General features: G+C 71.8%; 54 protein-coding genes (1 of these 54 only partly in view). 28 read left to right on the forward strand and 26 right to left on the reverse strand.

What is annotated here, in order from left to right; translation table 11 throughout:
• The first annotated feature begins 110 nt into the window (after positions 1–110).
• From RL72_RS06280 to RL72_RS06315, 8 genes are all read left to right on the forward strand, one after another.
• Positions 111–911 (forward strand): hydroxypyruvate isomerase family protein, encoded by an 801-nt coding sequence (locus RL72_RS06280; RefSeq protein WP_045249971.1) that lies wholly within the window; start codon positions 111–113, stop codon positions 909–911.
• A 31-nt stretch (positions 912–942) separates the two neighbouring features.
• Positions 943–1821 carry a 2-hydroxy-3-oxopropionate reductase gene (locus RL72_RS06285; protein ID WP_045249972.1) on the forward strand — a complete coding sequence of 293 codons (879 nt, stop codon included), beginning with the start codon at positions 943–945 and terminating at the stop codon, positions 1819–1821.
• A 173-nt stretch (positions 1822–1994) separates the two neighbouring features.
• A complete protein-coding gene (gene gcl / locus RL72_RS06290; RefSeq protein WP_045249973.1) occupies positions 1995–3782 on the forward strand; it encodes a glyoxylate carboligase in 1788 nt (595 codons plus the stop codon).
• Between the two features lie 63 nt (positions 3783–3845).
• Positions 3846–4994, forward strand: a complete 1149-nt coding sequence (locus RL72_RS06295) for a glycerate kinase (RefSeq protein ID WP_045249974.1) — start codon at positions 3846–3848, stop codon at positions 4992–4994.
• A gap of 186 nt (positions 4995–5180) precedes the next feature.
• Positions 5181–6554, forward strand: coding sequence for an allantoinase AllB (gene allB / locus RL72_RS06300; RefSeq protein ID WP_045249975.1), 1374 nt, complete (start codon positions 5181–5183; stop codon positions 6552–6554).
• Positions 6555–6791: 237 nt separating this feature from the next.
• Positions 6792–9014, forward strand: coding sequence for an ATP-dependent Clp protease ATP-binding subunit (locus tag RL72_RS06305; RefSeq protein WP_082072178.1), 2223 nt, complete (start codon positions 6792–6794; stop codon positions 9012–9014).
• 320 nt (positions 9015–9334) lie between these two features.
• A complete protein-coding gene (locus RL72_RS06310; RefSeq protein ID WP_248700396.1) occupies positions 9335–10795 on the forward strand; it encodes a nucleobase:cation symporter-2 family protein in 1461 nt (486 codons plus the stop codon).
• A gap of 135 nt (positions 10796–10930) precedes the next feature.
• Positions 10931–12298, forward strand: a complete 1368-nt coding sequence (locus tag RL72_RS06315; protein ID WP_045249977.1) for an 8-oxoguanine deaminase — start codon at positions 10931–10933, stop codon at positions 12296–12298.
• Between the two features lie 127 nt (positions 12299–12425).
• Here RL72_RS06315 and RL72_RS06320 read toward each other — a convergent pair whose 3' ends face one another.
• Both RL72_RS06320 and RL72_RS06325 read right to left on the reverse strand, forming a co-directional pair.
• Complete coding sequence (locus tag RL72_RS06320; RefSeq protein WP_052674226.1) at positions 12426–13487, reverse strand: alpha/beta hydrolase family protein; 1062 nt, start codon at positions 13485–13487, stop codon at positions 12426–12428.
• A complete protein-coding gene (locus RL72_RS06325) occupies positions 13484–14971 on the reverse strand; it encodes a M28 family peptidase (protein ID WP_052674227.1) in 1488 nt (495 codons plus the stop codon). The genes RL72_RS06320 and RL72_RS06325 overlap by 4 nt, the downstream gene beginning before the upstream one ends.
• An 87-nt stretch (positions 14972–15058) precedes the next feature.
• On the opposite strand from RL72_RS06325, the gene RL72_RS20050 reads away from it, so the two are divergent.
• Positions 15059–16057, forward strand: coding sequence for an Lrp/AsnC family transcriptional regulator (locus tag RL72_RS20050; RefSeq protein WP_169748217.1), 999 nt, complete (start codon positions 15059–15061; stop codon positions 16055–16057).
• A gap of 10 nt (positions 16058–16067) precedes the next feature.
• On the opposite strand, the gene RL72_RS06335 is transcribed toward RL72_RS20050, so the two are convergent.
• Both RL72_RS06335 and RL72_RS06340 read right to left on the reverse strand, forming a co-directional pair.
• Positions 16068–17405: an MFS transporter gene (locus RL72_RS06335; protein ID WP_045249979.1), complete on the reverse strand. Its 1338-nt coding sequence runs from the start codon at positions 17403–17405 to the stop codon at positions 16068–16070.
• A 196-nt stretch (positions 17406–17601) separates the two neighbouring features.
• Positions 17602–18984, reverse strand: coding sequence for a glucose-6-phosphate dehydrogenase (locus RL72_RS06340; RefSeq protein ID WP_045249980.1), 1383 nt, complete (start codon positions 18982–18984; stop codon positions 17602–17604).
• A 104-nt stretch (positions 18985–19088) separates the two neighbouring features.
• On the opposite strand from RL72_RS06340, the gene RL72_RS06345 reads away from it, so the two are divergent.
• Positions 19089–21059, forward strand: a complete 1971-nt coding sequence (locus tag RL72_RS06345) for a glycoside hydrolase family 15 protein (RefSeq protein ID WP_045249981.1) — start codon at positions 19089–19091, stop codon at positions 21057–21059.
• A gap of 171 nt (positions 21060–21230) precedes the next feature.
• On the opposite strand, the gene RL72_RS06350 is transcribed toward RL72_RS06345, so the two are convergent.
• The 6 genes from RL72_RS06350 to RL72_RS06375 form a co-directional block, all read right to left on the reverse strand.
• Complete coding sequence (locus RL72_RS06350) at positions 21231–21815, reverse strand: nitroreductase family protein (RefSeq protein ID WP_045249982.1); 585 nt, start codon at positions 21813–21815, stop codon at positions 21231–21233.
• Positions 21816–21986: 171 nt separating this feature from the next.
• Positions 21987–23096 (reverse strand): ABC transporter permease, encoded by a 1110-nt coding sequence (locus RL72_RS06355; RefSeq protein ID WP_045249983.1) that lies wholly within the window; start codon positions 23094–23096, stop codon positions 21987–21989.
• Complete coding sequence (locus tag RL72_RS06360) at positions 23093–23977, reverse strand: ABC transporter ATP-binding protein (RefSeq protein ID WP_045250032.1); 885 nt, start codon at positions 23975–23977, stop codon at positions 23093–23095. Before RL72_RS06360 ends, RL72_RS06355 begins: the two co-directional genes overlap by 4 nt.
• 204 nt (positions 23978–24181) lie before the next feature.
• Positions 24182–25390, reverse strand: coding sequence for a benzoate/H(+) symporter BenE family transporter (locus RL72_RS06365; RefSeq protein WP_045249984.1), 1209 nt, complete (start codon positions 25388–25390; stop codon positions 24182–24184).
• Positions 25391–25464: 74 nt separating this feature from the next.
• Positions 25465–26184, reverse strand: coding sequence for a response regulator (locus RL72_RS06370; RefSeq protein WP_045249985.1), 720 nt, complete (start codon positions 26182–26184; stop codon positions 25465–25467).
• A complete protein-coding gene (locus RL72_RS06375) occupies positions 26181–27482 on the reverse strand; it encodes a sensor histidine kinase (RefSeq protein WP_045249986.1) in 1302 nt (433 codons plus the stop codon). Before RL72_RS06375 ends, RL72_RS06370 begins: the two co-directional genes overlap by 4 nt.
• Before the next feature lie 72 nt (positions 27483–27554).
• Between RL72_RS06375 and RL72_RS06380 the strand changes: the two genes are divergently transcribed.
• The 5 genes from RL72_RS06380 (at position 27555) to RL72_RS06400 (ending at position 32948) form a co-directional block, all read left to right on the forward strand.
• Positions 27555–28721 carry an MFS transporter gene (locus RL72_RS06380; protein ID WP_045249987.1) on the forward strand — a complete coding sequence of 389 codons (1167 nt, stop codon included), beginning with the start codon at positions 27555–27557 and terminating at the stop codon, positions 28719–28721.
• A gap of 89 nt (positions 28722–28810) precedes the next feature.
• On the forward strand, positions 28811–29242 hold the full coding sequence (locus RL72_RS06385; protein WP_248700402.1) for a VOC family protein: 432 nt from the start codon (positions 28811–28813) through the stop codon (positions 29240–29242).
• A gap of 18 nt (positions 29243–29260) precedes the next feature.
• A complete protein-coding gene (locus RL72_RS06390; protein WP_045249989.1) occupies positions 29261–29941 on the forward strand; it encodes a winged helix-turn-helix transcriptional regulator in 681 nt (226 codons plus the stop codon).
• A gap of 59 nt (positions 29942–30000) precedes the next feature.
• Positions 30001–30618: a dihydrofolate reductase family protein gene (locus tag RL72_RS06395; protein WP_045249990.1), complete on the forward strand. Its 618-nt coding sequence runs from the start codon at positions 30001–30003 to the stop codon at positions 30616–30618.
• A 278-nt stretch (positions 30619–30896) separates the two neighbouring features.
• Positions 30897–32948, forward strand: a complete 2052-nt coding sequence (locus RL72_RS06400) for a carboxypeptidase-like regulatory domain-containing protein (RefSeq protein WP_082072184.1) — start codon at positions 30897–30899, stop codon at positions 32946–32948.
• 58 nt (positions 32949–33006) lie between these two features.
• On the opposite strand, the gene RL72_RS20405 is transcribed toward RL72_RS06400, so the two are convergent.
• The 3 genes from RL72_RS20405 to RL72_RS06410 are packed head-to-tail and all read right to left on the reverse strand — an operon-like array spanning position 33007 to position 34792.
• A complete protein-coding gene (locus RL72_RS20405) occupies positions 33007–33315 on the reverse strand; it encodes an HAD hydrolase family protein (protein ID WP_248700397.1) in 309 nt (102 codons plus the stop codon).
• On the reverse strand, positions 33249–33950 hold the full coding sequence (locus RL72_RS20410; RefSeq protein WP_248700398.1) for an HAD family hydrolase: 702 nt from the start codon (positions 33948–33950) through the stop codon (positions 33249–33251). Before RL72_RS20410 ends, RL72_RS20405 begins: the two co-directional genes overlap by 67 nt.
• Positions 33947–34792 carry an exodeoxyribonuclease III gene (locus RL72_RS06410; RefSeq protein ID WP_045249992.1) on the reverse strand — a complete coding sequence of 282 codons (846 nt, stop codon included), beginning with the start codon at positions 34790–34792 and terminating at the stop codon, positions 33947–33949. The genes RL72_RS20410 and RL72_RS06410 overlap by 4 nt, the downstream gene beginning before the upstream one ends.
• Before the next feature lie 171 nt (positions 34793–34963).
• Between RL72_RS06410 and RL72_RS19765 the strand changes: the two genes are divergently transcribed.
• A complete protein-coding gene (locus RL72_RS19765; RefSeq protein WP_045249993.1) occupies positions 34964–35491 on the forward strand; it encodes a DUF6611 family protein in 528 nt (175 codons plus the stop codon).
• Positions 35492–35584: 93 nt separating this feature from the next.
• Here the strand turns inward: RL72_RS19765 and RL72_RS06420 are convergent, their stop codons facing one another.
• The 3 genes from RL72_RS06420 to RL72_RS06430 all read right to left on the reverse strand — a co-directional run bounded on the left by RL72_RS06420 (position 35585) and on the right by RL72_RS06430 (position 38875).
• On the reverse strand, positions 35585–37765 hold the full coding sequence (locus RL72_RS06420; protein WP_045249994.1) for a malate synthase G: 2181 nt from the start codon (positions 37763–37765) through the stop codon (positions 35585–35587).
• Positions 37762–38193 (reverse strand): GlcG/HbpS family heme-binding protein, encoded by a 432-nt coding sequence (locus RL72_RS06425; RefSeq protein ID WP_045249995.1) that lies wholly within the window; start codon positions 38191–38193, stop codon positions 37762–37764. The genes RL72_RS06420 and RL72_RS06425 overlap by 4 nt, the downstream gene beginning before the upstream one ends.
• A 139-nt stretch (positions 38194–38332) precedes the next feature.
• The gene (locus RL72_RS06430) at positions 38333–38875 is read right to left on the reverse strand and encodes a YbhB/YbcL family Raf kinase inhibitor-like protein (protein WP_045250033.1); all 543 of its coding nucleotides are present in this window, start codon (positions 38873–38875) and stop codon (positions 38333–38335) included.
• A 252-nt stretch (positions 38876–39127) separates the two neighbouring features.
• Here RL72_RS06430 and pyrE point away from each other — a divergent pair, with 252 nt between their 5' ends.
• Both pyrE and RL72_RS06440 read left to right on the forward strand, forming a co-directional pair.
• Positions 39128–39703: an orotate phosphoribosyltransferase gene (gene pyrE, locus RL72_RS06435; RefSeq protein WP_045249996.1), complete on the forward strand. Its 576-nt coding sequence runs from the start codon at positions 39128–39130 to the stop codon at positions 39701–39703.
• Positions 39704–39720: 17 nt separating this feature from the next.
• On the forward strand, positions 39721–40638 hold the full coding sequence (locus RL72_RS06440) for an ROK family protein (RefSeq protein WP_045249997.1): 918 nt from the start codon (positions 39721–39723) through the stop codon (positions 40636–40638).
• A 62-nt stretch (positions 40639–40700) separates the two neighbouring features.
• On the opposite strand, the gene RL72_RS20055 is transcribed toward RL72_RS06440, so the two are convergent.
• From RL72_RS20055 to RL72_RS06460, 5 genes are all read right to left on the reverse strand, one after another.
• Positions 40701–40865 (reverse strand): hypothetical protein, encoded by a 165-nt coding sequence (locus tag RL72_RS20055; protein WP_169748218.1) that lies wholly within the window; start codon positions 40863–40865, stop codon positions 40701–40703.
• Positions 40862–41434: a YdeI/OmpD-associated family protein gene (locus RL72_RS06445; RefSeq protein WP_045249998.1), complete on the reverse strand. Its 573-nt coding sequence runs from the start codon at positions 41432–41434 to the stop codon at positions 40862–40864. Before RL72_RS06445 ends, RL72_RS20055 begins: the two co-directional genes overlap by 4 nt.
• A 3-nt stretch (positions 41435–41437) precedes the next feature.
• Positions 41438–42265, reverse strand: coding sequence for an HAD-IIA family hydrolase (locus RL72_RS06450; protein WP_045249999.1), 828 nt, complete (start codon positions 42263–42265; stop codon positions 41438–41440).
• Positions 42266–42428: 163 nt separating this feature from the next.
• Positions 42429–43061 (reverse strand): metal-dependent transcriptional regulator, encoded by a 633-nt coding sequence (locus tag RL72_RS06455; protein ID WP_045250000.1) that lies wholly within the window; start codon positions 43059–43061, stop codon positions 42429–42431.
• A 46-nt stretch (positions 43062–43107) separates the two neighbouring features.
• Entirely contained in the window at positions 43108–43458 is a 351-nt protein-coding gene (locus tag RL72_RS06460; RefSeq protein WP_248700399.1) for a hypothetical protein, read from the reverse strand.
• 169 nt (positions 43459–43627) lie between these two features.
• On the opposite strand from RL72_RS06460, the gene RL72_RS20605 reads away from it, so the two are divergent.
• Entirely contained in the window at positions 43628–44317 is a 690-nt protein-coding gene (locus tag RL72_RS20605; RefSeq protein ID WP_346218187.1) for a DUF1003 domain-containing protein, read from the forward strand.
• A gap of 11 nt (positions 44318–44328) precedes the next feature.
• On the opposite strand, the gene RL72_RS06470 is transcribed toward RL72_RS20605, so the two are convergent.
• The gene (locus RL72_RS06470) at positions 44329–45603 is read right to left on the reverse strand and encodes an Nramp family divalent metal transporter (RefSeq protein ID WP_045250001.1); all 1275 of its coding nucleotides are present in this window, start codon (positions 45601–45603) and stop codon (positions 44329–44331) included.
• A gap of 110 nt (positions 45604–45713) precedes the next feature.
• Between RL72_RS06470 and RL72_RS06475 the strand changes: the two genes are divergently transcribed.
• The gene (locus RL72_RS06475) at positions 45714–46361 is read left to right on the forward strand and encodes a TrmH family RNA methyltransferase (RefSeq protein ID WP_045250002.1); all 648 of its coding nucleotides are present in this window, start codon (positions 45714–45716) and stop codon (positions 46359–46361) included.
• Positions 46362–46431: 70 nt separating this feature from the next.
• On the opposite strand, the gene RL72_RS06480 is transcribed toward RL72_RS06475, so the two are convergent.
• Entirely contained in the window at positions 46432–47787 is a 1356-nt protein-coding gene (locus RL72_RS06480) for an MATE family efflux transporter (protein ID WP_045250003.1), read from the reverse strand.
• Between the two features lie 175 nt (positions 47788–47962).
• On the opposite strand from RL72_RS06480, the gene RL72_RS06485 reads away from it, so the two are divergent.
• A complete protein-coding gene (locus tag RL72_RS06485; protein WP_045250004.1) occupies positions 47963–48433 on the forward strand; it encodes a hypothetical protein in 471 nt (156 codons plus the stop codon).
• Between the two features lie 86 nt (positions 48434–48519).
• Here RL72_RS06485 and RL72_RS06490 read toward each other — a convergent pair whose 3' ends face one another.
• Entirely contained in the window at positions 48520–50010 is a 1491-nt protein-coding gene (locus RL72_RS06490; protein ID WP_045250005.1) for an HNH endonuclease signature motif containing protein, read from the reverse strand.
• A 192-nt stretch (positions 50011–50202) separates the two neighbouring features.
• On the opposite strand from RL72_RS06490, the gene RL72_RS06495 reads away from it, so the two are divergent.
• Positions 50203–50739 carry a DnaJ family domain-containing protein gene (locus RL72_RS06495; RefSeq protein WP_045250006.1) on the forward strand — a complete coding sequence of 179 codons (537 nt, stop codon included), beginning with the start codon at positions 50203–50205 and terminating at the stop codon, positions 50737–50739.
• An 80-nt stretch (positions 50740–50819) separates the two neighbouring features.
• Here the strand turns inward: RL72_RS06495 and RL72_RS06500 are convergent, their stop codons facing one another.
• Both RL72_RS06500 and RL72_RS06505 read right to left on the reverse strand, forming a co-directional pair.
• A complete protein-coding gene (locus RL72_RS06500; RefSeq protein ID WP_248700400.1) occupies positions 50820–51353 on the reverse strand; it encodes a hypothetical protein in 534 nt (177 codons plus the stop codon).
• Positions 51350–51811 (reverse strand): DM13 domain-containing protein, encoded by a 462-nt coding sequence (locus RL72_RS06505; protein WP_045250007.1) that lies wholly within the window; start codon positions 51809–51811, stop codon positions 51350–51352. The genes RL72_RS06500 and RL72_RS06505 overlap by 4 nt, the downstream gene beginning before the upstream one ends.
• Positions 51812–51964: 153 nt before the next feature.
• On the opposite strand from RL72_RS06505, the gene RL72_RS06510 reads away from it, so the two are divergent.
• The 6 genes from RL72_RS06510 to RL72_RS06535 all read left to right on the forward strand — a co-directional run.
• Positions 51965–52675: a response regulator transcription factor gene (locus RL72_RS06510; RefSeq protein WP_045250008.1), complete on the forward strand. Its 711-nt coding sequence runs from the start codon at positions 51965–51967 to the stop codon at positions 52673–52675.
• Positions 52672–53817, forward strand: coding sequence for a sensor histidine kinase (locus RL72_RS06515; RefSeq protein WP_082072187.1), 1146 nt, complete (start codon positions 52672–52674; stop codon positions 53815–53817). Before RL72_RS06510 ends, RL72_RS06515 begins: the two co-directional genes overlap by 4 nt.
• A 227-nt stretch (positions 53818–54044) precedes the next feature.
• Positions 54045–54443: a type II secretion system protein gene (locus RL72_RS06520; RefSeq protein WP_052674228.1), complete on the forward strand. Its 399-nt coding sequence runs from the start codon at positions 54045–54047 to the stop codon at positions 54441–54443.
• Positions 54444–54511: 68 nt separating this feature from the next.
• Positions 54512–54928 carry a hypothetical protein gene (locus RL72_RS06525; protein ID WP_045250009.1) on the forward strand — a complete coding sequence of 139 codons (417 nt, stop codon included), beginning with the start codon at positions 54512–54514 and terminating at the stop codon, positions 54926–54928.
• Complete coding sequence (locus tag RL72_RS06530; protein WP_045250010.1) at positions 54925–55458, forward strand: prepilin-type N-terminal cleavage/methylation domain-containing protein; 534 nt, start codon at positions 54925–54927, stop codon at positions 55456–55458. The genes RL72_RS06525 and RL72_RS06530 overlap by 4 nt, the downstream gene beginning before the upstream one ends.
• Positions 55449–56025: the 5' portion of a hypothetical protein gene (locus RL72_RS06535; RefSeq protein WP_045250011.1), read on the forward strand. The gene runs 1055 nt beyond the window's last position; the window shows 577 of its 1632 coding nt (coding positions 1–577); its start codon is at positions 55449–55451; the stop codon falls past the right edge of the window. Before RL72_RS06530 ends, RL72_RS06535 begins: the two co-directional genes overlap by 10 nt.

The following is a 56025-nucleotide window of genomic DNA, read 5'->3' on the forward strand; positions in this document are numbered from 1 at the left end:
CCGCAGGGGCGACCCGTTGACATCCCCGGCGACTCGCTCTAAACTTTCATCAATCAAGATTTTCTTTCCATAATTCGGAAAGATGCCGAGACTCAATCAAGGACGATCTCATGAGCTACACCGTCAACGCCTCGATCCTGCTGACCGAGCTGCCGATCCTGGAGCGCCCGGCCGCCGCGAAGGCCGCCGGGTTCGACGCCGTGGAGTACTGGTGGCCGTTCTCCGTCGCCGTGCCCGCGCAGGACGAGGTCGACGCGTTCGTCGCCGCGATCCAGGACGCCGGCGTGCAGCTCACCGGGCTGAACTTCTTCGCGGGCGACATGCCCGGCGGCGACCGCGGCCTGGTGTCGTGGCCGGGCCGCGAGGACGAGTTCGCGGCGAACATCGACGTCGTCGTCGAGATCGGCCGTCGCCTCGGCACCCGGGCGTTCAACGCGCTGTACGGCAACCGCCTGGACGGCGCCGACCCGCAGGAGCAGGACGACCTGGCCGTGAAGAACCTCGCCGCGGCGGGACGCGCGGTCGCCGAGCTCGGCGGCGTCGTGCTGCTCGAGCCGGTCTCCGGCATGGAGGCCTACCCGCTGAAGACCGCGGCCGACGCGCTCGTGATCATCGCGCGGGTGAAGGACGAGGAGGGCGTGGACAACGTCCGCCTCCTCGCCGACTTCTACCACCTCGCGGTCAACGGCGACGACGTGCCGGCCGTGATCGCCGCGCACGCGGCCGAGTTCGGCCACATCCAGATCGCCGACGCCCCCGGTCGCGGCGAGCCCGGCACCGGCGAGCTGCCGCTCGAGCAGTGGATCGCCGACGCCCAGGCCGGCGGCTACGCCGGCGTCATCGGCCTCGAGTACAAGGCCACGCAGGCGGATCCCTTCGCCTGGATCACCCCCGCGGCCGCTCAGGCCTGACCCGCACGCATTCCGCGAAGGAGCGAAGAACATGACCCGCATCGCATTCATCGGCCTCGGCATCATGGGCCTTCCCATGGCGAAGAACCTGGTCGCCGCCGGCTACGATGTCGTCGGCTACAACCGCAGCCAGGAGGCCATCGACAAGCTCGTCGCCGCGGGCGGCGCCGGGGCCACCGGCATCGCCGACGCCGTCTCGGAGGCGGACGTCGTCATCACCATGGTCCCGGACTCCCCGGACGTGGCGGGCGTCGTGCAGGGCCCGGACGGGGTGTTCGCGAACGCGAAGGCCGGCGCGCTCTGGATCGACAACTCCTCCATCCGTCCCGACGTGGCCAAGGAGCTCGCCGCGGAGGCCGTGGCCGCGGGCCTCGGCGCCGTCGACGCCCCCGTGTCGGGCGGCGAGCAGGGCGCGATCGACGCGGTCCTCTCGATCATGGTCGGCGGATCCGCCGACGACTTCGCCCGCGCCGAGCCGGTCCTGAACGCCATCGGCAAGACCATCGTGCACGTCGGCCCCGCCGGCGCAGGGCAGACCGTCAAGGCCGCCAACCAGCTCATCGTCGCCGTGAACATCCAGGCGCTCGCCGAGGCCGTCGTGTTCCTCGAGGCGTTCGGCGTCGACACCGACGCGGCGCTGACCGTGCTCGGCGGCGGCCTGGCCGGATCCAAGGTGCTCGATCAGAAGGGCTGGAAGATGCTGAACCGCGACTTCGCGCCCGGATTCCGCCTCGCCCTCCACAACAAGGATCTGGGCATCGTCACGTCGGCTGCGCGCTCCGTCGGGGTCACCGTCCCGCTCGGCGCCGCCGTCGCACAGCTCGTGAACGCCCTCGTCGCCCGCGGCGACGGAGGCCTGGACCACTCGGGCCTGTTCAAGCTCACCGCCGAGCTCGCCGGCCGCGACTGACCCGCCCGCCGGTCGCGAATGACCCTCCCGCCGGTCGCTGAGCCCGTCGAAGCGCCCGGTTCGCATCCGGACCCTTCGACACGCTCAGGGGCCGGACCCGGTTCGCATCCGGACCCTTCGACACGCTCAGGGGCCGGATGCTCCCTCGAAACTTCAGCCTTAAGGAAACTCCCATGACCCGCATGCGCGCAGTCGACGCGATCGTCCAGATCCTGATCAAGGAAGGCGCGGACGAGGCCTTCGGCCTTCCCGGTGCCGCCATCAACCCGCTCTACTCCGCGATGCGCGCCAATGGCGGCATCCGGCACACCCTCGCCCGTCACGTCGAGGGCGCGAGCCACATGGCCGACGGCTACAGCCGCACGGCCGACGGCCGCATCGGCGTGTGCCTCGGGACCTCGGGCCCGGCCGGCACCGACATGATCACCGGTCTGTACGCCGCGATCGCCGACTCCATCCCGATGCTCTGCATCACCGGCCAGGCGCCCGTGGCGAAGCTCGACAAGGAGGACTTCCAGGCCGTCGACATCGCGTCGATCGCGAAGCCGGTCACGAAGTTCGCCAAGACCGTCCTCGAGGGCGCGCAGGTGCCCGGCGTCTTCCAGTCGGCGTTCCAGATCATGCGCTCCGGCCGCCCCGGCCCGGTGCTGATCGACCTGCCGTTCGACGTGCAGATGACCGAGATCGAGTTCGACATCGACACCTACGAGCCGCTCCCGGTGGCGAAGCCTGTCGCGACCCGCGCCCAGGCCGAGAAGGTGCTCGACCTGCTCGTCGCGTCGAAGCACCCGGCGATCATCGCCGGAGGCGGCATCGTGAACTCCGGCGCCTCCGAGAAGCTCGTCGAGCTCGCCGAGACCCTGGGCGTGCCCGTGTTCCCGACCCTGATGGGCTGGGGCGTGCTGCCCGACGACCACCCGCTCGCCGCGGGCCTGGTCGGGATCCAGACCTCGCAGCGCTACGGCAACGCGAGCTTCCTCGAGTCCGACTTCGTGCTGGGCATCGGCAACCGCTGGGCGAACCGCCACACCGGCGGCCTGGACACCTATCGCAAGGGCCGCACCTTCGTGCACGTCGACATCGAGCCCACCCAGATCGGCCGCGTCTTCGCGCCCGACTACGGCGTCGTGTCCGACGCCGGCGCGTTCATCGACGCCCTGCTCGAGGCCGCCCGCGAGCGCGTGGCCGAACTGCCCGACTACAACGGCTGGGCCGAGGAGTGCCGTCACCGCAAGGCGACGTTGCAGCGCAAGACCAACTTCGACAACGTGCCCATGAAGCCGCACCGCGTCTACCAGGAGATGCTCTCGGCGTTCGACCGCGACACCACCTTCGTCACCACCATCGGCCTGTCGCAGATCGCCGGCGCGCAGCTGCTGCACGTCTACGGCCCGCGCAAGTGGATCAACGCCGGCCAGGCGGGACCCCTGGGCTGGACCGGCCCTGCCGCCCTCGGCGTCGTGCGCGGCAAGCCGGGCGAGCAGGTCGTGGCGCTCTCGGGCGACTACGACTTCCAGTTCATGATCGAGGAGCTCGCGGTGGGGGCGCAGCACAAGCTGCCCTACATCCACGTCGTGGTGAACAACAGCTACCTCGGCCTGATCCGCCAGTCGCAGCGCGGCTTCGAGATGGACTACGAGGTGTCGCTCGCGTTCGACAACGTGAACACCCCGCAGGACTCCTCCTCGATCGCCACCGGTTACGGTGTGGACCACGTCAAGGTCGCCGAGGGACTGGGCTGCAAGGCGCTGCGCGTCGAGCGTCCCGAGGACCTGGCTGCGGGCTTCGCGGAGGCCCAGCGCCTGCGCGACGAGTTCCAGGTGCCGGTGGTCGTCGAGGTCATCCTCGAGCGCGTGACCAACATCGCCATGGGCGCGGATCTGGACACCATGAACGAGTTCGAGGATCTCGCGACGTCGCCGGCCGACGCCCCCGAGGCCATCTACGCGCTGCTCGACTGAGTCGCCGTTCCGCGAGCCGTAGCCTGTAGGCGAAGTCGACGAGCCTGAAGGAGAAGGGCCACCATGCGCATTCTGATCGCCTCGGACAAGTTCAAGGGCTCCGCCACCGGCCCGGAGGTCGCCGCCGCCCTGGCGGACGGGATCACCCAGGCTGCGCCGGGGACCGTCATCGACACGGTCCCCGTCGCGGACGGCGGTGAGGGCACGGTCGACGCCGCCCTCGCCGCGGGCTTCGAGGCGGTCACTGCGACGGTGACCGGGCCCACGGGCCGGCCGGTGGAGGCGCGGTTCGGCGTGCGCGAGGGGCAGGCCATCATCGAGATGGCGGCCGCGAGCGGGCTCGACCTGCTCCCGGGAGGCGTGAAGGACGCGCTCGGGGCGACGAGCCGCGGCACGGGCGAACTCATCGCCGCGGCGCTCGACCACGGCGCGACCGCCATCGTCCTCGGCATCGGCGGCAGCGCCAACACCGACGGCGGCGCGGGCATGCTGCAGGCGCTCGGCGTCTCACTGCGCGACGCCGAGGGGAACGAGCTCCCCGGAGGCGGCGGCGCGCTGGGACGCATCGCGGAGGCGGACGTATTCGGCCTGGATCCGCGTCTCGCCGGGGTCGAGATCGTGCTCGCGAGCGACGTCGACAACCCGCTGCTGGGCGAGCGCGGCGCCCCCGCGGTCTTCGGCCCGCAGAAGGGGGCGGCCCCGGAGGACGTGGCGACCCTCGACGCGGCCCTCGCGCGCTACGCCGCGCTGCTCGAGCAGCAGCCCGGGGTCCGTGCGGCGACGGATCTGCCGGGCGCCGGCGGAGCGGGCGGCGTCGGCTACGCGGCCCTCGCCGTGCTGGGCGCGCGGCGCGAGCCCGGCGTCGAGGTCGTGCAGCGGCTGACGGGTCTGGCGGAGGCGCTGGGCGCCGGCGGATCCCGGGCCGATCTCGTCATCACCGGGGAGGGCAGCCTCGACGACCAGAGCCTGGGCGGCAAGACGCCGCTCGGGGTGGCGGCCTCCGCCCGCGCGGCCGGGATCCCGGTGATCGCGGTGTGCGGCCGGTCCACGCTCTCGCCCGAGGCGGCTCGCGCCGCCGGGTTCGAGCGGGTCTACGCGCTCGCCGACCTCGAGCCGGATCCGGCCCGCAGCATGGCCGAGGCGGTGGTGCTGCTCACCGAGGTGGGCCGGCGGGTGGGCGCGGAGATCGGCGAGCTCGTCCCGCGTGGGTGAACCCCGGGCGCGCCCACACCGGTCGCTGAGCCCGTCGAAGCGCCCGGCCTGTCGCTCGGGGCCCTTCGACAAGCTCAGGGACTGGAGCGACAACTCACGGATCGGAGACCCATGCTCCGCTTCCGGAGCACAATGAAATCCAACGAAGCACGACCGGCTCTCGCCGGAGGAAAGGATCCGTCCGACATGTCGCAGGATCAGCACGACCCCACCGGAGAGCACTACGACCTGGTGATCCGCGGCGAGCGGGTCCTGACCAGCTCCGGCATCCGCCCCCGAGAGGTGGGGGTCCGCCACGGGGTGATCGTCGCGATGCAGCCTCTGGGCAACGACCTCTCGGCGGACGAGGTCATCGAGCTCGCCGACGACGAGACCCTGATCCCGGGGCTGGTCGACACGCACGTGCACGTGAACGAGCCGGGCCGCACCGAGTGGGAGGGCTTCGCGTCCGCCACCAAGGCCGCCGCCGCGGGCGGTGTGACCACGATCCTGGACATGCCGCTGAACAGCATCCCGCCGACGATCGACGTGGAGGCGCTGGAGATCAAGCGCGACGTCGCCCGCGACCAGGTGCACGTCGACGTGGGCTTCTGGGGCGGCGCCGTACCCGGCAACCTCGGCAAGCTGCGCGGGCTGCACGACGCCGGCGCGTTCGGGTTCAAGAGCTTCCTGCTGCACAGCGGGGTCGACGAGTTCCCTCCGCTGGACCCGGATCAGCTCGAGGAGGATATGCGCGAGCTCGCGACGTTCGACTCGGTGATGATCGTGCACGCCGAGGATTCGCGTGCGATCGACCGCGCGCCGAAGCCCGACGGCGACGACTACGCGAAGTTCCTCGCGTCCCGCCCGCGCGGGGCCGAGAACCTGGCGATCGCCGAGGTCATCGAGCGGGCGCGCTGGACGGGCGCCCGGGCGCACATCCTGCACCTGTCCTCGTCCGACGCGCTGCCGATGCTGCGCTCCGCCAAGCACGACGGCCTGAAGATCACCGTCGAGACGTGCCCGCACTACCTCACGCTCACGAGTGAGGAGATCCCGCTCGGCGCGACCGCGTTCAAATGCTGCCCGCCGATCCGCGAGGCCGGCAACCGGGAACTGCTCTGGCAGGGCCTGGAGGACGGGACGATCGACTTCATCGTGTCGGACCACTCGCCCTCGACGCTCGACCTCAAGGATCTCGAGAACGGCGACTTCGCGGTGGCGTGGGGCGGCGTCGCCTCGCTCCAGCTCGGCCTGTCCCTGATCTGGACCGAGGCCCGTCAGCGCGGGCTGTCGCTGGAGACCGTCGTGTCGTGGATGAGCGAGAAGCCCGCGCAGTTCGCCGGCCTCACCGGCAAGGGCCGGATCGCTCCCGGCTACGACGCGGACTTCTCGATCTTCGCGGCCGACGACGCCTACGTCGTCGACGTGACCAAGCTGCACCACAAGAACCCGCTCACTCCGTACAACGGCAAGGCTCTGGCCGGCCGGGTGCGCAGGACGTATCTGCACGGCGAGGAGATCGACTTCGCGACACCGCGGGGTCGCCTGCTGCGTCGCGGCATGGTGGACGCCGAGTGAGTCGCCCCCTCTGAGCTCGTCGACGATGCGCGGACAACGGCGTCCCCCATCGTCGACGGCTGTTCCCCCAGAGTGAAGAACCGGCCCGATCCTGCGATCGGGCCGGTTCTTCGCGTCCGCGCCCCTTGTCCTGATCCGCCCCATCCGGTAAACTTGAGTCGAATCAACTCAAGTTTTGAAGAGGCGGACCGGATCCGGCTCTTCCGCATCACACGCAAGGAGACTCCAGGAGGACGAATGGCCACCCCTCAGCAGGCACCGCAGGAAGAACAGCAGTCGGCGCTCGAGCAGTTCGGGATCAACCTGACCGACCGCGCACGGCAGGGCAAGCTCGACCCCGTGATCGGGCGCGACGCCGAGATCCGCCGGGTGAGCCAGGTGCTCACGCGGCGCACCAAGAACAACCCGGTGCTGATCGGCGAGCCCGGCGTCGGCAAGACCGCCGTCGTCGAGGGCCTCGCGCAGCGCATCGTCGCGGGAGACGTGGCCGAGTCGCTCAAGGACAAGGAGCTCGTCTCGCTGGACATCTCCGCCCTCGTCGCCGGCGCGATGTACCGCGGGCAGTTCGAGGAGCGCCTGAAGAGCGTGCTCAAGGAGATCACCGAGTCGGACGGCCGGGTCATCACCTTCATCGACGAGCTCCACGTGCTCATGGGCGCGGGCGGGGGAGAGGGCTCCGTGGCAGCCTCCAACATGCTCAAGCCGATGCTCGCCCGCGGAGAGCTGCGCCTCATCGGCGCCACCACCCTCAACGAGTACCGCGAGTTCATCGAGAAGGACGCCGCCCTCGAGCGCCGTTTCCAGCAGGTGTACGTGGGCGAGCCCTCCGTCGAGGACACGATCGCGATCCTGCGCGGACTCAAGGGGCGCTACGAGGCGCACCACGGCGTGACGATCAGTGACTCCGCGCTGGTCGCCGCCGCCTCGCTGTCGAACCGCTACCTGCCGAGCCGTCAGCTGCCGGACAAGGCCATCGACCTCATCGACGAGGCCATGAGCCGGCTCAAGATGGAGATCGACTCGAGCCCGGTGGAGATCGACCAGCTCAAGCGCCAGGTCGACAGGATGCGGCTCGAGGAACTCGCGCTGAAGAAGGAGAAGGACGCCGCCTCGAAGGAGCGTCTGGCGAAGCTGCGTGAGCAGATGGGCGAGGCCGAGGCCGAGCTCAAGGATCTCGAGGCGCGCTGGGAGCGCGAGCGCGGCGGGCTGAACCGCGTCGGCGAGCTGAAGAAGCGCCTCGACGAGGCGGTCACCGAGCGCGACCGCGCGCTGCGGGACGCCGACTACACGAAGGCGTCGAGGCTCGAGTACGAGACCATCAAGCAGCTGCAGGCGCAGCTCGCCGACGCCGAGCGGCAGGCGGAGGCGCAGAGCGACGAGCCCCGCATGGTGAACGAGCAGGTCACTGATGAGGACATCGCCGGCGTGATCGCCGCGTGGACCGGGATCCCGGTGGGCCGGCTGCTGCAGGGCGAGAGCGAGAAGCTGCTGCACCTGGAGCGCGAGCTGGGGCGGCGCCTGATCGGTCAGCGGGACGCGGTCGCCGCCGTCTCCGACGCGGTGCGTCGCTCCCGGGCCGGGATCAGCGACCCCGGTCGTCCGACCGGATCCTTCCTCTTCGTCGGGCCCACCGGCGTCGGCAAGACCGAGCTCGCCAAGGCGCTCGCGGAGTTCCTCTTCGACGACGAGCACGCCATGGTGCGCATCGACATGTCGGAGTACGGCGAGAAGCACTCGGTCTCGCGGCTCGTCGGCGCCCCTCCCGGCTATGTCGGCTACGAGCAGGGCGGTCAGCTCACCGAGGCCGTGCGGCGGCGCCCGTACAGCGTGGTGCTGCTGGACGAGGTCGAGAAGGCGCATCCCGAGGTCTTCGACGTGCTGCTGCAGGTGATGGACGACGGCCGCCTCACCGACGGCCAGGGGCGCACGGTCGACTTCTCTAACGTCATCCTCATCCTCACGAGCAACATCGGATCCCCGATCCTGATCGATCCCACGCTCTCGCCCGACGAGAAGCGCGAGGCCGTCATGGCGTTGGTCCGGCAGGCGTTCAAGCCCGAGTTCATCAACCGCCTCGACGACATCGTGATGTTCCAGGCGCTCACCGAGGACGACCTCGCGCAGATCGTCGAGCTCACGATCGACCAGCTGCAGCGCCGTCTCGCGGATCGCCGGCTCACGCTCGCGGTCACCCCTGACGCGCGTGCGTGGCTCGCCGAGCGCGGCTACGACCCGGTGTTCGGTGCGCGGCCGCTGCGCCGTCTCATCCAGAACGAGGTGCAGAACCGGCTCGCGTCGGCGCTGCTGTCGGGCCGAGTGCACGACGGCGACGTGGTGCGGGTGGACGTCGCGGCCGACGGCTCGTCGCTCGTGCTCACCAGCGACGGCCCCGTCGTGGCCCCGACGCCGGAAGCGGACACTGACGACGACACGATCGAGGCGGAGCTGCTCGACGACTGACGTCGGGGGAGCATCTCCCCAAGGGGCCCGGATCTTCCTGATCCGGGCCCCTTTCTCGTGGTCTCCGGTATAGCAGGCGCCTTCCTCAATATCCACATCATGGAAGCACCACTCCGAGATTCGGAAAAAATGCTTGACTCGCGACGGAGGCCGCCGTTAGCCTGAGGACGTCTCCAGAGCAGGAGACGCACCGGGACCAACAGCAGTCCGCCCCGCACGCCGGGACGGAAGGAGCGTCCGCACCGCATCGCCGCACACCGGCGCTGCATGCCGGCCGACGCTCGGCTCACCCGGTGCATCCCCCCGACGAAGAGGTCGAAGTGACTACCAAGCAGAAGAAGGAGCTCGCCCGCCCCGAGGACGAGCGCCTGCCGATCGGCGCGACGATCGGCTACGGCATCCAGCACGTGCTCACGATGTACGGCGGCATCATCGCCCCGCCGCTCATCATCGGCCAGATCGCGGGTCTCAAGCCCGCCGAGATCGGCGTGCTCATCGCCGCGTGCCTGTTCATGGGCGGTCTCGCCACGATCCTGCAGACGGTCGGAATCCCGTTCTTCGGATCCCAGCTGCCGCTCGTGCAGGGCGTCTCGTTCGCCGGTGTCGCCACGATGGGCGCGATCGTCACGAACGGCGGGGGGCTGCCCTCGGTGTTCGGCTCCGTGATCGCCGCGTCCCTGATCGGTCTGCTGATCGCCCCGGTGTTCGCGACCATCATCCGCTTCTTCCCGCCGGTGGTCACCGGAACGGTCATCACCACGATCGGTCTGAGCCTGCTGCCTGTGGCGGCCGGCTGGATCTACGGCCCCGGCGCGAAGCCCGAGAACGGCGCGCTGCCGGAGAACCTGATGCTCGCCGGCATCACCCTGGTGATCGTGCTGATCCTCAGCAAGATCCCGGTCGGGGCGATCTCGCGCCTCGCGATCCTGCTCGCCATCGTGCTCGGCACGATCGTCGCGATCTTCCTCGGCAAGGCCGACTTCAGCAAGGTGGGCGAGGGGCAGATCTTCGCCCTCCCGCAGATCTTCGGCTTCGGCCTGCCCACGTTCGACATCGCCGCGATCATCTCGATGTTCATCGTGATCCTGGTCACCCTCACCGAGACCACCGCCGACATCCTCGCCGTGAGCGAGATCGTGGGCACCAAGGTCGACTCCAAGCGCATCGCCGCGGGCCTGCGCGCCGACATGCTCTCCAGCGCGGTCTCGCCGATCTTCGGCACCTTCACCCAGTCGGCCTTCGCGCAGAACGTCGGCCTGGTCGCGATCACGGGCGTCAAGAGCCGCTTCGTGGTGACCGCCGGCGGCGGGGTGCTCGTGATCCTGGGCCTGCTGCCCGTGCTCGGGCGCGTCGTGGGCGCGATCCCGCAGCCGGTGCTGGGCGGCGCAGGACTCGTGCTGTTCGGCTCGGTCGCCGCCTCGGGCATCCGCACGCTCGCCAAGGTGGAGTACAAGGACAACATGAACCTCGTGATCGTCGCGACGTCGCTCGCGGTGGGCATGCTGCCGATCGCGAAGCCCGACATCTACCACGCGATGCCGGCCTGGTTCGTCACGATCTTCCACTCGGGCATCAGCTCGGCCGCGGTCACGGCGATCCTGCTCAACCTGCTCTTCAACCACCTCGGCAGCGCGAAGCGCAAGAACGCCTTCGTCTCGGCGCCGACGCGCAGCATCCCGGTCGCGTACCTGGACGCCTTCGAGGACGGCGACTCGATCATCGACGGCAAGATCGTCGACCGCGACGGGAACGAGGTCTCGATCGAGCGTCCCGCGCACTGACCCCGCCCGACCCGTCCCGGCTCACCGCCGGGGCGGGTCGGCGGGCGCCGCACCTGGATCAGCAGACAGGTCATCACTGAGCTGGCCCCGCGGGGTCGGATCCGGCCCCGCTCATCGAATGAGGGAGTCCGCATCATGTCCGCATCCACCCGCACCGTCTGGCTGAAGAACCCGCTCGGGATCCACACCGGCGACAGTGCCGACGCCCGCGGCGGTCTCGTCGTCTCGGGGTCGCGCATCCTCGAGTCCGTGCCCGCCGGAGGAGCCCCCTCCGTGCCCGTGGACGAGACCTTCGACGCCTCCCGGCACGTGATCATCCCGGGCCTGATCAACACGCACCACCACTTCTACCAGACGCTCACGCGGGCGTGGACGCCGGTCGTCAGCGCCGAGCTGTTCCCCTGGCTCAAGGGCCTGTACGGCGTCTGGGCGGGGCTCACGCCGAGGGATCTCGAACTCGCGACGACCGCGGCGCTCGCCGAGCTCCTGCTGAGCGGCTGCACCACCGCCGCCGACCACCACTACCTCTTCCCGAGCGGGCTCGAGGACGGCATCGACGTGCAGGTCGAGGTCGTCAAGCGCCTCGGCATGCGGGCCACCCTGACGCGCGGATCCATGTCTCTCGGCGAGAAGGACGGCGGACTCCCGCCGCAGAGCACCGTGCAGGACGCCGAGGTGATCCTCGCCGACAGCGAGCGCCTGGTCGGCGCCCATCACGAGCGCGGCGAGGGCGCCTTCGTGCAGATCGGCCTCGCGCCCTGCTCGCCGTTCTCGGTGACCACCGAGGTCATGCGCGACACCGCGAACCTCGCCGAGCGCCTCGATGTGCGGATGCACACCCACCTCGCCGAGACGATCGACGAGGAGGACTTCTGCCGCGAGCGGTTCGGCCTCCGCACGGTGGACTACCTCGACAGCGTCGGCTGGCTCTCCGACCGCACCTGGCTCGCGCACGGCATCCACTTCGACGACGCCGAGATCGCGCGGCTGGGGGCCGCCGGCACCGCGGTCTCGCACTGCGCCACCTCGAACATGCGCCTGGCGAGCGGGATCGCGCGCGCCGTCGAGCTCGAGGCGGCGGGCGTCCCGGTCGGGCTGGGCGTGGACGGATCCGCCTCGAACGACGGCTCGAACATGATGATGGAGGTGCGTCAGGCCCTGTACCTGCAGCGCCTCCGCTACGGGGCCGCGGCCGTCACGCCCGAGCACGCCCTGAACTGGGCGACGCAGGGGTCGGCGCGCGCCCTCGGCCGCAGCGACATCGGTGTGCTCGCTCCGGGCAAGCAGGCCGACCTCGCGATGTTCACGCTCGACGAGCTGCGCTTCTCCGGCAGCCACGATCCGCTCGCGGCCCTGCTGCTGTGCGGCGCGGAGCGCGCCGATCGCGTGATGGTCGGCGGCGTCTGGCGCGTGCGGGACGGGCAGATCGTGGGGCTCGACGTGCCGCAGCTGATCGCCGAGCACAGCGCCGCGGCCCGCGCGCTGCTCGCCCGCCACGCCTGAGCCCGCGTCGCCCCCTCCTCCCCGGCCCTTCCCTTGCTGTTCGCTGGTCGCGCATTGCGGCTTTCGCGGCCCGAAAACCGCAAACTGCGACCAGCGAGCAGGCGGAGCCGGCGCTTCAGCCGGAGCCTCAGCGGCTGAAGCGGGCGGCGATCCAGTCGGCGGCGTGGGAGGGGGCGTGCTGCGCGCGCATCGTCCCGGAGTGATGCGACGGCCACCAGCGGGCCGTGAGGTCGACCCCGGCCCGGCGGTAGCGGCGGAGCAGTCGCGCGGTGAGCGGCGCGGGCGCCACCTCGTCGAACCACGCCGCATCGATGCGCACGGGCGTGCGGAATCCGGTCACGGCGGCGACGTCGTTCGCCCGGAACGACGCGTACAGCCGCGTGAAGAGCGCCCTCCGTGCGGGCCCGCCGATGCGGCCCGGCGCGATGCCGCCCCAGGAGTCGGCGGCGGCGAGCTCGCTGAGGCAGAGCCGGTCGAGATCGCGCCATCGTGCGCGGGCGGCGGGGCTGAGGCCCTCGCCGTCGATCAGCGCGGCGAGAACGGGATCCGCCGTGGCCGCACCGCGCAGCATGAGGCCGATGAGGGCTGAGACCACGCCCGAACCCGGTGCGACGCCGGGAAGCGCGAGCGAGGCGCGGATGCTGAGGTCCATCCGGGTGACGGGCGTCACGGCGGCGACTCCGCGCAGTCTGCTGCGGGAGTCCGGCTCGTCCGCCGCGCCGGCGAACAGCGCGGCGACCGCGCCCTCGGAATGACCGGCGACGAGCCAGTCGTCACCGAGGCGGTCGTCGAAGTCGTGCCGGGCGCGCATCATCGCGCGCAGGGATCCGGACAGCGGACCGCCCAGGAGATAGGGATGCACGCCGCTGCCGCCGATGCCGGGGTAGTCCGGCCGCAGCACGGCGATGCCGCGCCGCAGCAGCAGGTCGCAGAGGGCGTCGCCCTGGGACATGCGCCGCCACTCCGGGTGCCCGGGGTGGCCGAGACTCGGCGCGGACCGCCGCGATCCGCCCGTCGTCATGTGGCCGAACACGACGATCGGGTGGCCGCCGCGCGGCGCCGCCGTGGCGGGCAGGTGCAGGATCCCGGTCTCCGGTCCGTCCTCGCCGGGGAAGCGCACGATGCGCGTGGATCCGTGACGGATCCCGGATCCCGGTCCGCCGGACGCGTCGCCGCCCCGGCCGCTCACCAGCGTCCCCGGGGGAGCAGGCGGCGCACGCCGGCGGGCAGGGTGCCCAGGAGCGAGCCGCGGCGCCGGTCGGCGTCGTCCACGACGTCGGCGAAGAACCGGGCCACCGGCTCGAGCTGGGCCACGTCGATGCGGTCGATCGTGTCGGCGTCGTCGTACAGGTAGAGCGGGCCGGAGATCAGGCTCACGGTGGGCACGCCGGAGACGAACGTGAACGAGGCGTCGGTGGGGATGCCGCCCGCGAAGAACTCGAGCAGACCGGATCCGAGGATGCTGGTCGCGTGGAGCCGATGCCTGCGGATGAGTCCCGCGATGCGGGCGGTGAACGCCGGGCTGACGTTGAGGAAGATGCCGCGCGGCTCGGTCTCCCCGGTGCTCGCGAAACCTCCATCGACGCCCTCGACGGCGCGCAGCCCGATGTGCTCGATCGTGACGTTGAGCACGATCCTCCAGGGCGCGTCCGGCGAGAGCACGTGGCGGCGGGCGAACTCCCGGTGCGCCTGGTAGCCGGTGAAGTGCGTGTCGAAGGTGGTGAAGAGCAGCGTCTTGCGCGGAGGCCGCCCCGCGCGAGACTTGGCCGCGTAGTGCTCGGCGAGCGCGATCACCTCGGCGGCCCCCGAGGCGTCCTCCACCGCGCCGTCGCCGACCGAGTCGTGATGAGACTGGATCATGACGGCGTCGCTCCGGGAGGACCGGCCCCCGGATCGCGCCGCGCGTTCGTCGGCGCGCGCCGGGCGGTCGCTGCCCGGCAGCACGCCGATCACCGTGCGCGAGACCACCTCCGAGCGCTCCACGCCGAGAGTGAGCGTCGCGCGCGGCGAGCGACGCAGACGGGCCCGCAGCCGGGCGCCGCCCGCGCGGGTCACCCAGGCGCCCGGCAGGCGGAACAGCGTGCGCCGGTAGTACTCGTTGTGGTAGCCGAGCGAGTCGGGGTAGTCGCGCAGGACACCGATGACCCCGACGGCGCCCGCCGCCGCGGCGTCGCGCATCGTGCGGGCGAGCGAGGTGACGTACGGGTTGCGGCTGCGCAGCACGTCGCGCCGCAGCACGCGCCGTCCCGGATCGTGCAGGAACAGCGTCAGCGGCAGCGTGTGCGCGAGCGTCATGTCGAACGTGAGGTCGAACAGCACGATCGCCCCGCGCACGTCGTGCCGGCCCACGCGGTCGGCCCCGATGTCGACCACCGGGGCGTCGACGACGTGCCGCACCTCGCCGGTCCAGTCGTGTGCGGGGAGGGCGGAGTGCAGGATCGGCGAGCAGGGCACGGTGAGCGCGTCCGACGCCTCGCCGACCTCGACGCGGCATTCGCCGGCCCGCCACGCGAACGACGGCACTTCGAGGATCTCGGTCGTGAGGCCGGCGCGGGAGAAGCGCTCCTCGACGTAGGCGGCCGCGGCGGCCCCGCCCGGCGTCCCGGTGGCGCGGGGTGCCAGCGCGACCAGATCCTCGATGGTCGCCAGGATCTGCGCGGTCGTCAAGCTCATGGGTCGAGCGTAGATTTTCGATCGGGATTCGGATCTGAATCGAGGGAAACCGCCACTCTTCTCCGCATCATGCGTAGTCTTCGTCACATGGAGACGACGGATCCCCGGGTGCTGGACGAGGTCGACCTGGCGGTGGTACACGCCCTGCAGCTCGACGCCAGGGCGCCCTGGACCCGCATCGCGGCCGCGATCGGCGTGGACGCCGCCACGGTCGTGCGGCACTGGAGCGCGCTGACCGACGAGGGGCTGGCCTGGCTCACGGCGTGGCCCACGGCGGAACGCTGGGCGTCGACGACCGATCTCGCGCTCGTGCTGGTGCATCCCGGGATCGCGCCCGACGCGCAGGCCGCGATCGTGCGGCGACCGTGGGTGCTCGGCGTCGATGAGACCTCGGCCGGGCTCCTGGTGCTCGTCGCCGCCTCCGAGGGCCTGCCGCAGCTGGGGGAGCGCGTGTGCGCCCTCGAAGCCGACGCGACCGTGGTGCGGATGGACGTCGCTGCGACCGTCGCGGCCGAGGACTCCACCTGGCGGCTGCCCGTGCTCTCGGCCGCGCAGCAGCGCCTCCTCCGCCCCGCACCCGGCGGCACCCGCGCGTCCGCGGCGGACACGGCGCGGCCGCTCAAGCCGCACGTCGTCGCGGACATCGCCGACGTGCTGGAGGAGGATCCGCGCATGCCGTCGGCGGCGCTCGCGGCGCGTCTCGGCGTGTCCGAGGCGACCGCCCGCCGGGCCGTGGAACGGGCGACCGCGACGGGACTGCTGCGGTTCGGCTGCGACCTGGCGATGCCGGCGGCGGGCTACCGCCGGGGCGCCGTGCTGTGGGCGCGCTCCGCCGACCCCGAGGCGGCCGCAGCGCGTGCGGCACGTCTGCCGGAGGCGCATCGCGCCGGCGTGGCGGTGGGGCCCGCGCCCGTGTTCGCGTGCGTGCGGGCGCGCTCGCTGACGGCGCTGCCCGCCATCGAGCGTTCCTGGGGGCAGGACGTCGAGATCGTCGACCGCTGGACCGTGCTGCGATCGGTCAAGCGCAACGGGCACGAGCTCGACGCCTCCGGCCGGTCGATCGCGCGCATCCCGCCCTGGTGGTGACGGGGAGCGGTCAGGGAAGGGGTGCGGCGGCAGCGTCCGCCTCCGCGCGCAGGCGGCCGTCGAGGCGGTAGCGCGACAGCGGGATCAGACTGATCAGGCAGAGCGCCGCGGGGACGAGAGAGACCCCGAGGACGATCGCCCACTGCGCGCTGTCGGGCTGCGCCGTCGTGTCGCCGGTCGCAGCGCGGTAGCCTCCGAGCGTCAGCACGAGCCCGAGCAGGGCCGGCCCCAGGGCGTAGCCGAGGAGCTCGAACCCCGACCACACTCCGGAGATCATCCCGATCCGGTTCGTGCCGCTGCGACGGGCGTCCTCGGCGGCGAGGTCGGGCAGCATCGCCAGCGGGAACAGCTGCGCTCCGGCGTACCCGACTCCGACCACGCCCGAGGCGGCGAGCAGCGGCACCGCGTCGCCGGTGCGCGCCGCGAGCAGCGCGACCAGACCGACCGTCATCGTGACGGTGGCGACCATGAACCCCGACCTCTTGCCGATCCGGGATCCGAGCCGGCTCCACACCGGGGTGAGCACGATGGCGGGGGCGACGAAGCACACGAAGCTGTAGGTCGCGACGGACGGATCGTGCACGACGTGCCGCGCCGCGTAGACGACGCCGCCGAGCACCATGCCGATCGCGACGGCCTGCAGGACGAAGGCGACGATGAGCATGCGCGCGTCGGCGTCCCGCAGCACGATCGCGAGCTGGGCGAACAGCCGCCCCTGGGCCTGCTCGCCGCGCGTCAGCGGCACCGAGCGCGTGCCGAACCACACGCCCGCGGTGCCGACGAGGATGAGCACCGCCATCGCGAGCGCCATGATCCGGTAGCCGGACACGCCGCCGAAGGCCTCCACGAGGGCCGGGGCCGCGGCGCCGGAGATCAGGATGGCGAGCGTGAACACGATCACGCGCCAGCTGATCATCCGCGTGCGCTCGGTGTAGTCGTCGGTGATCTCGGCCGACATCGCGAGATACGGCACCTGGAAGAACGCGTAGACCGTGGCCGAGGCGAGGAACGCCGTGAGCACCCACAGCGCGGCCACGACCGGCGGGGCCGTCGGGCCGAAGAACATCGCGGCGAACGCGAGGGCGAGCAGGATCCCGGCGCGCAGGATGAACGGCCGCCGGCGGTCCTGCGCATTGCGGGAGCGGTCGCTGATACGGCCGGCGATCGGATTGAGGAAGAAGTCCCAGGCCTTCGGAGCGAAGACGATCATGCCCGCGATCGCGGCCTGCACGCCGAGGAGGTCGGTGAGGAACGGCATCAGGATGAGGCCGGGCACGGTGCCGTAGGTGCCCGAGGAGATGCCGCCCAGGGCGTAGCCGACGCGGACGCGGCGGGGGAGCGCGGTCATGCGCCGATCGTAGGGGCGGTCACGCGGATCGACGGATCCGATGCGCCGGATCCGTCATCCCGGCCGTCGCGGTGCCGCGGATCCGCCCTGGCAGCCCGCCCGCGCCGCCCCCGACCCACGGTTCGGCGGTCGCGTATTGCGGCTTTCGCAGCCCGAATCCCGCGAACTGCGACCAGCGAACGAAGGGACCCGCGCCTCAGGCGGTCGTGCCGTGGGAGGTCTGCCAGTCGTCCGGTCCGCGCGAGCCGGCCGCGTACTCCTCCATCGGCACCGCGCCCGACCTCCAGGCGTCGAGCGCGGGCTGGATGATCCGCCAGCACTGCTCGGCCGCGTCGCCGCGCACCGAGAGCGCCACGTCGCCGTCGAGGATCTCGCTCAGCACCTCGGTGTAGGCGAGCAGCGTGCCCTTGCCGAGTCCGGTCGACAGCACGTCCCGGCGCAGCGCGAACGGGTCGTCGCCGCCGTTGACGTTCAGTTCGAGGTCGATCCGGTCGGGTCCCAGCGAGAAGCGCAGCACCCCGCCGTCGGCCGGGCGGCCGGTGAGACCTCCCGGGATGTGCCGCACCGGACGGAACGTGACGACGATCTCCGCGCACCGGTCGCCGAGCGCCTTGCCGCTGCGCAGCGTGAACGGCACGCCCGCCCAGCGCGCGGTGTCGACCTCGCAGGTGATCTCGGCGAGCGTCTCGGTGCCGCGGGCCGGGTCCACGCCCTGCTCGTCGGTGTACGCCGGGATCGATCGCTCGCCGATCGTGCCGGCCGTGTAGCGGGCGCGGCGCGTGGAGCGGGCGGGGTCGTCGCCGACGATCCGGGTGGCGCGCAGTGCGGCGGCCATCGCGTCACGGAGGTCGATCTCGTCCAGATCCGCCGGCTGCTCCATGGCGACGATCGCGAGCACCTGCAGCAGGTGGCTCTGGATCATGTCGACGAGCGCGCCCGCCTTGTCGTAGTAGCGGGCGCGGTTCTCCAGCGCGAGGGCCTCGTCGTAGCGGATCAGCACCTTCTCGACGTGATCGGCCGACCACACCGGCTCCACGAGACGGTTCGCGAACCGCACGCCCATGATGTTGAGGATCGTGGACCGGCCGAGGAAGTGGTCGACGCGGAAGACCTGGTTCTCCGGCACGATGCGCGTGACCAGCGCGTTCAGCGCGGCCGCGCTCTGCTCGTCGCTGCCGAAGGGCTTCTCCAGCGCCAGCACCGTGCCGGCGGGGAGGGGGATGTCGACGAGCTTCTCGCAGGCGGCGACCGTGACGGCGGGCGGCAGGGCGAAGTAGATGACGAGGGATCCCTCGACGCCGGCGATGAGTCCCGCGAGCGCGTCCCGGTCGGTGACGTCGGCCTTCGTGTAGGTGCTGCCGGCGACGCGGGCCACCTGGTCCTCCGCGCCCACGGTCGCGAACGCGGTGCGCACGGCCTCCTGCCAGCGCTCGTCGGACCAGTCGTCGGATCCGGCTCCGCGCAGCACGAGCGCGCGGTCGGGCTGGCGCTGCAGCAGCTGGGCGATGGCGGGCAGGAGGAGCCGGGACGTGAGGTCTCCGGAGGCGCCGAGGATGAGCAGCGTCGTCGGGGTGGTCATGCGCCCACGATACGTTCCGTCGCGCGTGGTTGTCGTCCGGCGCGGCGGGATCCGATGCGCGTGCTGTCCAGCCCCGGCATCGCCGTGCGTGCGAGACTGCGGCTATGGGTGAGGGAGAAGCGGCGAGCGCTCCGATCGAGGACTACGCGCTGCTCAGCGACGGACGCACGGCGGCCCTGGTCTCGCGCGCCGGCAGCATCGACTGGCTGTGCGCACCGAGGCTCGACTCCGCGTCGCTGTTCGGCGCTCTGCTCGGCGGCGTCGAGCAGGGGCACTGGACGCTGCGTCCCGAGGATCCGGACGCGACCGCGATCCGCCGCTACGACGGCGACACCTTCTGCCTGGTCACCCGATGGGAGACCGCCGACGGCGTCGCCGAGGTCACCGAGTGGATGCCGATCGTGCCGAGCGGCGACGACCGGCCGGGCGCGGGGCAGGCCGCGCCCGAGCCCGAGCCCGCGAGGTCCGAGCCCGAGCCCGCGAAGTCCGAGCCCGCGAGGTCCGAGCCCGAGCCCGAAACGTCCGAGGCTCCCGAGCGGCCGACCGGCGACCACGCGGGCATGGCGGAGACCGCACCCGGGGAACGCGCCGACGTGATCCGCCGCATCACCGGCATCCGCGGCACCGTGCGCTTCGTCCAGGAGCTGCGGATCCGCTTCGACTACGCCCGCGCGCTGCCGTGGATCCACCAGACCGGCTCGGCGCCGGCTCCGCAGATCACCGCGACCGCGGGGCCGGACGCGGTCGTCGTGCGCGGTGCGGCGCTGCGGCCGTCGGGGCACAGCCACACGGGTGAGATCACCGTGGGGGAGGGTGAGACCGCCGACCTCGTGCTCACCTGGTTCCCGTCGTACCGCCGCACTCCGGATCCGCTCGATGTCGACGCGTCGCTGCGCCGGACCGCGGCCTGGTGGCGCGAATGGGCGGCCGGGATCGCGCACTCCGGTCCGCAGCACGAGGCGGTGCGACGCTCGCTGCTGATCCTGAGGGCGCTCACGAACCGGGACACCGGCGGCATCGCGGCGGCCGCGACGACCTCGCTCCCCGAGGATTTCGGCGGGGTGCGCAACTGGGACTACCGCTACGTCTGGCTGCGCGACGCGGCGCTCACCCTCGAGGCGCTCCTCGCGCACGGACTCGCCGACGAGGCCCGCGCCTGGCGGGACTGGCTCGTGCGGGCGGTCGCCGGAGACCCGGCGGACGTGCAGATCATGTACGGCCTCGCCGGGGAGCGCGAGCTGATCGAGCGGGAGATGCCGTCCCTGCCCGGCTACGCCGCATCCGCCCCGGTGCGGATCGGGAACGATGCGGCACGGCAGTACCAGGCCGACGTGATCGGCGAGGTCATGGTGACCCTGGCGGCGGCTCGCCGGGCCGGGCTCGCCGAGTCCGCGCGGTCATGGTCGCTGCAGCGGCTGCTGCTGGGGCACGTCGAGGAGCTGCTGGACCGGCCCGACAACGGCATGTGGGAGATCCGCGGGGATCCGCAGTTCTTCACGCACTCCCGGGTGATGCTGTGGGCGGCGTTCGATCGCGGCGTGCGTGCGGTCGAGGAGGAGGGGGCGCGCGGCCCCGTGGAGCGGTGGCGGCAGGTGCGCGACCGGCTCAGGGCCGAGGTCGACGAGTTCGGCGTGCACCACGGCTGGTTCGTCCAGCACCGCGGCACGGACGAGGTCGACGCCTCGCTGCTGCTCATCCCGCGCACGGGCTTCTGCGCGCCGGACGATCCGCGCATGCTCGCCACGGTGGAGCGCATCGAGCAGACCCTCGTGCACGACGGCCTCGTGAACCGGTACCGCACGGGCACCGGCGTCGACGGCCTTCCCGGAGGCGAGCACACCTTCCTCGCCTGCTCGTTCTGGCTCGTCGAGCAGTACGCGGTGACGGGGCGCGAGGTCGAGGCGCGCCGACTGATGGACCGGCTCTGCGGTCTGCGCAACGATGTCGGGATGCTCAGCGAGGAGTACGACCCCGTCGGGAGGCGCCAGGTCGGCAACACGCCGCAGGCGTTCTCGCATCTGTCGCTCGTGCGGGCGGCCGACGCGCTCGCCGCCGGGCGCCACCGCAAGCGCTGACTCCTCCGCGCCGGTGACCGGGAGCGGGTCGATCGACCGAGGAGGGGTGGATCGCGCGGGATCCGCCTGTTCCGGGGCGATCCGCCGGATCTCGGCCGGCCGCGGCGAGGGAGGGCGCGGACGACGAACGCCCCCTCCGGCCGGCGGAGAGGGCGTTCGGATCCGGTCGGATCAGTCGTTGACGATGATCGTCTCGGCGATCGGGCGACGCTCGCGGGGAGCGTTCTCGCGCTGCTGCATCTCCTCGCTGGCGGTGCGGATGTCGCCGAGCTCGCCGACGGCCATGACCGAGATCGGGGTGAACTCGTCGCTCAGACCGAAGCCGGCGGAGAGGGCGTCGCGGTCGAAGCCGCCCATCTGGTGGGTGGAGAGGCCGTTGGCGTGCGCCTGCACGGTGAAGTGGGCGGCGGCCTGGCCGGTGTCGTAGAGGGCCCACGGCATCGGCTTGCCGTCGCGGGTGGTCTCGGCGACGAAGACCACGAGCAGGGCGGCGTCGCCGGCCCAGGCGCTGTTGAAGCCCATGAGGCTGCCGAGCACGGTGGCGTGCGCCTCGGAGCCGCGGCGGGCGACGATCACGCGCCAGGGCTGGCTGTTCGCGGCGGTCGGCGCCCAGCGCGCCGCTTCGAGGGCGCTGGCCAGGGCCGCCTCGTCGATGGTCGAGGTGGCGTCGAAGATGCGCGTGCTCCAGCGCTCGGCGAGGACGTCGAGGATCGGGGCGTCGGTGACCGCGGTGCGGTCGAGGGCAGGCGTGCTCATGACGGTGAGGCCTTTCGGATGGATGGTTGCGGGTCCGGACCCCGTCGTCCGTTGCTCACCCCAACAATCCATGCGCGTGAATATTCCTCGCCGCCGATCCGGATCCGTGACCGCACAGCACGAGACCGCATCCGCGTCGGCGACGGGATGCGGTCTCGCGGCGCGAAGGCGTCAGCCCTTGAGGGCCTCGGACAGCTTCACGCGCGCCCCCATGCGCAGCAGGGAGTTCTCGTAGATCTTCGCGGCGACCAGGATCGCGGCCACGCACGCCGCGAGCAGGATCACCAGCGACACCAGGGGCTCCCACCACTGCGCCTCGCCCACGAACAGCCGCACGGGCATCGCGACCGGCGCCGAGAACGGGATGTACGACAGGATCGTCATCACCAGCGGGTTGTCGTTGAAGATGATCACGAGGATGTACGGCGCCATCACGAGCATCGTGATGGGCATGGTCGTGGATCCGATGTCCTCCTGGCGTGAGACGAGTGCGGCAGCCGCGGCGAACAGCGACGCCAGCAGCACGAAGCCGAACAGGAAGAACACGGCGAACCACACGAGCGGGGAGCCGAGGCCCTCCAGCACCGCGTTCTGCCCGGTCACGATGAGCCCGACGACGGCGATCGCCGCGAGCGCGAGGATCTGCGCCATCGCCAGCACCGTGTTGCCGAGCACCTTGCCGGCCAGCAGCACCCGCGCCGGGATCGCGGCGAGCAGCAGCTCCACCACGCGCGTGGACTTCTCCTCCACGACGCTCTGCGCCATGGTCGCGCCGAAGGTCGAGGCGGCCATCAGGAAGACCACCCCGAAGCCGATCGCCACCAGGTAGCGCAGCAGGGGGTTGGTCGTGTCCGGTTCGAGGATGGTGACCTTCGGCGTCTTCGCGAACAGGCCTTGCAGACCGCTGGGGGCGTCCTTGAGCGCCACGATCTCGAAGCCGAACGCCGCATCGCCGGGCGCGGGGATGAGAGCCGCCTCGACCGAGCCGTCGCGGACCAGCTTCTCGGCCGCGGTCGCGTCGGCGGCCTCGATCGCCTTCAGGCCGGGAAGCCCGTGCACCGCCTGTGCCGTCTCCGCCGTCACCGCGATCTTGGTCTCCGAGGTGTTCTTGCTCATGAAGCCGCCGATCAGCACCCCGGCGAGGGCGATGAGCAGCAGGATCCCGGTGGAGATCAGGAAGGCCTTGCTGCGCAGCTTGGATCCGATCTCGCGCTCGGCGACGAGCAGGATGCCGTTGCCGGTCGACAGGGCTCCGGAGTCGCGCGCGGTCGTGGTGCTCACTGGATGACCTCCTTGAAGATCTGGGCGAGGGACGGATGCTGCGGGGTGAAGGCGTGCACGATGCCGTGCCCGAGGGCGGTGCGGAGCACGCGCTGGGCGTCCTCCGGGGTGGCCGCGTCGAAGACGGCCGTGCCGCGCTCGAAGTCGACGACCGTGATGCCCGGCTCGGAGCGGATCCAGCCGGCGTCGGCGTCGGAGACGAGCTCGTAGCGGGGCGCGGAGTGCTGGGCGCGGAGCTCCTCGCGCGACCCCGCGGCGCGGATCGTGCCGCCCGCGATGATGACGAGGTCGTCGCACAGGCGCTCCACCACGTCGAGCTGGTGGGAGGAGAACAGGATCGAGGCGCCGCGCGCGGCGCGCGACTGCAGCACGCCGGCCACCACGTCGACGGCGAGGGGGTCCAGGCCCGAGAAGGGCTCGTCGAGGATCAGCACCTCGGGGTCGTGCACGAGGGCGGCCGCGATCTGCGCGCGCTGCTGGTTGCCGAGGGAGAGCGACTCGATCGTGTCGTGCAGGCGCTCGCCGAGGCCCAGCTCGGTCAGCAGCGCCTCGCCGCGCGCGGTCGCCTCGGCCTTGCCGAAGCCGTGCAGGCGGGCCAGGTACGCGACCTGCTCCAGCACCTTCATCTTCGGGTAGAGGCCGCGCTCCTCCGGCATGTAGCCGAAGCGGCGGCGGTCGGCGGCCGCGACGTCGTGGCCGCCGAGGCGCACGGTTCCGGCGTCGGCGGCGAGCACGCCCAGCACGATCCGCATGGTCGTGGTCTTGCCCGCGCCGTTGCCGCCGACGAAGCCGGTGAGGCGGCCGGGCGCGACGCGGAAGGAGACGTCTTCGAGCACCCGGCGCACACCGTAGCTCTTGGTGAGGCCCTGCAGCTCGAGCAGTCCGGTGGCCGTGGTCGCGGCCCCGCTCTGAGGAAGCACTGTGGTCACTTCGTCTCTCTCCGTTCCCTCGGCGTCCGCTCGTTGCGGCGCACGCCCCACGCTAACCAGGGTGCCGATGCCGCGACATCCCCCCGAAGACGGATCCGGATCGCGGATCCGGGTCCGGCCCGCGGCGGACGCCGCGGCGAGTCCCGCCTGATCCGCTCAGCGCCTGCCGAGGTGCAGCGCGCCGCGCACGAGCAGGCCTGCGAGCAGCGCCCAGAAGGCCGCGCTCACGCCCCAGAACGCCATGCCGCTCGCGGCGACGAGGAACGTCACCACGGCCGGGGTGCGCTCGCCGGGGTCGTCGATCGCCTGCTGCACCGCGGATCCGAACGCGCCGAACAGGGCGAGTCCGGCGACGGCCGGGATCACGGCGGCGGGCGCGAGCACCACGAGCGCCGCGAATGCGGCCGAGCAGCCGCCGAGCACCAGGTACGAGACCCCGGTGGAGACGCCCGCGATCCAGCGGCGCTTCGGATCCGGCTCCGCGTCGGGGGCCGCCGCGAGGGCCGCGCTGATCGCGGCGAGGTTGATCGCGTGACCGCCCGCCGGCGCGCCCAGCGCGCTGCCGAGGCCGGTCACGAGCATCGCCGGTCGCCATGGCACCTCGTAGCCGAAGCTGCGCATGACGGCCACGCCGGGCACGTTCTGCGACGCCATGGTCACGATGAACAGCGGCAGTGCGATGCCGACCAGGGATCCGACCGTGAACGTCGGCATCGTCAGCTCGACGCGGGGCAGCAGGGCGGCGGGGTCGACGTGCGCCCCGCCCGTCGCGATCCCGATGACGATCACGACCGTGGCCGCGAGGAACGCCAGGGGCACGGCCCAGCGGGGCGCCAGCCGGGCGAACACGAGCCAGGTCAGCACCACCGGGATCACGCCCCACGGGTTCTTCGCGAGCCCGGTGATCGGGGCGAGGCAGAGCGGCAGCAGCACGCCGGCCAGCATCGCCTGCGCGATCGACGGCGGGATCGCGGCGATCAGCGCCCCGAGCTGCGGCACGAGGGCGGTGAGCAGGATGAGCGCTGCCACGATGAGGAACGCGCCGACCGCGGCCGGCCAGCCGCCCTCGATCGCGCCCGCGCCCGCCGCCCCAGAAGCGGCGAGGAGCGCGGCACCCGGCGTCGACCAGGCCGCGGTGATCGGCATGCGGTAGCGCCAGGCCAGCACGATGCAGGCGACGCCCATCGTGAGGCTGAGCGCGAGCAGCCCGCTCGCCGCCTGCGCGTGGCTCGCGCCGACCGCGGCGAGCCCGGTGAGGACCACCGCGAACGAGCTCGTGAACCCGACCAGCGCGGTGACGACTCCCGCCATGATCGGGCGGGACAGCGGCGTTCGGGGGATCGGCGGGCTCGCGGTTTCGGCCATGAGGAGAGGCTATCGGCCGGCGGCGAGGCTCCGCGCACGCCCAGGAGCGGGCTGCGTGCACGCCCGGGAGCGGGCTACGCGAGCCCGAGCCGGTGTGCGAGCACGACGGCCTGCACGCGGTCCCTGGCTCCCAGCTTCTGCAGGATGCGCGAGACGTGCGTCTTCACCGTCGCCTCTCCGATGAACAGCTCCGCAGCGATCTCGGCGTTGCTCCACGCCTCGGCGACCAGGCGCAGCACCTCGCCCTCGCGATCGGTCAGCGGTTCCGGCAGGTCGGCGCTGGGAAGCGCGACGGATCCGGTCGTCACCACCGCCGTCCGCGATGCCGCGGCCTCTGCGCTCGGGACGACGGCGGATGCGGACGCGGCCGCGAAGCGCTGCAGCACCCGCCGCGTCACCTCGGGGGCGAGCATGCCGTCGCCCGCGGCCAGCGCGCGCACCGCCGCCACGAGCTCCTCGGGCCCCGCGTTCTTGAGCAGGAACCCGCTCGCGCCCGCATCGAGCGCGTCGAACAGGTAGTCGTCCCGGTCGAACGTCGTCACGATCGCGATCGAGGCGCGGATCCGCTCGTCGGCGCGGATCATCCGCGTGGCCGCGATCCCGTCCATGTCGGGCATCTGCACGTCCATCGTGATGACGTCGGGGAGGAGGGATCCGGCGAGCGTCACGGCTTCCGCGCCGGTCGACGCCTCGCCCACCACCGAGATGTCGGGCTGCAGATCCAGGATCGTGCGGAAGCCGGCTCGGAGCATCGCGTGGTCGTCGACGATCAGCACACGGATCGGGGCGTTCATGCGTCCTCCGTCCCGCGGCGCGGCGCAGAGCCCGCGGGCGCGTCGGCGAGCGCGTAGGCCGACGCCGACGCCGACGTCACGGGCAGCGTGGCGCGCACGCGGAAGCCGCCGGCCGGACGGGGGACCAGTTCGATCGTTCCGCCCGAGGCCGTCGCACGCTCGCGCATGCCGAGCTGCCCCAGGCCGGGGCGCAGCCCGGTGACGACCCGTCCGGTGTTCACGACCTCCAGTTCGACCGAACCCGGCTCGTATCGGATCCGCACGTCCGCCTCGGCGTCGGGACCGGCGTGACGGCGTGCGTTCGTGAGCGACTCCTGCGCGATCCGGTACAGGTTGACCGCGGTCACGCGCGGCACGGGCACGGGGTCGCCGATCACCTGCAGGCGCGTGGGGAGTCCGGCGGACGTCGAGGCGGCCGCCAGCTCGGCGATGTCGCCGATGTCGACGGTCGAGGAGACGTCCTCGCTGTCACCCGGGGCGCGCAGCGTGTCGAGCAGCTGGCGGAAGTCGCGGATCGCGTCCCGCGCGGAGGTCTCGATCCCCGCGACGATCTCGGTGGCCGCCTGCGGATCCTGCGGGATCATCATCCGGGCCGCTCCCGCCTGCACCCCCATGACCGAGACGTGGTGCGCGACGACATCGTGCAGCTCACGGGCGATGCGCACGCGATCCAGTGCGACGGCCTGGGCGGCGCTCAGCGCGCGCTCCCGCTCCAGCTCCTCCGTGCGCTGCTCGAGGGCGGCACGCTGCCGGGCGGCGCTCCAGCTGCGCTCGCCGAAGTAGTACGCGCCGCCGAAGTAGAGCACGTTCAGCAGCACCTGGAGCATGAGGAACGCGACGAGCGGGGAGAACATCCCCGCGACGACGTCGGCCTTCGCGGCCTGGTCGATCGCCTGCCGGTACATCTCGACGACCAGCCACGCGGCCATCACGACCATGATCCCGACGCGCACGAAGAACGCGCTCCGGCGGGCGTTCATCCAGGCGCCCACGGTGTACAGCGCGATGAACATGGCGATGTTGCCGGCGTAGATCTCGGGGACCTTCAGCGAGGTCGCCACGACGAACGCGAGCGAGACGACCACGGCGACAGGGCCCGGCCAGCGGCGGCGCAGGGCGATGGCCGCCGAGATCACGACCACGTACGGGATCGCCGTCCACAGCGGGCCCTGCTCGCTGCCGTAGACCTTCGCGAGCGACGACAGGCCGGCGCTGAGGATCCCGCCCACCAGCAGGACCGCGGCGAGGAGCAGGTCCTGCCGGAGCTCGCGCGGCGTCGGAGTGCGGGTGAACGGCATCCCTCCACCGTAGGGCGGTGCCCGCGCGGACGGCATCCCCCGTGCGACGGACGCGCGGTGCGAGACTGAGGCGTGACCTCGCCGCGCCCTCGCCTCGCTCCGCTGTACCTCGCGGGGTTCACGACGGCGTTCGGCGCTCACGGGATCGCCGCCGCGCTGGGCGCCGAGACCGAGGACATCGGCTGGACCCTGCTCGCGTTCGGGTTCACCCTCGCGCTGTACGACCTGGCCGAGGTGCTGCTGAAGCCGGTGTTCGGCGCTCTCAGCGACCGGATCGGCGTACGTCCCGTGATCGTCGCGGGTCTGCTCGGCTTCGCTGCGTTCTCCGTGGTCGGCGCCCTGGTGCCGGGGACGATCGGGCTCGTCGTGGCGCGCTTCGGCCAGGGCGCCGCCGCGTCGGCGTTCTCGCCCGCGTCGTCCGCCGCCGTCGCCCGGCTCGCCGACGACGCGTCGCGCGGACGCTACTTCGGCCGCTACGGATCCTGGAAGGGGCTCGGCTACGCGCTCGGCCCGCTGGTCGGCGCCGGTCTCGTGGTGTGGGCGGGGCTGCCCGCGCTGTTCTGGGCGCTCGCCGCGGTGGCCCTCGTCGCCGCGGCCTGGGTGCGATTCGGCGTGCCGGCGGTGCCGGTGCTGCCGCGCAAGCGCGTGACCGTCGCCGATCTGGTGCGCGAGCTCGCCGCCCCCGGGTTCCTGGTGCCCACCCTCGTGCTGGCCGCGACCACCGGCGGTCTCGCGGTGGCCGTCGGCTTCCTGCCGCTGCTGGGCCGCCAGACGGGCATGGGCACGGTCGGCAGCATGGCGCTCGTCACCGTGCTGGCGATCGTCAGCAGCGTCGTGCAGCCGTGGGCCGGATCCCTGCACGATCGCGGACGCCTCCGGATCCGGGCGGGCGCGGTGGGCGGCCTGGCGCTGCTCGCCGCGGGCATGCTGCTCGCGGGGCTGTGGTCGGTCGTCGGCGCACTCGTGGTCGCCGCCGTGCTCGCGGGTGCCGGGGTGGGACTCGCGACGCCCCTGGCCTTCGCGCACCTGGCGTCGTCGACGCCGCCGGATCGCATGGGGCGCACGATGGGATCCGCCGAGCTCGGCCGGGAGCTGGGGGACGCCGGCGGGCCGCTCATCGCCGGCGCCGTGGCGACCGCGACCGTCCCCGGCATCGGGCTCGTCGTGATCGGGGGCCTGACCGCCGGTGCGGGGATCCTCGCCGGCCTCGGGCTCCGGCGGGTTCCGGACGAGGGCTGAGTCCGGGCCTGGACTTGCTCTTGACAAGCGAACTTGCAAAAAGCAAGCTTGACGCATCGGATCCGATCCGGGTCCGCGACAGAGGAGTCATCGTGGCCACCGTCTTCATCAGCCTGCCCGTCACCGACCTCGAGCGCTCCAAGGCCTTCTACACGGCGCTCGGCTGCACGATCAATCCCGAGATGTCCGATGAGAACGGCGTCTGCGTGGTGTGGGACGACAACATCTTCTTCATGATGATCACGCGCGAGTTCTTCGCCACCTTCACGGAGAAGCCGATCGCGGATCCGAGGGTCACGCTGCAGACCTCGGCGTCGTTCGCCCTCGACTCCCGTGACGAGGTCGATGCCGTGATCGCGAAGGGACTCGCGGCGGGCGGCACCGAGCCCCAGCCCGCGCAGGACTACGGCTTCATGTACTCGCGCGATCTGGACGACCCCGACGGCAACTCCCTCGGCTTCCTGTACATGGTCCCCGGCGGTGCCGAGCAGGAGCCGGCCGCGCAGGCGACGACCGCGTGATGCGGAAGCGGTTCTGACATGGCCGCGCGCAGCTACGGCCAGTACTGCGGCGTCACGACGGCGGTGGAGCTGATCGGAGAGCGCTGGGCGCTGCTCATCGTGCGCGACCTGCTGGTGGGGCCGCGCCGGTACACGGATCTGAAGCAGGGTCTGCCGCGCATCCCGACGAACATCCTGTCCTCGCGGCTCAAGGAGCTGCAGGAGGGCGGGGTGGTGCGCCGGGCGCCCCTGCACGGCAGCGGTCTCGTCTACGAGCTCACGCCCTATGGGCAGGCGCTGGAGCCGATCGTGCTGGCGCTCGGCAGGTGGGGCTTCCAGGCGATGGGGGATCCGGGCGAAGGCGATGTGGTGTCCCCGGATTCGCTCACCATGGCGCTGCGGACGTCGTTCCGCCCGGACCGCGCCGCGCGCCTCGACGTGGAACTGCACGTGGGCGATGTCGCTCTGCGCGTGATCGTCCGCGACGGCGCGCTCCGCGTCGCGCAGCTCGCGCCGCCCGCCCCGCCCGTCGGAGGAGCGCTGCCCGCCGGCGATGCGGAGGGGATCCTGGTCGCCGGGCCCGGCATCCGTCACCTCATCGCGGGCGACGTCACCCCGGCGGAGGCTGTCGCGCAGGATCTGGTCGCGGTCGTGCGCGGCGACGAGCGGATCCTGGACGTCTTCGCCCGCACCTTTCACATCGACCGGCTCGCGGCGTAGCGTCGCCGTGGGCGCTGAAGGACGAACGACCGAACCGGATTCCCAAGGAAGAGGACATCATGACCGGACGCATCATCATCGACCTGTTCACCACGCTCGACGGCGTCGCCCAGGCTCCGGGCGGCCCGGAGGAGGATCCGTCGGACGGATTCCGCTTCGGCGGGTGGCAGGCGCCGCTGCCGAGCGAGGCCGTCATGGGCAGCGTGATGGCGGGGATGGAGACTCTCGACGCGCTGCTGCTGGGCCGGCGCACGTACGACATCTTCGCCGGCTACTGGCCGCAGCACACGACCGGGCCGGAGGGGCCGATCGGGCAGCTCTTCGACCGGGTGCCGAAGTACGTCGCCTCGCGGGACGCCGGGATCCAGCTCGACTGGCAGGGCAGCAGCAGGGTCGGCGACGACCTGCCGGCCGAGCTCGCCGCCCTGCGCGAGAAGCACCAGGACGTGCACGTGATCGGCAGCGTCGATTTCGTGCACACCTTGCTCGATCAGCAGCTCTACGACGAGCTCCAGCTGTGGGTGTACCCGATCGTGCTCGGCCAGGGGAAGAAAGTGTTCCCAGACGGCGCGGTCCCGCACAACCTGCGTCTCGTGCACGCGGAGTCCGGCGACGGCGGCACCCTTCTGCTGCGCTACGCGCCGGCGCCGGGCGAGGTGGAGACCGGCACGATGTGACCACCGGCAGGGCCGTTTCCGATTCGTGACCGGAATATCGCGAACGCCTCTGTCCCGTCGTCTCGGCGGAAACTACAGTCCTCGTAACGCGTGGGGACGTTGACTGAACAGCCGCACTCTGGGGAGTGCGGCTGTTCCCATGTCCGGGCGCGGATCTCGACGGATCTTCCTCTTTCCTGAGAGAATCCTGTGACGATAGATTGCATCGACGCCTGGTTCTTCAGGCTCCGCCTGCGCCCGATGAAGGGGGCGGGCGACGACCCGACGGGGGGACCAGGATGTCTGCAGGTGTGTCCACGCGTCGACGGTGGAAAGGCGCTCTCACAGCGCTGATCGCCGCGGCGCTGATGTTCACGGGAGTGGGGGCGGCGGCTGCGGCGGATACGCTCGCGGCCACCGGTGGTTCGATCGCGGGTGTCGTCACCAACGAAGCGGATGGCTCCCCGATCGCGGGCATCTTCGTCCAGGCGCAGAACGACGACGCGTCCTCGATCGCCGGTGCCACGACCGGACCCGATGGCTCGTATCGCATCGACGGGCTTCAGCCGGGCGCGCATCGCGTGCATTTCTTGACGCTCGGGACCTCGTACATCAGCGAGTACTGGAACAACGCGACGAGCTACTTCCAGGCTGCCGTCGTCTACGTGCAGGACGGTGTCGTGGCGACCGGGATCGATGCAGCACTCAGCAGCGGGGGGACCATCAGTGGCGTGGTCACGCGCGAGGACGGCACCCCCGTCGTGGGTGAACCCGTCAGTGCCGCCGCAAGTGGCCTCGGCGGCGGATTCAGCAGCGCGATCACCGATAGCTCGGGCGCATACACGATCCAGGGGCTCCCGGCAGATTCCTACGTCGTGAACTTCTCGACCACCTGGGACGGACTGGTCGGCGAGTACTGGAACGATGCGGCCGACTACTTCTCCGCGACACGGGTGCCTGTGGCGGCCGGTGGCGCGGTCACCGGCATCGACGCCGTGCTCACGGCGGGCGGGTCCGTCCAGGGTGTGGTCACGAAGGCCTCCGACGGTTCCGTCGTGGCCAACGGCTGGGTCGCCGTCTTGGACGCGAACGGCAATTCCGTCGCACAGGGAGTTCTCTCCCCGGACGGCACCTATCGGATCGAGGGGATCCGCCCCGGGGACTACAAGGTCAAATTCTCTTCCAACGATCCGAGCCTGGTCCCGCAGTACTGGGCCGGTGCCGCGACCGCGGCCGCGGCGACGGCCGTCACCGTCGTCGCCGGTCAGACGGTCAGCGGTATCGACGCCGCGCTGCAGTCCCTCCCCGCGCAGATCAGCGGCACCGTGACGCGCGCGTCCGACGGCGCACCAGTGGCGGGCATCTCAGTGACCGCGAGCGGTGCCGGTGGGTACTACTGGGCCACGACCGATGACATGGGCGCTTATCGGATCTCCGCTGCGCCGGGCCAGTACACGGTCGAGTTCCGCGACCCTTACCAGGCGTTCGTGTCCCAGTGGTGGAGCGGTGCGACCAGCGCGCAGGACGCGACGCCGGTCACGCTGGCGGAGGGCTCGCAGGTCACCGGCATCGACGCCCGTCTCGACGCGACCCGGGTGATCCGTGGCACCGTGCTCCTCGACGGATCGACGGATCTGCGCGGGCGTTCCTCGAGCATCGCGGTGATCGCCGAGTCGGACGGGCGGTTCGCCGGGATGAGCTACGTCCATCCTGACGGCACTTACACTCTGACGATCGCCCCGGGCACGTACACGGTGCACGTCGAGGGCACGGAGGGCTTCGCCTGGGCGGTGGCGCCGCAGTATTACTCCCATGCTGCTACCGCAGCCGAAGCGACCCCGGTCGTGCTCTCCGGGGACGCCGATACGACCGGCATCGACTTCGATCTGTCCTCGCTCACTGCGAAAGTCGCACTGTCCTCCGGGACGGCGCATCCCGGAGAGACCGTCCATGTGACGGCGTCGGGTTTCGCGCCCCGTGATCCGGTGAAGATCGAGCTCCACTCCGTGCCCGTGCTGCTCGCATCCGTCACGGCGGGCGCCGACGGCACCGTCGACACCACCGTGACGCTTCCGCCGGACGTCGCCGCGGGTGAGCACCAGATCGTGCTCACGGGAGCGATGTCGACGCTCACCGGCAGCGCGGCGCTGACGGTCCCAGGTGGCACCGGAACCGGCTCGACCGGCGGCGCGACCGGCGGCGCGGCGAGTCCTTCGGGCGCCGGCACTTCCAGCGCTGCGCAGCTCGCCGCAACGGGATCGGAGGTCCCGTTCGGAGAGATGGGACTCGCTGCTCTCCTGCTGCTCGCGGGAGCGGTGCTGGTGCGGATCCGTCGTCGTCAGCAGGCCTGACCGGTTCGATCCTCCGCGGGCGCCTCGTCGGCTTCGGCCACGGGGCGCCCGCGGAGGATCAACCCGCGAGCACACGCTCCAGCATGAGCGCGACACCGTCCTCGGCGTTCGACAGGGTGAGTTCGTCGGCGGCGGCCCGCGCTTCGGGCTCGGCGTTCGCCATGGCGACGCCGCGGCCCGACCAGCGCAGCATCTCGACGTCGTTGAGCGCGTCGCCGAAGGCGAGCACCTCGCTGCGATCGATGCCGAGCGCGGCGCACAGCTGCGCGAGGCCGGTGGCCTTCGTGACGCCCTCGGCCATCACCTCGACGAACGGCGCGCCGGACAGCGTCGCCGCGAAGCCGGTCTGATCCAGGGTGCCCAGCACGGCGAAGATCTCCGCCGGGAGATCGTCGCGTGCCGGATCACGAGCTTGAGGCTCGGTGCCGAGAGCACCTCGGCGAGCGGTACGGCACCCATCGTGCGCGGGTCGCGCTTGTGATCGCTGAGGGTCGCGACGGCGGCGTACCTCTCCTGCGCGACGAAGACCTCGCCGCCCTCGCGCACGCTCGCGAACAGCAGATCCGGGATCCGCTCGCCGAGCTCCCGCGCGATGCGCTGCTGCACGGGCACCGCGATCTCCGACGCGAACAGCAGCTCGTGCGTGCCGAGGCGGATGCCGTACGCGCCGTTGCCGCACAGCGCCCAGCCCTCGAACCCCGCCTCGGCCGCGATCGCGCGCAGCCCGATCGGCTGGCGGGCGGTGACCGGCACCACGACGATGCCCGCGGCTCGTGCGGTGTCGAGCGCCGCACGGGTGCGGGCGGTGACGTGCCCGGACGGGTCGAGGAGGGTGCCGTCGAGGTCGGTCGCGATCAGGCGGATCCGGTGGCCTGCGGGTTCCGCAGGGGACCGCGTTTCGTCTCGGTCGCCTTCGGCGTCCTCGCTCAACGACCCCGGGGTGGGGTCGCCTTCGGTCTCGTCGCTCAACGACCCCGGGGGGCGGGGATCCGCCGAGTTCACGCGAAGATCATCGGCAGGTCGTCGTCCTCGTCGGCCGCGCCGAGCTCGAGGTCGACGACCACCGGCACGTGGTCGCTCGGCTGTTCGCCCTTGCGCTCCTCGCGGTGGATCGAGGCGCCCTTCACCGCATCGGCGAAGGGCGTGGATCCCAGCACGAAGTCGATCCGGATCCCCTCGTTGCGCGGGAACTTGAGCCGCTGGTAGTCCCAGTAGGTGTAGCCCTCGGGCAGCAGCGGCCGCACGACGTCCTGCACGCCCGCCGACTCCAGTGCGAAGAATGCGGCGCGTTCCTCGGGGGAGACATGCGTGGACTTGCCGACGACGATGTCCGGATCCCCGTTGTCGTGGTCGAACGGGATGATGTTGAAGTCGCCGACGAGCGCGAGCGGGAGGCCCGGCTTCGCCGCGAGCTCGGCGGCCGTCGCGGTGCGCAGCGCTTCGAGCCAGTGCAGCTTGTAGGCGAGGTGCGGGTCGTCGAGCGAGCGGCCGTTCGGCACGTACAGGCTCCACACGCGCACGCCGTTGACGATCGCGCCGATCGCCCGCGCCTCCTGCGGCGCGTCGGGACCCTCATGGCCCTTGGCGAACCCGGGCATGCCGTCGAACGCGGTGCGCACGTCGGTCATCGGCTCGCGGCTCGCGATCGCGACGCCGTTCCACTGGTTCAGGCCGTGCACCTCGACGTGATAGCCGGCCTCCTCGAAGGGAGCGTACGGGAACTGCTCCGGCTTGCACTTGATCTCCTGCATCGCGAGCACATCGATGTCCTCGCGCACGGCGAACTCGACGGTGCGGGCGACACGGGTGCGGATGGAGTTGACGTTCCAGGTGGCCAGGCGCATGGATCCAGCCTACGGGCGGCCGAGGACACCGCCGGCCCCGGAAGCTCCCCGGACGGGACTGACCGGCACCTGCCCGCGGCGGCGTTCGGGAAGCGCAGGGATCCGGCTCCGAGCCGTTCGGATTCCGTAGGGACGTACGCCGCGGCTCGGAATGCGGCGCACGGTGGATCCATGGTCATCGAACAGCGGTCCCTGCCGTCGCCGCATCACCCCGTCCCGCCGGCCCTGCGACGGCCGCGCCCTCACTGGGGTCACCTGTCGCGCTCCGTCAGCCGGTACGGCGTCGTCTCCAGCACGCTCGTCATCTATGCGCCCGACTCTCCGGAGATCGAACGGCGCTGGGCCGAGCTCGCCCGCGGATACGGCGTCTTCGCGTTCGGCGGCGGACTCCTCGTCTGGATCGGCTGCGCGGCGGCCGGGATCCCGCCCCTGGCGGCACTGGTGGTGATCGCGGCGGTCACCCTCCCTGTCGGGATCGTCCTCGCCCGCCGCACGCGCGCCGTGCGCCACGCCGCCGCGACGGTCTCGGCGTGCTGCTCCGGCCTCCGCCCCGACGACGAGGGCAGGGCGGCTCAGCGCCGCCTCGACGCGATCGCCGACTCGCTGCTGGGAGCCAGCGCCGCCTATCGCGCAGGCGACCTGGACGGGCCCGCCTTCGAACGCATCTGGCGCGCCGCCTACGCGCACGCCCTGTCCTGACCGGCGCGATGCCGGCATTCAGAGCGCGCACCTGGCTGCATCCAGAGTGCGGATGCCGCCAGGTGCGCGCTTCGAAAACGGGCAGGATCCGGGTCAGCCGCGCGCGGCCTGCTCCGCCTTCTTCTCGCGGCGCAGGCCGTGCAGCAGCGGCTCGGTGTAGCCGCTGGGCTGGGCGGCGCCCTCGGTGATCAGGCGACGGGCCGCGGTGAACGCGATGCCCGGCTGCTCACCCTCCGCGAACGCGAGCGGCTCGTAGTTCGGGTCGCCGGCGTTCTGCGCGTCGACGACGGGGGCGAGCCGGCGCAGGCTGTCGTCGACCTGCTCCTCGGTGATCACGCCGTGCTGCAGCCAGTTCGCGAGCAGCTGGCTCGAGATGCGCAGCGTGGCGCGGTCCTCCATGAGTCCGACGTCGTGGATGTCCGGCACCTTCGAGACGCCGATCCCCTGATCGATCCAGCGCACCACGTAGCCGAGGATCGACTGCACGTTGTTGTCGACCTCGGTCGCGACGACCTCGGGCGTGAGCGCAGCGGGATCCGCGAGCGGCGGCACCAGCAGCCGCTCCAGGGCGCTGTCGTCCACAGGTGGCAGCGCCGCGCGCGCCGCGAACGCGTCGACCCGGTGATAGTGCAGGGCGTGCAAGGTGGCGGCCGTGGGTGACGGGACCCAGGCCGTCGACGCCCCGGACAGCGGATGCGCGATCTTCTTCTGCAGCATGGCGTGCATGAGGTCGGGCTCGGCCCACATGCCCTTGCCGATCTGCGCGCGTCCGCTGAGGCCGCTCGCGACGCCGATGGCGACGTTGCGGTCCTCGTACGCCTGCATGAACGGCTGCGCCTTGATGCCGGCTTTCGGCAGGAAGGGGCCGGCATGCAGGGAGGTGTGGATCTCGTCGCCGGTGCGGTCGAGGAAGCCGGTGTTGATGAACACGACGCGGTCGCTCGCGGCAGCGATCGAGGCGGCGAGGTTCGCCGACGTGCGGCGCTCCTCGTCCATGATCCCGACCTTCATGGTGCCGGCGGGCAGGCCCAGCAGCTGCTCGACGCGGCCGAACAGCTCGGCGGCGAACGCGACCTCCTCGGGGCCGTGCATCTTCGGCTTCACGATGTACATGGATCCGGTGCGCGAGTTGGTGCCCGCGCGCGAGCCCTCCAGCTCGGGAAGGGATCCGAGGGCGGTCATGATCGCATCGAGGATCCCCTCGAAGACCTCGTCGCCGTGGCGGTCGAGCACGGCGGGGGTGCGCATGAGGTGGCCGACGTTGCGGACGAACAGCACCGCGCGGCCGGGAAGGGTCACCTCGCCGCCGTCGGCGGTGCGGTAGGTGCGGTCCGGGTTCAGCGCGCGGGTGAAGGTGCGGCCGCCCTTGGTCACCGTCTCGGTGAGGGTGCCGTCCATGAAGCCGCGCCAGTTGCGGTAGCCGAGCGCCTTGTCGTCTCCGTCGACCGCGGCGACCGAGTCCTCGAGGTCGAGGATCGCGGTGAGCGCGGACTCCAGGATGATGTCCTGCACGCCCGCGGCGTCGGTGCGGCCGATGGCGCCGGAGCGGTCGACCAGGATCTCGGCGTGCAGCCCGTTGTGCACGAGCAGCACCGTGTCGGGCGCCTGGGCGTCGCCGGTGTAGCCGACGAAGCGCGCGGGGTCGGCGAGGCGACGGTCGCCGGAGGCCGTCGCGACCACGAGGCCGTCCGCGTCCACGCGGTATCCGGTGGCGTCGCGGTGCGAGCCGTCGGCGAGCGGGGCGATCTCGTCGAGGAACTCGCGGCCGAACGCGACGACGGCCGCGGCACGCGCCGGGTTGAAGTCCTTGCCGGGGGCGAGCTCACCGGTGCGCTCGATGGCGTCGGTGCCGTAGAGCGCGTCGTACAGCGAGCCCCAGCGCGCGTTCGCGGCGTTCAGGGCGAAGCGCGCGTTCAGCAACGGCACCACCAGCTGCGGCCCCGCCATGGTGGCGATCTCGGGGTCGACGTCCTCGGTGGTGACGGCGACGTCCTCCGGCACGGGCACGAGGTAGCCGATCTCGGTCAGGAACGCCCGGTAGGCGGCCGGATCCGGCTGTCCCGGGTTCTTCCGGTGATACTCGTCGATCTGCTGCTGCAGCTCGTCGCGGCGTGCGAGCAGCGCGGCGTTGCGCGGCACGAGGTCGTGCACGATCTCGCTCACGCCCGCCCAGAACGCCGTGGCGTCGCGACCGGAATCGGCAAGCGACGCTTCAGCGAACTCGACGATCGGCGCGGCGACCGACAGGTCTGCGCGGGTGAGGTACGAGGTCATAGTTCCATTCCTTCTGTGCGAGCGCCGAGGCGCTTCAGGGTTTCCAGGGCGATCTCCGCGTCGAGTGCGGGCGGACCGCCGGCGATGCCGAGGCCGCCGACGTGGTGCTCGCCGAAGAAGATCGGCACGCCCCCGTCGATCGTGGTCATGGTGCCGCCCGTGCCGAGCGGCAGCGTCGCGGCGAGGGCCTCGGCGATCTGTCCGGTGCGGCGGCGGATCGAGGCGCTGCTCTTGGCCTTGCGCTGGGAGGTCTCGGCGCTGTGCGGCGTGGAGCCGTCGGCCATGCCGTAGGCGATGAGCGTCATCGACGGATCCGCGACCGCGGCGACGGTGGGGAGGCCGCGCTCGGCGCCGATCTCGAGCGCCAGCGCGACGGCTCGTGCGGCCGTCTCGTAGGTGATCGTGACGGTCTGTCGGTGCGTGGACATCGGCGTCTCCTCGGCGTGATTTATCTCGATGTCGAGATTACCTTCGCGAGGAGATTATCACAATGTGAAGATTGAGTTCCACATGTTGAAAGTGAAGATGGCCGGGAGGATCCGCGGGAGACCTGTTCAGCGCTCGGCTTCAGCGCTCGGCGGGATCCGCGGTGCCGACCAGGATCCCCCGTGCGAGCACGTGGAAATGCCGGTTGAAGCCGAGGTAGGCCGGCGTCTCGTGCCCGTCGAGGTCGATCTCCTCGATGTCGAGCGCGTCGACCGTGATCACGTAGCGGTGAACGCCCGTGCCGGCGGGCGGAGCCGCGCCGATGTAGCGCGGCAGGCGCGCCTCGTTCGGGAGCGTGACGGCCTGCGGCGGGAGCGACCCGGGCTCGCCGTCGCCGGCGCCTGCGGGCAGCGAGCGCACGTCGGCCGGGAGGTTCGCGACCGCCCAGTGCCAGAAGCCGGATCCGGTCGGGGCGTCAGGGTCGTAGACCGACAGGGCGAAGCTCTTGGTGCCCGCCGGGGGCTCGCCCCACACCAGGCCGGGGGAGCGGTCATCCCCGCCGCGCGACTCCGACCAGGCCCAGACCGGCAGCGGCCCGTCCGCATCGAAGTCGGGGCTGGAGAGCTCCAGCGGAGGCACCGGCTTGAGCCGGGCGAGGGCGGCGTACGTGTCGACGTCGAGCATGCGATCCTCCTCGGTCGCGGCGGACGCGGGAGCCGCCGCATACCCCGCCATCCTCGCATCGATCCGCGCTGCGCGGCCAGGATCCGGTCGCCGGATCCTGCCCCGACTGGCCCCGATCCGGCCCCGAACCGGCCGGAGGATCGGCCCTGATCGGACGCAACGCAGGAACATGCGGCGTGCTGCTGCGGATCTCGGACGGACGGGCCCGATTCCCCTGCGCTGTGTCGCGAGCGGCGACCCTAGACTTGAGCCGTGACGCTCAGCACCCCCGAACTCGAAGCCGACCGCCAGGCCCTCATCGCTCTCATCAAGGACGAGGCGGTGTTCCACGGCGACTTCACCCTCGCCAGCGGCAAGAAGGCGACCTACTACGTCGACATGCGGCGCCTGACACTGGATCACCGCGCCGCGCCTGCGATCGGCCGCATCGTGCTGGATCTGATGCAGGGCCTCGGGGACATCGCCGCCGTCGGCGGTCTCACGCTCGGCGCCGACCCCATCGCCAACGCCGTGATGCACGAGTCGGTGCGCGCGGGCGCCCCGGTCGACGCCTTCGTGGTGCGCAAGGAGCCGAAGGACCACGGCCGCGGCCGTCAGATCGAGGGCGCCGACGTCGCCGGCAAGCGCGTGGTCGTGGTCGAGGACACGTCGACCACGGGCGGGTCCCCGCTCAAGGCCGTCGAGGTGCTGCGCGCGGCCGGCGCCGAGCCGGTCGCCGTGATCTCGATCGTCGACCGCAAGACCGGCGCCCAGGCCGCGGTCGAGGCGGCAGGGCTGCAGTGGCTCGCCGCGATCGACCTCGACGACCTCGGACTCGCCCCGCAGTGACGACCGCAGCCGCGCCCATGACCGGATCCGAAGACCGTCGCGTCGCCCTGGCCGTCGACGTCGGCGGCACCAAGCTCGAGGCCGCGCTGGTGCGTGCCGACGGGAGCGTCGTCGACGGCACCCGCAGCCGGCGTGCCACCGGTCCCGATGCGACCTTCGCCTCGTTGCGCGCCGCGATCGAGGAGGTCGTGACGCACGCGCTCCGCGGCCTCGGATCCGAGGACGAGCTGATCGGCGCGGGCATCGGCAGCGCCGGCCCGATCGATCGCGAACAGGGCACCATCGTCCCCGTGAACATGCCGCAGGCGCACGGGTTCGACCTGCGCAGCGCGGTGCGCGACGGCGCGGCCGCGGCGGTCGGGGCGCCGGTGCCCACGGTGCTCGCGCACGACGGCGGCTGCCTGGCGCTCGCCGAGTCGTGGCTCGGGGCGACCCGCGGTGCCGCGGCGTCGCTGTCGATCGTCGTGTCGACCGGTGTCGGCGGCGGCTTCGTCGTCGACGGCCGCTACCTCCCCGGCGCGTCCGGGAACGCCGGCCACCTCGGCCAGGTGCACGCGACGCCCGAGCTCACGGTCGAGCAGGTCGCCTCCGGGCCTGCGAGCGTGGCCTGGGCCCGCACGCAGGGATGGACCGGGCAGCAGGGCGAGGACCTGGCGAAGGACGCTGCGGCCGGGGACCCGATCGCGCGCGCCGCGATCGAACGGTCCGCGCGCACGGTCGGCGCGGCCCTCGCCGACGCCTCGACGCTCGTGGATCTGGAGGTCGTCGCGATCGGCGGCGGGTTCTCCCGCGTCTCCGGCGACTACATCGAGCTCGTTCAGGCGGCGCTCACCGCGACCGCCGCGCACGACTACTCCCGACGCACGCGCGTCGTGCGGTCGGGCCTCGGCGACGAGGGGCCGCTCATCGGAGCCGCCGCGCTCGTGCTGCGCTGACGGGCCCGGTTCGGGCGACGAGCTCCTGACCCCGGCGCGTCGCGGTCCCCGTGCTCAGCGCTTCAGCGCTCCCGCGGCGGATCGTCCTCGTCCCACGGGCCCTCCCACCACGCGCCGCGGTCGCGCGCGGAGCCCCCGCGGCGGTTCCGCACGAACTGCACGATCCAGGCGGTGAGGGTTCCGAGGGCGATCACGAGCGCCACCCAGAGGATCGGGTTCGTGCTCATGGCCGCTTCCCCTCGGCGGCGTCGGCCACGATCTTCGCGATGCGCGCGGCCCTGGTCTCGGGCCGCTTCGCCATCGCGATCTGCGTGAGGCCGAGCTTCTTCGCCGACGGCGGGAACGCGTCCCACCCGGCGCGGCCCGCGGGGGACGCATCCAGAGCGGCCGTGAGGTCATCCGGCTCGATGCCGGCCTCCGGGCCGTCGAGCACCGTCCACGCGCCGTTCGCCTTCGCGACCTCGATCGCGCGGATGCCGGCCGCCTCGAGCAGGCCGGCCTCCTCGAGCAGCGCGATCCGGGCCTTGTTCGTCGCCGCCCAGCCGCTCGACGCGCGGCGCGGGGCGAACCACAGCCCGCCGATGCGGTCGTCGAAGCTGCGCACCGGGCCGTCGATCCAGCCGAAGCACAGCGCCTGCAGGATCGCGTCCTCATACGGGACGTGCACGTCGTCGTTGCCGGGCCGCGGCCGCACCAGCCAGGCGCCGGTCGCCGTCGCGTGGTTCTCCGCGAGCCACGCGCGCCAGGCGGCGGCGTCCGCGGCGACGACCCGCTCGCCCTCGTCGAGTGCGCCCATGGGTCAGCCCTTCGGCTTGGACGCCTTCTGCGGGATCGTGCGGATGGTCTCCGTGATGCGCGGGAGCAGGTCGGCGACCGACTGCACCACCTCGTCCGGGCGGAACGGGTACTTCTCGATCTCCGCCGTGTCGCTGATCCCGGTGAGCACGAGCACCGTGTGCAGTCCCGCCTCGATGCCCGCGACCACGTCGGTGTCCATGCGGTCGCCGATCATGCCGGTGCGCTTGGAGTGGGCGCCGATCTTGTTGAGCGCCGAGCGGAACATCATCGGGTTGGGCTTGCCGACGACGTACGGGTCCTTGCCGGTCGCCTTGGTGATGAGCGCCGCGATCGCGCCGGTGGCGGGCAGCGGCCCGTCCGCGCTCGGGCCCGTCGCATCCGGGTTGGTGACGATGAACCGTGCGCCGTCGTTGATCAGGCGGATCGCCTTGGTGATCGCCTCGAACGAGTAGTTGCGCGTCTCGCCGACCACGACGAAGTCGGGGGCCGTCTCGGTCATGATGAAGCCCGCGTCATGCAGCGCCGTGAGGATGCCGGCCTCGCCGATCACGAACGCGGATCCGCCAGGGAGCTGCTGCTGCAGGAAGTCGGCGGTGGCAAGCGCGGAGGTCCAGATCCGCTCCTCCGGCACGTTCAGCCCGCTCGTGCGCAGGCGTGCGGAGAGGTCCCGCGCGGTGAAGATCGAGTTGTTCGTCAGCACCAGGTAGGGGATGCCGTTGCGCTCCCAGTTGGCGAGCAGCTCGGACGCTCCGGGGATGGCGTCGTTCTCGTGCACGAGCACACCGTCCATGTCGGTGAGCCAGCATTCGATGTCGTCGCGTTGTGCCATGCGCCCAGCCTAGAGCCGCCGCGTTACGGGAGGATGACGACCGGGTGGATCGGGCGGCGTCTCGTGCTCAGGACGGTTTCGCGGCGCAGGGGTTCGAACCGGCCGTGATCACGCCATCACGCGGGTCTCGTCCTGAAGGCGGTCGCCGGGCATGCGTGCGCGGTCAGGCCGAGAGCCAGACCGCGTCGCCGCCGTCCGGCGGGAGCTCCACGTCGGCGCCCGCGATGCGGAGTCCTCGGGCGGTCACGACGACGTCACCGCCGATCACCAGCCCGGCGGATTCCAGCGACCGCAGCAGTTCGGGATCCCGGTCGTCCACGCGCAGCACCCTGCCCTCGTGGCCGGCGGCGGCATCGGCGAGAAGCACGAACGGCTCGCGGTCGATGCGGCCGTCCGCATCGGGGATCGCGTCGCCGTGCGGGTCGAAGCGCGGGCGGCCCAGACGGGCGTCGATCCCCTCGAGCAGGCGGTCGCTGATGGTGTGCTCCAACACCTCGGCCTCGTCGTGCACCTCGTCCCAGGCGTAGTCGAACTCGCGGACGAGCCAGGTCTCGATGAGACGGTGCCGTCGGATGATCGCGAGCGCGCGCTGCTCGCCGTCCTCGGTCAGGCGCACGGCGCCGTAGGGCACGTGCGAGACGAGGCCGGCGGCGGCGAGCTTCTTCACCATCTCGGTGACGCTCGACGGCGCGATGCCGAGCTTGGCCGCCAGCTGCGACGGGGTGATCGGCGCCGGCTGCCATTCGGTGTGCGCGTACACCGTCTTCAGGTAGTCGTCGGCCGCGGGGGATGCCACGGATCCAGCTTAGGGTGCGGGCCGCACGAGCAGGATCCGGCGCAGGTCAGTGCCCGAGCGAGGACAGCACGGAGAACGCGGCCTGGCCGGCGAAGAACATCACGATGAAGCCCGCGAACGCGCCCAGCAGCGACAGGCGCCCGTCGAAGCCCTCGACGCCGCGCATCCCGATCGCGCGGGCGCGGAACGCGAGGATGAGCGTGAGCGCCCCGAGTGCGAGCTGCACCCACGGGCTGCCGACCGGCATCAGCTTCGGAACCGCGACGAGCAGGATCCCGAGCGCGGCCGTGACGAGCGAGGCCCAGGTGCAGATCTGCACCGCGCGACGGGCCGAGGCCTGCGCTTCGGCCTTCTCGGCGGCGCGCTGCGCGGCGGACGGGCGGCGGGATCGGGCCATGCTCCGAGCCTACCCGCGGCGCCTGTGCGCGCCCTGCGGCCGGGATCGTCCATCCGGTGGATCTCGTCATCCCCGAGAGATCCCGTCCGGCGGGCGTTCGGCGGAGGAGACTGGACCCGAGCCCGCGGCGCCGCGGGCATGCGTGCGACCATCATGCGAGGAGCAGGTCATGTCGATCGAGAATCTCAACGCGTTCCTCGAGCGGCTGCCGTCGGCGAGTGCCCGGCCGCTGCCCGACAGCACCTGGCACGAGCGGGCGCGGGAGCGTCTCACGCTCGGCGAGCGTGCGGCGGATCGGCTCCGCAACGGGATGGGCAGCTGGGTCTTCGTCGGCGGATTCGTCCTGTTCATGGGCACGTGGTGGATGCTCAACTCCCTGCGCGCGACCACCTGGGATCCCTACCCGTTCATCCTGCTGAACCTGTTCCTCAGCATGCTGGCGGGCCTGCAGGGCGCGATCCTGCTGATCGCGGCCAAACGGCAGGACGCCATCACGGCGGCGCTCGCGCAGCATGACTTCGACACGAACGTCGCGGCCAAGATCGACATCGAGGCACTGCTGGAGATCAACCGGCGGCAGCTCGAGATGATCGCCGAGCTGCAGGGGATCGCGCGAGCGCTGGTCCCGGCGACGGCCGACGCGCCCGCCCGGAACGAGCCGGACGGGCGACAGGCCGATCCGCGCGCCCTCGATCCGCGCGCCGTCGCGACCGAGGTCGAGGCGGCCACGGCGACGGCACGGGCGGCCGAGTCGGAAGCCGAGTCCCGCGCGGAGGCGCGGGCGCAGGAGGAGATCGCTTCACAGGCCGGCGAGCAGGAGGGGGCATCGCGCGGCCGCTACGCCCCCGACGGGCCGTAGCGGCCGCGCGCTCAGGCGCCGGTCAGCAGCAGCCACAGCAGCACCGCGTTGAGCGCGATGAGCAGGACCGCCGCGATGATCCCGGCGACGGTGGTCCAGGGCCGGTTCGCATAGCGCCCGAGCGTGCGTCGGCGGGCGGTGAGGGCGACGAGCGGGATGAGGGCGAAGGGGATGCCGAACGAGAGCGCGACCTGACTGAGCACGAGCGCGAACGTCGGATCGACGCCGAGCCCGAGGATGAGCAGCGCGGGGACCAGCGTGATCAGACGCCGTAGAGGCATCGCGATGCGCACCCGCAGCAGCCCGTGCATGATCTCGGCGCCCGCATACGCCCCCACCGCCGTCGATGCGAGGCCCGAGGCGAGCAGACCGACCGCGAACAGGGTTCCGATGAGCGGGCCGAGCTGAGCGCTGATCGCGGCGTGTGCGCCCTCGAGCGAATCGGTGCCGTCGACGCCCGGGAGAGTGGTCGCGGCGAGCAGCAGCATGCCGAGATTCACGGCACCGGCGACGATCATCGCCAGGGTGACGTCCCATCGGGTGGCGGTGAGCAGCCGGGCGATCGGGGTGCGTGTCGACGGCTCCGGGTCTCCGCCGGGGTGCACGGGCGCCGTGCCGAAGCGGTCGCGGGCGAGGGCGGAGTGGGCGTAGATCGCGTGGGGCATGATCGTCGCACCCAGGATCGACGCCGCCAGCAGTACGGATCCGGAGTCGGTGAATCGCGGGGTCAGCCCGCCGAGTGCCGCGGAGGGATCCGGTGGAGCCACCACCAGGCCTGCCAGGAAGCCGACGGTGACGACGGCGAGGAGCCCGATCACGACGAACTCGAAGGGGCGTGCGCCGCGTCGTCCCTGGATCGCCAGAAGCACCATCGACACGGCGCCGGTGATCAGGCCGCCGAGGAGGAGGGGCAGGCCGAACAGCAGCTGCAGCGCGACGGCGCCTCCGATGACCTCGGCGATGTCGGTCGCCATCGCGACGAGCTCGGCCTGCAGCCAGTAGGCGCGCCGCGCGACACGGTGCTGCAGACGGTCGCCGAGCAGTTCGGGCAGGCTGCGGCCGGTGACGACGCCGAGCTTCGCGGACAGGTACTGCACGAGCCATGCGATCACGTTGGCGACGACGACGACCCACACCAGCAGGTGGCCGTAGCCGGCGCCGGCCGTCATGTTGCTCGCGACGTTTCCCGGATCCACGTACGCGACGCCCGCGACCAGCGCCGGCCCGAGCAGGGCGGCGCCGCGCGCGGAGGCGGGCAGTCCCTGGCGCTGGGGAGCGACGGTCACGGAAGTTTTCGGCACACCGAAAACCTATCCCATTTTTAGGCGCACCGAAATATCCCGGCTGGGCACCTGCTCCGGCAGAGGCGCCCGATGGTGCCGGATACGCTGGCGGCATGCAGGATCCCGACGCGCGCCACCATCCTGAGACGGCCGACGAGCCCGCCCCCGCGCACGGCGTCGGCCCTTGGGAGGGGGAGTGGCCCGCGGATGACCGCTTCGACCCGGAACTGCTCGCGCACGGCGACCGGCGCAACGTCGTCGACCGCTACCGCTACTGGCGGATGGAGTCGATCGTCGCCGACCTGGACGCCCGGCGGCACGGCTTCCACGTCGCCATCGAGAACTGGCAGCACGACATGAACATCGGCTCGATCGTGCGCAGCGCCAACGCCTTCCTCGCCGACACCGTGCACATCATCGGTCGGCGCCGCTGGAATCGCCGCGGTGCCATGGTCACGGATCGCTACCAGCACGTCGTCCACCACGAGACGGTGACCGCCTTCGCCGAGTGGGCGCGGGCGGAGCGGATCCCCGTCATCGCGGTCGACAACCTCGACGGCGCCGTTCCTGTCGACCAGGCGGAGCTGCCGGAGCGCTGCGTGCTGCTGTTCGGCGCGGAGGGTCCCGGGCTGTCGGAGGACGCCCTCGCCGCGGCCTCGGGTCATGTCGAGATCACGCAGTACGGATCCACCCGGTCCATCAACGCCGGTGCGGCGGCGGCGATCATCATGTACGAGTGGTGCCGACGGCACGCGAGCTGACCGCGCTCACCGGATCGCATCGGCGAAGCTGCGGACGCGGGTCCGTCGCGGTCAGTGCCGACGGCGTGTGTCAGACCTCGACGGCGAGCCAGCGTCCCGTGCGGACCCGGTAGCCCAGGGTGACGAGGCGCGCGCACAGGTACACGCCGAAGAACGCGACGGCGAGCCAGATCAGGCCCGCCGCACCGGACACCCCGGTGGCGGCGATGATCGCGAGGGCGGGAAGGAACGGCACGAGGTTCAGCCCGCCCGCGACGGCGAGGTAGCGTGCGTCCCCGGCGCCCATGAGCACGCCGTCGAGCACGAACACGTCGCCCGCGATCGGCTGCGCGACGGCGAGCACGACGAGGGCCGGCTGGATCAGCGCCGCGAGCGCCGGGTCTCCGGTGAAGGCGAGGCCGATGACGGCGGAGAGGGCCGCGATGAGCGCCCCGACGACGACGCCGAACCACGCGCCCCAGGCCACGGTGCGGGCGAGCACATGCCGTGCGCCGTTCGGATCCGCTGCTCCCAGGCTCTTGCCGATGAGGGCCTGCGCTGCGATCGCGAGAGCGTCGAGGGCGAAGGCGGCGGCCGAGAACACGGTGAAGACGACCTGCCAGCCGGCGAGTTCACGGGTGCCGATGCCGGTGGCGACGCCGACGGTCGCGAGGAGGGCCACGCGCAGGCTCACCGTGCGCAGGAACAGCCATCCGCCGGAGCGGGCGGACCCCCGGATCCCGCTGAGCTCGGGCGAGATCGAGGCCTCGTGCCGGCGGGCGAGCCGGCCGATCACGATCACGTAGGCGCCGACCATGCCCCACTGGGCGACGACGGTGCCGAACGCGGATCCGGCGATGCCCCAGCCGAAGCCGTAGATGAACAGTGCGTTCAGCAGGGCGTTCGCCGCGAACCCGATCCCGGCGATCCACAGCGGGGTCATCGTGTCCTGCATCCCGCGCAGCAGGCCGGTCGCGGCGTAGACGACCAGCATGGCGGGCAGGCCCCACATCGAGGGGGCGAGGTAGGCGCTCGCCTGCGCGGCGACGGCCGGGGTCGCGCCGAACAGAGGGATCACGGCGGGCATCAGCAGGGATCCGAGCACGGCGAGCACCGCGCCCAGCCCGAGCGCCAGCCACATGCCGTCGATGCCGACCGACACGGCGTCGCCGTGCTCTCCGGCGCCGAACCGCCGCGCCACGGCGGGCGTCGTGGAGTAGGCGAGGAAGATCATCAGCCCGACGATGGTCTGCAGGATCGCGGACGCGATGCCGAGCCCGGCGAGCGGCGTCGCGCCGAGATGCCCGACGAGCGCCGCGTCGACCATGAGGAACGCGGGCTCCGCCACGAGCGCGCCGAGCGCCGGGACGGCGAGCCGCACGATCTCGCGGTTCAGGGTCGGCGCCGGGCTGGGGGCCGGCGTCCCGCTCGGGGTCTCGGAGGGCACCGTACGAGCCTAGAGGCGGCCGCGGACAGGGTGCGCGCGCGTCGCTCCTGGGGCGAAGTGCGGGTGTGCAGATCACTCACCGCTGCCTTCGGTGGCAGAGCGCGGAGTGAGGGTGAGCACTGTCGGCGGCGCGACCTGTCGACAGCTGTGATGCAGATGCCTAGGCTCGCGTCTCATGGGAGACAACTGGATCGCGATCGCGACGGCGGCCGTGACGGGGGCGTTCGTGCTGACAGGAGCGGTGCTCTCGTTCGCGTCCACTCGCGGGGAACCACAGCGGGCGAAGGAGCTCCGTGCGCTGAACGAGATCATCAAAGACATGCCACCGAGCGAGGGTCGTCTGGCGCTGCTCAAACGTCGGGAGGCTATCGCCCAGAAATACGGCGAATCCGGGGTCGAGACGTTCACGGATCTTGAGCGTGCCGGCTTCCTTGGAATTGCGGCCCTCGCATTGGGTGTACTCCTTGGATCTTTGGTCAGCGGCACGTTCGAATCGACGCTCCGCTCGTTTGCGAGCTTGGGGGCGCTCCTCTTCATGCTCGGAGGCTTGGTGTGGACGGCGATCGTCCTGGTGGCAGTCGTGGTCCGGAGCATTCGCAGCTGGCGAGCGCGTCGAGCCGCGCGTGGTCGAACAAAATCGGCCTAGCCGTCTCGGCGTGCGGCGGCTCAGAAGCAACCGTGTATCGAGACCGGCTAGCTGTACCGGGGCGATCCGGCGGCGGGCCTGTCTCATCAGCGCTGGCCCGGTGGCGCCAGCGCGTCGGCGAGTTCTCGGCGGATCCGGTGCGGGTCGCCGTCGCGGGTGCGCGGGCGGTGCCAGCCGCCGTGGGGGTCCCACCAGTGCGGGCCCTTGATCTCCGGCACGCCGGCACGCATGCGGATGCGCCATCCGGACGTCTCCAGGGTCCGATGGTGATGCCAGCACAGGGCGACGCCATTGCTCGTATGCGTCGGACCACCGGCCGCCCACTCCTGCACGTGATGGAGCTCGCACCAGGTCGCCGGAACGTGACAGCCCGGGATCACGCACTCCCGGTCTCGGAGCGTGATCGCGCGTCGCTGGATCGCGGTGAAGATCCTCGCGGTCGTGCCGATGGAGACGATCTGCCCCTGCTCGTCGAACAGCACCCGCTGCACCCCGCCCGCGCACGCCGCATGGCGCGCCACGGACAGCGAGACGTCGTCGCCGGTGCCTTCGATGCGGGCGCGTCCCTGCCCTGCGGCGTAATCAGAGGCGGTGACGGACACGACCAGGGTCGGAGCGGCCCCGCCCAGGTCCGGCAGCCCACCGCTCGCGGCTGCAGCGGTGAGGATCGTGGCGAGGTTGTCGTGATCGCGTTGAGCGCGGGTACGCGGCTCCGCCGGGGCCGGGAGGTCGGCGAGCCCATCCGGATCCGGGTCCGGGTCCGGGGCGAACGAGACGCCTCTCCACCCGTGATCCGCGGATCCGGTCGCGGCGGGGTTGTTGAGCGCGTCGAAGAGGCGCTGCAGCTGGCCGGCGACTTCGGGCAGCAGCCCGCCGCGCACCGGGTGCACCCCGTCGCGGAGCCGGCCGATCCAGAGCCCGCGATTCCGGTCCGCCTTCGCGTCGTCGGGTTCGGCGCCGTCGGGATCGAGGGCGAGCATCACCGCCCGGGCGTACTCGCCGAGCTCGTCGGTGGACGGGGCGGGTCCAGGCCGCCCGTGTTCGTCGGGCAGATCCTCGCCGCGGGCGGTCGCCGCCAGCAGGCCGTCGACGGCCTCGCGCTCCTCGGCTCCGACACGATTGCCGGCGCGCTCGACCGGACCGATCGCGGCGAGCAGCCCCGGGACCGACACGACCCCATCGCGCAGGGCGCTGGCCAGTTCCGGGTACCGCGCTGCGGCGAATCCGCCGCTCGACAGCAGCCGCTCCCGGTGCGTGGCCCCGGCGGCGCGGACGAACGTGCGGGCCGTGCCGACGTCGGTGCGCAGCGCTCGCCGCAGCAGCTCGGTCGCGTCGCGGCACCCCAGCGGCGCAGGGATGCGTTCGGATGCGGCCCGCATGTCGCGGTCGATCAGCTGCCCGGTGAGGGCGGTGATCACCGCGTCCAACCGGCGCCGTACCGCACCCGCGGCCTGCGCCGCGGCGACCAGATCCGCACCGCGCGTTCCGTCGAACCCGGAGCACACCTCCGCCGAGGCGAGCAGGTGCTCGAGCAGCTCGTCCACCTGCTCGAGCATCCGGGTCGCGGTCGATGTCATGCCTCTATTCAACCTTCGGCCGCCGACATTCGAAGCCCAGATCAGGCGCTCTTTCCAGACTGTGCAGAACTCATTGGCGCGGGCAGTTGTGGAGGACGATCCGCGCACGGCCGATGCCCGTCGTGACCGCCGCGCACCCGCCGCGGACCGTAGGCTGAAGGCCCCGAGGTCCGAGCAGAACCGGAGGAAATCATGGCCGACGACGAGCAGAGACGCTCCGCGCGTGCCGAACGCGCGCGGAGCGCGAAGCCTGCGGAAACCACCGCGCCGCCCGCGGCACTGAACGCCGAGACGATGCCGGCGATCGTCGAGACCGCGATCCAGGTGGCGATCCGGCAGGGACAGTTCGACGATCTACCCGGTGCGGGCAAGCCCATCCCCGGCCTCGGCGATCATCATGATCCGGACTGGTGGATCCGCCGCAAGATCGAGCGCGAGAACCTCACCGGTCTCGGGCCGCCCGCACTCATGCTGCGCGTGGAGGACCGGGAGCTCGACGCGCAGCTCGACGGCCTGCATCGCGAGGAGGACGTCCGCGCCGTGCTGGAGGACTTCAACCGGCGTGTGATCGAGGCGCGCCGGCAGCTGCTCGGCGGCCCGCCCGTGGTGACGAAGCCGCGGGACGTGGACGCCGAGGTCTCCGCCTGGCGAGAGCGGCGCGCGGCGACCACGTCGGCAGCGTCGGCCGCCCCTGCACCACCGAAGAAGCGCTGGTTCCGCCGACGCTGAGCCCGTATGGCGCCGATCGATCCCCTGCGCGGGTGACGCGAGGCGACCGACCGGGGCGGCAGCCGTGATGGCCGGTGCTCTCAGCCGCCGCGTCGCACGCCCCGCCCGCGTCTGCGCGCCCAGAGCCACGCCACGCCGAACCGTCCGGACCACGGCAGTGCGAGCACGATCGCCGAGAGCAGCGTCATGAGCGGATACTGCGTGATGAGCTGATCCGACGACCAGTACAGCATGAGCGTCGCGACGGATCCGAGCGCCGTGATCGTGGTGAGCACACGGCCGAGTCCGAGCACGAGCAGGATGCCGAGTGCGACCTCGAGCGCCGGGATGGCGAAGCCGAACAGCCCCGGCGCGGCCTGCATGAGCGCCCCGAGCGGACGGAAGAAGAACGGCACCCGGCTGTTGCCGGTGCTGCCCTGGGCGACGAGCAGGATGTCGGCGGATCCGAATCCCGCCCGGTACTTCAGCAATCCCTCGCCGAGCCACAGCGCACCCGCCGCGATTCTGGCCAGCGTGCCGACGACCTCCCCGGCCCGGAGCAGGCCGGTTCCGCGCCGCACCGCCGGCTCCGTGGGAAGCGCCTCTCCCACGACGCCGGCGCCTGCCGCGGTCATGACAGCGCGGCGGCCCCGAACACCGCCTTGGCCTTGTCGCAGTGGATGACGACGTCCTTGTACATCGAGGCGTCGACGCCGTTCAGCATGAACGACTGCGAGTCCTTGTCGAACGCGACGGGATCGATCTGCTTGCCGGCGGCGACGGCGGCCTCGTCGGTGCCGTTCGTCAGGTAGACGTGCAGGTCAGGCCCCTCGTCCGAGGAGAACCCCGTGAGCGTCAGCTCGGATCCGGAGACGGTGACCGTGCCCTTCACGCTCTTGCCGTTGAGGCCCATGAAGGTGCCGGTCTTCGACATGTGGTCCATCGGAGACGCGGACGGCGTCGGCGAGGAGCTCGACATCGTGTCGGCCGAGGGTGAGGACGCCGACGGCGTCGAGCTGCAGCCGGCGAGGGTCAGGCCGAGGGCGAGGACGGCCACGCCGATCGAGGAGGGGACGAGTGCGGTCTTGCGCATGATTGCTCCATTCCTGGGGGGATGCCGGCGGGGGGACCCGCCGACGGTCGAGAACGGATCCGACGCTAGGCAGGCCCGCCGGCGTGCGGGGGAGTTCTTTCGAGGCCGTAAGGAACGCGGATCCGGTCCGCGCCGCAGGGATAGCCTCGGTGCATGGAGACCCCGGGAACCTCTGTGCCCCGGGTGGTGCTCGTCGAGGACGACCCCACCGTGCGGGTCGCGGTCGAGCGCTACCTCGGCGCGAACGGCTACCTCGTCGACGCCTTCGGCGACGGGGTCTCGGCGCGCCGTGCCGTGCGTGCGGATCCGCCCGACGTCCTCATCGTGGACCGCATGCTGCCCGGGATCAGCGGGGACGAGCTGGCCCGCGACGTGCGGGGGCGCTCCGCCGTGCCGATCATCATGCTCACGGCGCTGGGCGAGGTCGAACAGCGCATCGAGGGGCTCGAGAACGGCGCCGACGACTATGTGGTCAAGCCGTTCGCGCTGCGCGAGCTGCTGCTGCGGGTCGACGCGCTGCTGCGCCGGTCGCGGGCAGCGGCGGCGCCGACGCGGGAGATCGTGCGCGGCGACTTCCGCCTGGATCCGGCCCGCCGGCGGGTGCATGTACGCGGCGAGGAGGTGGTGCTGGCGGCGCGGGAGTACGAGCTGCTCGCGCACCTCGTGCAGCACGACGGCGAAGTGCTCTCGCGGGACGACATCCTGCGGGAGGTGTGGGGGTGGTCGTTCGGCGAGGGCTCCACGGTGACCGTGCACGTGCGGCGGCTGAGGGAGAAGATCGAGCAGGATCCGCGTCGCCCCCTGCACCTGCTCACGGAGTGGGGCGCCGGATACCGGTTCTCGGCGGACGGATCCGGGTCATGATGCCGCTCGGGACGCCCGACGTGCTGCTGATCGTGCTGACCGCGCTGGGATGCGCGGGGGTGGTGACGCTCGCGGCGGTGCTGGTGCTCCGTCGTGCACGGAGGGCGGGGCTGACGTTCCGGCTCGTCGTGGTCGGCGTCGCGTCGGTGCTCGCCCTCGCGACCGGAGTGCTGGCGATCTCGGCGGAGATGTACCTGTCGGCGCACGACTTCACCGTGCTGGTCTGGGTGCTGGGAGCTGCGCTGCTGTGCGCGCTCGCCACGGCGTGGATCACCGCCCGGGCCGCGCGGAGCTCCGTGCAGGATCTGTCGGCCGCGGTGCGCCGGGTCGGGGAGGGCGACGTGGTGGACGGCGGAGCGACCGGCTGGCGCGAGTTCGACGACCTCTCGGCGCAGCTCGCCGAGGCCTCCGCGAAGCTCAGCGACGCGCGTGCCGAGCTGGAGCGGCTCGACTCCGACCGGCGCAGATTCCTCGCCTGGATCTCGCACGACCTGCGCACCCCGCTCACCGCGATCCGGGCGCTCGCCGAGTCGGCCGAGGCGGGGCTCGCGGATCCGGCGGCGTTCCCGGCACAGGTGCGCGCGCAGGTCGACACCCTGGGCCGGATGGTCGACGACCTCTTCGAGCTGTCGCGCATCACGTCGGGCTCCCTCCGGCTGCGGGCCGAGCAGGTCGAGCTGCTCGACATCGTCTCCGATGCGGTCGCCGACGTGCGCGCCGCTGCCGGACAGCACCGGGTGCGGATCGTGCCGCAGGGGATCAAAGGGCACGTGCTGTGGGCGGATCCGCATCAGCTCACCCGCGTGATCGTCAACCTGCTCACGAATGCCGTGCGCCATGCGCCGGACGGATCCGAGATCCTCGTCTTCGCGGAGTCGCCCTCGCCGCATCGCCTCGTGCTCGCCGTGCTCGACCACGGCAGCGGCGTGGCCGTGGAGGACCTGGACCGCATGTTCGAGGTGGGCTGGAGGTCGGATCCGTCCCGTACCGCGGGCGCCGCGCCCGACGCCGTCGCCTCCGGCGCGGGGCTGGGTCTGGCGATCGCGCGGGGGCTCGCCCGGGCGCACGGAGGCGACGTGTTCGCCGAGCACACCGACGACGGCTTCTGCCTGAAGGTGGAACTGCCGGTCGGGCAGCCCTGACGCATGTCGCACCGATGAGCATCGCTGTCGTCGGAATGCCGAAATAGCGGTTTCGCCCCAGGTCTTGCGCCAGGGCGCGGATGGGTCCATCCTTTGTCCAGGATGAGAGCTCTGGGACAGCTCGACTCCTATCTGGGGACCGGGACCATCCGGGCTGAGGCGTAGGGGACGCGCCGGTTCACAGAGTGCGTTTTACCCGAAACGACTCTCTGAAATGGGGATATGCAATGAGCGGTATTCGTCGCGCCCTCGAGGCGAAGAAAGCAGCACGCGAGAACGGTGAAGAGGCCGGCTTCTCACTCATCGAGTTGATCATCGTCGTGGTGATCCTCGGAATCCTGGTGGCGATCGCGATCCCGATCTTCGCCGGGATCCAACAGCAGGCCAAGGACAATTCACTGAAGTCGATCGCGGCCAGCGCTGCCTCGGCGGTGGCCGCGGATCTGGCGAAGACGACGCCGACGATCACGGCCGCGGGCGCGGTGCCGAGCACCGTGTACAACTCCTCCGGCAACTCGACCGTCACGGTCGCCGGGCCGCTGACCCTGGACGGCTTCTGCGTCTCGGCAGCGGGCGCGGGCTCCACCGCGGGCGGTGTCACCGGAAAAGCCGGGCCCGGCTGCTGACACGACCGTCGTGCTCGGCTCCGGGGCGGGAAGCTCCGGGGCCGAGCGCGATCTGGGGGCGGAGAACGATGGCGAACCAGCGTAATCAGGGCAGCGAGGACGGACTCGGCCTCGTCGAGGTGGTCATTGCGATGTTCCTGCTCGCGCTGGTGGCCGTCTCCCTCCTCCCGGCCCTGGTCAACGGTCTGCGCTTCTCGGCGCAGCAGTCGTCGGTGGCCACGGCCACCCGGCAGCTCAACGGCCTCATCGACCAGGTGCGGCAGAGCCCGGACTGCGCGACGATGGGGTCGATCCTCGGCACGGCGGCCACGCCGCGCACCTTCCTGGACGGTCACGGCAACAGCTACACGACCCAGGCGGCGATCGGATCGTGCAGCAAAGGGTCGACGGTGTCGATCCACCTCACCGCCACGCAGGGCGGGAACGCCCTCGCGGCGGCGGATGCGCTCGTGATCGTCCCTCCGGATCCGGTGACGTCGCCATGACGCCCCGGTCGCAGGACGACAGGGGAGTCTCCCTGATCGAGCTGGTGGTGGTCGTCGCCATCCTCGGCGTCGTCAGCCTGGTGCTGGGGACGCTGTTCAGCAACATGTGGCGCTCCCAGGTCGCCGTCTCGGCGCAGAGCCAGGCGACGACCCGGGGGCAGCTCGTCGCATCAGAGGTGGAGCGAGCGATGCGCAACGCAGTGGCCTTCGACGTCTCGGCCGACGGATCGACGATCCGGGTCAACACGGCGCTCGGCGGCGGGCTCCAGTGCCAGGCGTTCCAGCTCGCCGCGGACGGCCTGCACATGACCGTCTCCTCCTCGCCCGCCCCTTCCTCGGGCTGGCCCGTCTGGCAGGCGGACGTCGCCGCCGGATCCGGGGCGTTCATCTCCCAGAGCGGCAACAGCGTCGCGTACAGCTTCGATGCGCTCAGCAGGTCGGGGGCCCAGGTGGTCGCGGCGCCCGTGCACTTCCAGGGCACGGCCTACATGCGCAACTCCGCAGCAGGAAGCCTCAGCCCATGCTGGTGATCCGGGATCGACTCGAGACGGCGGACCGCGACGACCGCGGTGCAGCGCTCGTCGCGGTGCTCATCGTGATGATCGTCGGCGTGGTCGCCGCCGTGCTGGTGGCCGCGACCGTGATGTTCACGATCCAGTCCAACGCCAGGAACAAGAGCACCACCCAGGCGTTCGTCGCCGCTGAGTCGGGGCGCGACCAGATGCTCGCGACGGTGCTCGCCAACCCGTGCGTGAAGTCCATCGCGGATGCCGGGTCCGCGCCTCTCTACTACGCGGTCAGCGCGCTGTTCGGGCCCGACAAGGATCATCTGACCGACGCGTGCCTGAGTGCGACCGCGACCTCGACGATCCAGATCACGGCCAGCGGCAAGGGGCCCGACGGCTCGGCCACCAAGATCGTCGCGCTCTACCAGCGCCCGGTCTCGCTCTCCAACGCGCCCGGCGGGACGATGTCGTACTTCGACGGGTCCTTCCTCGCCACCCACGCCAACTACACCGGCGATCTGGTGATCCGCAGCGGCAACTACAGCTGCAACTCGTCGTCCGTGATCACGGGTGACCTCTGGGTGCCCAACG

It is taken from the genome of Microbacterium azadirachtae (assembly GCF_000956545.1).
In the GTDB taxonomy this organism is placed as follows: domain Bacteria; phylum Actinomycetota; class Actinomycetes; order Actinomycetales; family Microbacteriaceae; genus Microbacterium; species Microbacterium azadirachtae.

Excerpts from the sequence above, each read along its gene's own strand:
- RL72_RS19765 (WP_045249993.1), top strand. The coding sequence starts at position 34,964 with ATGGTCATCGAACAGCGGTCCCTGCCGTCGCCGCATCACCCCGTCCCG.
- allB (WP_045249975.1), top strand. The coding sequence starts at position 5,181 with ATGTCGCAGGATCAGCACGACCCCACCGGAGAGCACTACGACCTGGTG.
- RL72_RS06370 (WP_045249985.1), bottom strand. The coding sequence starts at position 26,184 with ATGAACGCCCCGATCCGTGTGCTGATCGTCGACGACCACGCGATGCTC.
- RL72_RS06490 (WP_045250005.1), bottom strand. The coding sequence starts at position 50,010 with ATGACATCGACCGCGACCCGGATGCTCGAGCAGGTGGACGAGCTGCTC.
- RL72_RS06420 (WP_045249994.1), bottom strand. The coding sequence starts at position 37,765 with ATGACCTCGTACCTCACCCGCGCAGACCTGTCGGTCGCCGCGCCGATC.
- gcl (WP_045249973.1), top strand. The coding sequence starts at position 1,995 with ATGACCCGCATGCGCGCAGTCGACGCGATCGTCCAGATCCTGATCAAG.
- RL72_RS06515 (WP_082072187.1), top strand. The coding sequence starts at position 52,672 with ATGATGCCGCTCGGGACGCCCGACGTGCTGCTGATCGTGCTGACCGCG.
- RL72_RS06430 (WP_045250033.1), bottom strand. The coding sequence starts at position 38,875 with ATGCTCGACGTCGACACGTACGCCGCCCTCGCCCGGCTCAAGCCGGTG.
- RL72_RS06295 (WP_045249974.1), top strand. The coding sequence starts at position 3,846 with ATGCGCATTCTGATCGCCTCGGACAAGTTCAAGGGCTCCGCCACCGGC.
- RL72_RS06450 (WP_045249999.1), bottom strand. The coding sequence starts at position 42,265 with ATGGCACAACGCGACGACATCGAATGCTGGCTCACCGACATGGACGGT.
- RL72_RS06375 (WP_045249986.1), bottom strand. The coding sequence starts at position 27,482 with ATGCCGTTCACCCGCACTCCGACGCCGCGCGAGCTCCGGCAGGACCTG.
- RL72_RS06475 (WP_045250002.1), top strand. The coding sequence starts at position 45,714 with ATGCAGGATCCCGACGCGCGCCACCATCCTGAGACGGCCGACGAGCCC.
- RL72_RS06315 (WP_045249977.1), top strand. The coding sequence starts at position 10,931 with ATGTCCGCATCCACCCGCACCGTCTGGCTGAAGAACCCGCTCGGGATC.
- RL72_RS06335 (WP_045249979.1), bottom strand. The coding sequence starts at position 17,405 with ATGACCGCGCTCCCCCGCCGCGTCCGCGTCGGCTACGCCCTGGGCGGC.
- RL72_RS06525 (WP_045250009.1), top strand. The coding sequence starts at position 54,512 with ATGGCGAACCAGCGTAATCAGGGCAGCGAGGACGGACTCGGCCTCGTC.
- RL72_RS06285 (WP_045249972.1), top strand. The coding sequence starts at position 943 with ATGACCCGCATCGCATTCATCGGCCTCGGCATCATGGGCCTTCCCATG.
- RL72_RS06340 (WP_045249980.1), bottom strand. The coding sequence starts at position 18,984 with ATGACCACCCCGACGACGCTGCTCATCCTCGGCGCCTCCGGAGACCTC.
- RL72_RS06350 (WP_045249982.1), bottom strand. The coding sequence starts at position 21,815 with ATGAGCACGCCTGCCCTCGACCGCACCGCGGTCACCGACGCCCCGATC.
- RL72_RS06510 (WP_045250008.1), top strand. The coding sequence starts at position 51,965 with ATGGAGACCCCGGGAACCTCTGTGCCCCGGGTGGTGCTCGTCGAGGAC.
- RL72_RS06325 (WP_052674227.1), bottom strand. The coding sequence starts at position 14,971 with ATGAGCTTGACGACCGCGCAGATCCTGGCGACCATCGAGGATCTGGTC.
- RL72_RS06530 (WP_045250010.1), top strand. The coding sequence starts at position 54,925 with ATGACGCCCCGGTCGCAGGACGACAGGGGAGTCTCCCTGATCGAGCTG.
- RL72_RS06410 (WP_045249992.1), bottom strand. The coding sequence starts at position 34,792 with ATGCGCCTGGCCACCTGGAACGTCAACTCCATCCGCACCCGTGTCGCC.
- RL72_RS06445 (WP_045249998.1), bottom strand. The coding sequence starts at position 41,434 with ATGGGCGCACTCGACGAGGGCGAGCGGGTCGTCGCCGCGGACGCCGCC.
- RL72_RS20055 (WP_169748218.1), bottom strand. The coding sequence starts at position 40,865 with ATGAGCACGAACCCGATCCTCTGGGTGGCGCTCGTGATCGCCCTCGGA.
- RL72_RS06345 (WP_045249981.1), top strand. The coding sequence starts at position 19,089 with ATGGGTGAGGGAGAAGCGGCGAGCGCTCCGATCGAGGACTACGCGCTG.
- RL72_RS06440 (WP_045249997.1), top strand. The coding sequence starts at position 39,721 with ATGACCGGATCCGAAGACCGTCGCGTCGCCCTGGCCGTCGACGTCGGC.
- RL72_RS06505 (WP_045250007.1), bottom strand. The coding sequence starts at position 51,811 with ATGCGCAAGACCGCACTCGTCCCCTCCTCGATCGGCGTGGCCGTCCTC.
- RL72_RS20605 (WP_346218187.1), top strand. The coding sequence starts at position 43,628 with ATGTCGATCGAGAATCTCAACGCGTTCCTCGAGCGGCTGCCGTCGGCG.
- RL72_RS06425 (WP_045249995.1), bottom strand. The coding sequence starts at position 38,193 with ATGTCCACGCACCGACAGACCGTCACGATCACCTACGAGACGGCCGCA.
- RL72_RS06520 (WP_052674228.1), top strand. The coding sequence starts at position 54,045 with ATGAGCGGTATTCGTCGCGCCCTCGAGGCGAAGAAAGCAGCACGCGAG.
- RL72_RS06500 (WP_248700400.1), bottom strand. The coding sequence starts at position 51,353 with ATGACCGCGGCAGGCGCCGGCGTCGTGGGAGAGGCGCTTCCCACGGAG.
- RL72_RS06485 (WP_045250004.1), top strand. The coding sequence starts at position 47,963 with ATGGGAGACAACTGGATCGCGATCGCGACGGCGGCCGTGACGGGGGCG.
- RL72_RS06400 (WP_082072184.1), top strand. The coding sequence starts at position 30,897 with ATGTCTGCAGGTGTGTCCACGCGTCGACGGTGGAAAGGCGCTCTCACA.
- RL72_RS06390 (WP_045249989.1), top strand. The coding sequence starts at position 29,261 with ATGGCCGCGCGCAGCTACGGCCAGTACTGCGGCGTCACGACGGCGGTG.
- RL72_RS06395 (WP_045249990.1), top strand. The coding sequence starts at position 30,001 with ATGACCGGACGCATCATCATCGACCTGTTCACCACGCTCGACGGCGTC.
- RL72_RS06365 (WP_045249984.1), bottom strand. The coding sequence starts at position 25,390 with ATGGCCGAAACCGCGAGCCCGCCGATCCCCCGAACGCCGCTGTCCCGC.
- RL72_RS06460 (WP_248700399.1), bottom strand. The coding sequence starts at position 43,458 with ATGGCCCGATCCCGCCGCCCGTCCGCCGCGCAGCGCGCCGCCGAGAAG.
- RL72_RS06495 (WP_045250006.1), top strand. The coding sequence starts at position 50,203 with ATGGCCGACGACGAGCAGAGACGCTCCGCGCGTGCCGAACGCGCGCGG.
- RL72_RS06280 (WP_045249971.1), top strand. The coding sequence starts at position 111 with ATGAGCTACACCGTCAACGCCTCGATCCTGCTGACCGAGCTGCCGATC.
- RL72_RS06305 (WP_082072178.1), top strand. The coding sequence starts at position 6,792 with ATGGCCACCCCTCAGCAGGCACCGCAGGAAGAACAGCAGTCGGCGCTC.
- RL72_RS20050 (WP_169748217.1), top strand. The coding sequence starts at position 15,059 with ATGGAGACGACGGATCCCCGGGTGCTGGACGAGGTCGACCTGGCGGTG.